57 protein-coding genes and 1 riboswitch (1 of these 58 only partly in view) are annotated in these 56,827 nt (G+C 53.7%); of the genes, 18 read left to right on the forward strand and 39 right to left on the reverse strand.

Annotated elements, in window-relative coordinates:
* Positions 1–125 precede the first annotated feature (125 nt).
* On the forward strand, positions 126–671 hold the full coding sequence (locus tag FAZ14_RS18365; RefSeq protein WP_038925172.1) for a YfaZ family outer membrane protein: 546 nt from the start codon (positions 126–128) through the stop codon (positions 669–671).
* A gap of 216 nt (positions 672–887) precedes the next feature.
* On the forward strand, positions 888–2,084 hold the full coding sequence (locus FAZ14_RS18370; RefSeq protein ID WP_153508988.1) for a nicotinamide mononucleotide deamidase-related protein YfaY: 1,197 nt from the start codon (positions 888–890) through the stop codon (positions 2,082–2,084).
* Positions 2,085–2,197: 113 nt separating this feature from the next.
* On the opposite strand, the gene FAZ14_RS18375 is transcribed toward FAZ14_RS18370, so the two are convergent.
* The 3 genes from FAZ14_RS18375 to tesA form a co-directional block, all read right to left on the reverse strand.
* Positions 2,198–3,058 carry a tetratricopeptide repeat protein gene (locus FAZ14_RS18375; RefSeq protein ID WP_016942020.1) on the reverse strand — a complete coding sequence of 287 codons (861 nt, stop codon included), beginning with the start codon at positions 3,056–3,058 and terminating at the stop codon, positions 2,198–2,200.
* Positions 3,059–3,119: 61 nt separating this feature from the next.
* Positions 3,120–3,896 (reverse strand): SDR family oxidoreductase, encoded by a 777-nt coding sequence (locus tag FAZ14_RS18380; protein WP_016942019.1) that lies wholly within the window; start codon positions 3,894–3,896, stop codon positions 3,120–3,122.
* A gap of 64 nt (positions 3,897–3,960) precedes the next feature.
* Positions 3,961–4,602 carry a multifunctional acyl-CoA thioesterase I/protease I/lysophospholipase L1 gene (gene tesA, locus FAZ14_RS18385; RefSeq protein ID WP_152446732.1) on the reverse strand — a complete coding sequence of 214 codons (642 nt, stop codon included), beginning with the start codon at positions 4,600–4,602 and terminating at the stop codon, positions 3,961–3,963.
* Here tesA and ybbA point away from each other — a divergent pair.
* The gene (gene ybbA, locus FAZ14_RS18390) at positions 4,570–5,256 is read left to right on the forward strand and encodes a putative ABC transporter ATP-binding protein YbbA (RefSeq protein WP_016942018.1); all 687 of its coding nucleotides are present in this window, start codon (positions 4,570–4,572) and stop codon (positions 5,254–5,256) included. The two genes, tesA and ybbA, sit on opposite strands and share 33 nt — an antisense overlap.
* Positions 5,253–7,685 carry a putative ABC transporter permease subunit YbbP gene (gene ybbP, locus FAZ14_RS18395; protein ID WP_153508989.1) on the forward strand — a complete coding sequence of 811 codons (2,433 nt, stop codon included), beginning with the start codon at positions 5,253–5,255 and terminating at the stop codon, positions 7,683–7,685. The genes ybbA and ybbP overlap by 4 nt, the downstream gene beginning before the upstream one ends.
* Before the next feature lie 172 nt (positions 7,686–7,857).
* On the opposite strand, the gene FAZ14_RS18400 is transcribed toward ybbP, so the two are convergent.
* The 10 genes from FAZ14_RS18400 to purM form a co-directional block, all read right to left on the reverse strand.
* A complete protein-coding gene (locus tag FAZ14_RS18400; RefSeq protein ID WP_038925174.1) occupies positions 7,858–10,023 on the reverse strand; it encodes a TonB-dependent siderophore receptor in 2,166 nt (721 codons plus the stop codon).
* Positions 10,016–11,125, reverse strand: coding sequence for an ABC transporter substrate-binding protein (locus FAZ14_RS18405; RefSeq protein WP_153508990.1), 1,110 nt, complete (start codon positions 11,123–11,125; stop codon positions 10,016–10,018). Before FAZ14_RS18405 ends, FAZ14_RS18400 begins: the two co-directional genes overlap by 8 nt.
* Before the next feature lie 174 nt (positions 11,126–11,299).
* A complete protein-coding gene (locus FAZ14_RS18410) occupies positions 11,300–12,145 on the reverse strand; it encodes an amino acid ABC transporter permease (protein WP_153508991.1) in 846 nt (281 codons plus the stop codon).
* Positions 12,145–12,966: an ABC transporter substrate-binding protein gene (locus FAZ14_RS18415; protein WP_016942013.1), complete on the reverse strand. Its 822-nt coding sequence runs from the start codon at positions 12,964–12,966 to the stop codon at positions 12,145–12,147. The genes FAZ14_RS18410 and FAZ14_RS18415 overlap by 1 nt, the downstream gene beginning before the upstream one ends.
* A gap of 249 nt (positions 12,967–13,215) precedes the next feature.
* A complete protein-coding gene (gene mglC / locus FAZ14_RS18420) occupies positions 13,216–14,226 on the reverse strand; it encodes a galactose/methyl galactoside ABC transporter permease MglC (protein WP_016942012.1) in 1,011 nt (336 codons plus the stop codon).
* Positions 14,227–14,245: 19 nt separating this feature from the next.
* Positions 14,246–15,766: a galactose/methyl galactoside ABC transporter ATP-binding protein MglA gene (gene mglA, locus FAZ14_RS18425; protein WP_016942011.1), complete on the reverse strand. Its 1,521-nt coding sequence runs from the start codon at positions 15,764–15,766 to the stop codon at positions 14,246–14,248.
* Positions 15,767–15,887: 121 nt separating this feature from the next.
* Positions 15,888–16,883, reverse strand: coding sequence for a galactose/glucose ABC transporter substrate-binding protein MglB (mglB, locus tag FAZ14_RS18430; protein ID WP_016942010.1), 996 nt, complete (start codon positions 16,881–16,883; stop codon positions 15,888–15,890).
* Between the two features lie 413 nt (positions 16,884–17,296).
* Positions 17,297–18,295: an HTH-type transcriptional regulator GalS gene (galS, locus tag FAZ14_RS18435; RefSeq protein ID WP_012883830.1), complete on the reverse strand. Its 999-nt coding sequence runs from the start codon at positions 18,293–18,295 to the stop codon at positions 17,297–17,299.
* Between the two features lie 278 nt (positions 18,296–18,573).
* The gene (gene purN / locus FAZ14_RS18440; RefSeq protein WP_153508992.1) at positions 18,574–19,212 is read right to left on the reverse strand and encodes a phosphoribosylglycinamide formyltransferase; all 639 of its coding nucleotides are present in this window, start codon (positions 19,210–19,212) and stop codon (positions 18,574–18,576) included.
* Entirely contained in the window at positions 19,212–20,249 is a 1,038-nt protein-coding gene (gene purM / locus FAZ14_RS18445) for a phosphoribosylformylglycinamidine cyclo-ligase (protein ID WP_016942007.1), read from the reverse strand. Before purM ends, purN begins: the two co-directional genes overlap by 1 nt.
* 270 nt (positions 20,250–20,519) lie before the next feature.
* Here purM and upp point away from each other — a divergent pair, with 270 nt between their 5' ends.
* The 3 genes from upp to hda all read left to right on the forward strand — a co-directional run bounded on the left by upp (position 20,520) and on the right by hda (position 23,469).
* Positions 20,520–21,146: a uracil phosphoribosyltransferase gene (upp, locus tag FAZ14_RS18450; RefSeq protein ID WP_016942006.1), complete on the forward strand. Its 627-nt coding sequence runs from the start codon at positions 20,520–20,522 to the stop codon at positions 21,144–21,146.
* Positions 21,147–21,338: 192 nt separating this feature from the next.
* Positions 21,339–22,646 (forward strand): uracil permease, encoded by a 1,308-nt coding sequence (uraA, locus tag FAZ14_RS18455; protein WP_153508993.1) that lies wholly within the window; start codon positions 21,339–21,341, stop codon positions 22,644–22,646.
* A gap of 115 nt (positions 22,647–22,761) precedes the next feature.
* On the forward strand, positions 22,762–23,469 hold the full coding sequence (hda, locus tag FAZ14_RS18460; RefSeq protein WP_016942004.1) for a DnaA inactivator Hda: 708 nt from the start codon (positions 22,762–22,764) through the stop codon (positions 23,467–23,469).
* Positions 23,470–23,478: 9 nt separating this feature from the next.
* On the opposite strand, the gene arsC is transcribed toward hda, so the two are convergent.
* The 4 genes from arsC to FAZ14_RS18480 all read right to left on the reverse strand — a co-directional run bounded on the left by arsC (position 23,479) and on the right by FAZ14_RS18480 (position 26,545).
* Positions 23,479–23,835, reverse strand: coding sequence for an arsenate reductase (glutaredoxin) (arsC, locus tag FAZ14_RS18465; RefSeq protein WP_038925179.1), 357 nt, complete (start codon positions 23,833–23,835; stop codon positions 23,479–23,481).
* 14 nt (positions 23,836–23,849) lie between these two features.
* Positions 23,850–25,313: a beta-barrel assembly-enhancing protease gene (gene bepA, locus FAZ14_RS18470; protein WP_016942002.1), complete on the reverse strand. Its 1,464-nt coding sequence runs from the start codon at positions 25,311–25,313 to the stop codon at positions 23,850–23,852.
* 192 nt (positions 25,314–25,505) lie between these two features.
* On the reverse strand, positions 25,506–25,973 hold the full coding sequence (gene bcp, locus FAZ14_RS18475) for a thioredoxin-dependent thiol peroxidase (RefSeq protein WP_012883838.1): 468 nt from the start codon (positions 25,971–25,973) through the stop codon (positions 25,506–25,508).
* Positions 25,974–25,975: 2 nt separating this feature from the next.
* Positions 25,976–26,545, reverse strand: coding sequence for a glycine cleavage system transcriptional repressor (locus tag FAZ14_RS18480; protein ID WP_012883839.1), 570 nt, complete (start codon positions 26,543–26,545; stop codon positions 25,976–25,978).
* Positions 26,546–26,692: 147 nt separating this feature from the next.
* On the opposite strand from FAZ14_RS18480, the gene dapA reads away from it, so the two are divergent.
* The 6 genes from dapA to ypfH all read left to right on the forward strand — a co-directional run bounded on the left by dapA (position 26,693) and on the right by ypfH (position 33,370).
* Entirely contained in the window at positions 26,693–27,571 is an 879-nt protein-coding gene (gene dapA, locus FAZ14_RS18485; protein WP_012883840.1) for a 4-hydroxy-tetrahydrodipicolinate synthase, read from the forward strand.
* A gap of 16 nt (positions 27,572–27,587) precedes the next feature.
* Positions 27,588–28,628 carry an outer membrane protein assembly factor BamC gene (bamC, locus tag FAZ14_RS18490; protein ID WP_029456413.1) on the forward strand — a complete coding sequence of 347 codons (1,041 nt, stop codon included), beginning with the start codon at positions 27,588–27,590 and terminating at the stop codon, positions 28,626–28,628.
* A 310-nt stretch (positions 28,629–28,938) separates the two neighbouring features.
* Entirely contained in the window at positions 28,939–29,652 is a 714-nt protein-coding gene (gene purC / locus FAZ14_RS18495) for a phosphoribosylaminoimidazolesuccinocarboxamide synthase (RefSeq protein WP_038925180.1), read from the forward strand.
* A gap of 302 nt (positions 29,653–29,954) precedes the next feature.
* On the forward strand, positions 29,955–30,407 hold the full coding sequence (locus tag FAZ14_RS18500) for a DUF441 domain-containing protein (protein ID WP_016941998.1): 453 nt from the start codon (positions 29,955–29,957) through the stop codon (positions 30,405–30,407).
* A 19-nt stretch (positions 30,408–30,426) separates the two neighbouring features.
* The gene (locus FAZ14_RS18505; RefSeq protein ID WP_153508994.1) at positions 30,427–32,445 is read left to right on the forward strand and encodes a tRNA(Met) cytidine acetyltransferase TmcA; all 2,019 of its coding nucleotides are present in this window, start codon (positions 30,427–30,429) and stop codon (positions 32,443–32,445) included.
* A gap of 238 nt (positions 32,446–32,683) precedes the next feature.
* On the forward strand, positions 32,684–33,370 hold the full coding sequence (gene ypfH, locus FAZ14_RS18510; RefSeq protein ID WP_153508995.1) for an esterase: 687 nt from the start codon (positions 32,684–32,686) through the stop codon (positions 33,368–33,370).
* Between the two features lie 156 nt (positions 33,371–33,526).
* On the opposite strand, the gene FAZ14_RS18515 is transcribed toward ypfH, so the two are convergent.
* The 4 genes from FAZ14_RS18515 to FAZ14_RS18530 all read right to left on the reverse strand — a co-directional run bounded on the left by FAZ14_RS18515 (position 33,527) and on the right by FAZ14_RS18530 (position 36,027).
* Positions 33,527–33,715 (reverse strand): YpfN family protein, encoded by a 189-nt coding sequence (locus FAZ14_RS18515; protein WP_016941995.1) that lies wholly within the window; start codon positions 33,713–33,715, stop codon positions 33,527–33,529.
* Between the two features lie 140 nt (positions 33,716–33,855).
* Complete coding sequence (locus tag FAZ14_RS18520; protein WP_038925183.1) at positions 33,856–34,539, reverse strand: M15 family metallopeptidase; 684 nt, start codon at positions 34,537–34,539, stop codon at positions 33,856–33,858.
* The gene (gene dapE / locus FAZ14_RS18525; RefSeq protein ID WP_016941993.1) at positions 34,536–35,663 is read right to left on the reverse strand and encodes a succinyl-diaminopimelate desuccinylase; all 1,128 of its coding nucleotides are present in this window, start codon (positions 35,661–35,663) and stop codon (positions 34,536–34,538) included. Before dapE ends, FAZ14_RS18520 begins: the two co-directional genes overlap by 4 nt.
* The gene (locus tag FAZ14_RS18530) at positions 35,644–36,027 is read right to left on the reverse strand and encodes an ArsC family reductase (RefSeq protein WP_016941992.1); all 384 of its coding nucleotides are present in this window, start codon (positions 36,025–36,027) and stop codon (positions 35,644–35,646) included. Before FAZ14_RS18530 ends, dapE begins: the two co-directional genes overlap by 20 nt.
* A gap of 229 nt (positions 36,028–36,256) precedes the next feature.
* Here FAZ14_RS18530 and ypfM point away from each other — a divergent pair, with 229 nt between their 5' ends.
* On the forward strand, positions 36,257–36,316 hold the full coding sequence (gene ypfM / locus FAZ14_RS20495; protein WP_146214195.1) for a protein YpfM: 60 nt from the start codon (positions 36,257–36,259) through the stop codon (positions 36,314–36,316).
* Between the two features lie 727 nt (positions 36,317–37,043).
* Positions 37,044–37,253, forward strand: a complete 210-nt coding sequence (gene cspE, locus FAZ14_RS18540) for a transcription antiterminator/RNA stability regulator CspE (RefSeq protein ID WP_009113827.1) — start codon at positions 37,044–37,046, stop codon at positions 37,251–37,253.
* Positions 37,254–37,317: 64 nt separating this feature from the next.
* Here the strand turns inward: cspE and crcB are convergent, their stop codons facing one another.
* Positions 37,318–37,701, reverse strand: coding sequence for a fluoride efflux transporter CrcB (gene crcB / locus FAZ14_RS18545; RefSeq protein WP_038925186.1), 384 nt, complete (start codon positions 37,699–37,701; stop codon positions 37,318–37,320).
* A gap of 65 nt (positions 37,702–37,766) precedes the next feature.
* A riboswitch (Fluoride riboswitch) is annotated at positions 37,767–37,828 on the reverse strand.
* Between the two features lie 84 nt (positions 37,829–37,912).
* On the opposite strand from crcB, the gene FAZ14_RS18550 reads away from it, so the two are divergent.
* Together FAZ14_RS18550 and tatE are read left to right on the forward strand one after the other, a co-directional pair.
* Complete coding sequence (locus FAZ14_RS18550) at positions 37,913–38,701, forward strand: deaminated glutathione amidase (RefSeq protein ID WP_016941990.1); 789 nt, start codon at positions 37,913–37,915, stop codon at positions 38,699–38,701.
* Between the two features lie 161 nt (positions 38,702–38,862).
* On the forward strand, positions 38,863–39,072 hold the full coding sequence (gene tatE, locus FAZ14_RS18555) for a twin-arginine translocase subunit TatE (protein ID WP_012770646.1): 210 nt from the start codon (positions 38,863–38,865) through the stop codon (positions 39,070–39,072).
* A 104-nt stretch (positions 39,073–39,176) separates the two neighbouring features.
* On the opposite strand, the gene lipA is transcribed toward tatE, so the two are convergent.
* The 13 genes from lipA to leuS form a co-directional block, all read right to left on the reverse strand.
* Positions 39,177–40,142 (reverse strand): lipoyl synthase, encoded by a 966-nt coding sequence (gene lipA, locus FAZ14_RS18560; protein WP_012883853.1) that lies wholly within the window; start codon positions 40,140–40,142, stop codon positions 39,177–39,179.
* A gap of 190 nt (positions 40,143–40,332) precedes the next feature.
* Positions 40,333–41,043, reverse strand: coding sequence for a lipoyl(octanoyl) transferase LipB (gene lipB / locus FAZ14_RS18565; RefSeq protein WP_029456412.1), 711 nt, complete (start codon positions 41,041–41,043; stop codon positions 40,333–40,335).
* A 110-nt stretch (positions 41,044–41,153) separates the two neighbouring features.
* A complete protein-coding gene (gene ybeD, locus FAZ14_RS18570) occupies positions 41,154–41,417 on the reverse strand; it encodes a DUF493 family protein YbeD (RefSeq protein WP_012883855.1) in 264 nt (87 codons plus the stop codon).
* A 134-nt stretch (positions 41,418–41,551) separates the two neighbouring features.
* Positions 41,552–42,763 (reverse strand): D-alanyl-D-alanine carboxypeptidase DacA, encoded by a 1,212-nt coding sequence (gene dacA, locus FAZ14_RS18575; protein ID WP_016941988.1) that lies wholly within the window; start codon positions 42,761–42,763, stop codon positions 41,552–41,554.
* 179 nt (positions 42,764–42,942) lie between these two features.
* A complete protein-coding gene (gene rlpA, locus FAZ14_RS18580; RefSeq protein WP_038925187.1) occupies positions 42,943–44,091 on the reverse strand; it encodes an endolytic peptidoglycan transglycosylase RlpA in 1,149 nt (382 codons plus the stop codon).
* A 9-nt stretch (positions 44,092–44,100) separates the two neighbouring features.
* Entirely contained in the window at positions 44,101–45,213 is a 1,113-nt protein-coding gene (gene mrdB, locus FAZ14_RS18585) for a peptidoglycan glycosyltransferase MrdB (protein WP_016941986.1), read from the reverse strand.
* Between the two features lie 7 nt (positions 45,214–45,220).
* Positions 45,221–47,131 (reverse strand): peptidoglycan DD-transpeptidase MrdA, encoded by a 1,911-nt coding sequence (mrdA, locus tag FAZ14_RS18590; RefSeq protein ID WP_016941985.1) that lies wholly within the window; start codon positions 47,129–47,131, stop codon positions 45,221–45,223.
* A gap of 36 nt (positions 47,132–47,167) precedes the next feature.
* The gene (gene rlmH / locus FAZ14_RS18595; RefSeq protein WP_012883860.1) at positions 47,168–47,638 is read right to left on the reverse strand and encodes a 23S rRNA (pseudouridine(1915)-N(3))-methyltransferase RlmH; all 471 of its coding nucleotides are present in this window, start codon (positions 47,636–47,638) and stop codon (positions 47,168–47,170) included.
* 1 nt (position 47,639) lies between these two features.
* The gene (gene rsfS / locus FAZ14_RS18600) at positions 47,640–47,957 is read right to left on the reverse strand and encodes a ribosome silencing factor (RefSeq protein ID WP_012883861.1); all 318 of its coding nucleotides are present in this window, start codon (positions 47,955–47,957) and stop codon (positions 47,640–47,642) included.
* Between the two features lie 169 nt (positions 47,958–48,126).
* A complete protein-coding gene (nadD, locus tag FAZ14_RS18605) occupies positions 48,127–48,801 on the reverse strand; it encodes a nicotinate-nucleotide adenylyltransferase (protein ID WP_016941984.1) in 675 nt (224 codons plus the stop codon).
* Positions 48,791–49,822 carry a DNA polymerase III subunit delta gene (gene holA / locus FAZ14_RS18610; protein ID WP_016941983.1) on the reverse strand — a complete coding sequence of 344 codons (1,032 nt, stop codon included), beginning with the start codon at positions 49,820–49,822 and terminating at the stop codon, positions 48,791–48,793. The genes nadD and holA overlap by 11 nt, the downstream gene beginning before the upstream one ends.
* Complete coding sequence (gene lptE / locus FAZ14_RS18615) at positions 49,819–50,361, reverse strand: LPS assembly lipoprotein LptE (protein WP_016941982.1); 543 nt, start codon at positions 50,359–50,361, stop codon at positions 49,819–49,821. The genes holA and lptE overlap by 4 nt, the downstream gene beginning before the upstream one ends.
* A 14-nt stretch (positions 50,362–50,375) precedes the next feature.
* The gene (leuS, locus tag FAZ14_RS18620) at positions 50,376–52,958 is read right to left on the reverse strand and encodes a leucine--tRNA ligase (RefSeq protein ID WP_153508996.1); all 2,583 of its coding nucleotides are present in this window, start codon (positions 52,956–52,958) and stop codon (positions 50,376–50,378) included.
* 268 nt (positions 52,959–53,226) lie between these two features.
* Between leuS and FAZ14_RS18625 the strand changes: the two genes are divergently transcribed.
* The gene (locus FAZ14_RS18625; protein ID WP_153508997.1) at positions 53,227–53,709 is read left to right on the forward strand and encodes a zinc ribbon-containing protein; all 483 of its coding nucleotides are present in this window, start codon (positions 53,227–53,229) and stop codon (positions 53,707–53,709) included.
* 126 nt (positions 53,710–53,835) lie between these two features.
* Here FAZ14_RS18625 and FAZ14_RS18630 read toward each other — a convergent pair whose 3' ends face one another.
* From FAZ14_RS18630 to FAZ14_RS18645, 4 genes are all read right to left on the reverse strand, one after another.
* Complete coding sequence (locus FAZ14_RS18630) at positions 53,836–54,561, reverse strand: amino acid ABC transporter ATP-binding protein (protein ID WP_012883867.1); 726 nt, start codon at positions 54,559–54,561, stop codon at positions 53,836–53,838.
* Positions 54,561–55,235, reverse strand: a complete 675-nt coding sequence (gene gltK, locus FAZ14_RS18635; RefSeq protein ID WP_012883868.1) for a glutamate/aspartate ABC transporter permease GltK — start codon at positions 55,233–55,235, stop codon at positions 54,561–54,563. The genes FAZ14_RS18630 and gltK overlap by 1 nt, the downstream gene beginning before the upstream one ends.
* The gene (locus FAZ14_RS18640; protein WP_016941979.1) at positions 55,236–55,976 is read right to left on the reverse strand and encodes an amino acid ABC transporter permease; all 741 of its coding nucleotides are present in this window, start codon (positions 55,974–55,976) and stop codon (positions 55,236–55,238) included. It abuts the gene before it with no gap.
* Positions 55,977–56,138: 162 nt separating this feature from the next.
* Positions 56,139–56,827, reverse strand: partial view of a glutamate/aspartate ABC transporter substrate-binding protein gene (locus FAZ14_RS18645; RefSeq protein ID WP_016941978.1) — the 3' portion only. 205 nt of this gene lie beyond the right edge of the window; 689 of the gene's 894 nt are visible here — the last part of the coding sequence; its start codon lies off the right edge, out of view — the gene reads right to left on this strand; its stop codon occupies positions 56,139–56,141.

Raw genomic sequence — 56,827 nt, forward strand, 5'->3', positions numbered from 1 at the left:
ATTCTCAGCCCAGTCGTATTACGCTGCGGTTATTTACGCTTTTGGCCGCAGAATATTCGGGTAAAATGCCTGTTAACATTACAGTGCTATGCGCGTTTAACCTAATCGTATTAAGGATTATAGACATGAAAAAGTGGGGTATTGCTTTGGCGGGAGGTTTGCTGCTGGCAACAGTTTCCGCTCATGCCATCAGTCTTTCTGGGGAAGCTGGACGAAATTACACCGGTGCCAGCGCAGGTTTCGGTCTGGGCATGCCTGGTTTGTCTGGTAACGTCGGTTGGGGACATGATAATAAGAACAACAATAATGTCTATGGTGGCGGTGTGGACTATACCTTCGCGCTCAGTAATGCGTCGCTTAAGGTGGGGGCTAAGGGATTGTATTTTAACCAAAATCATTTTAAAGATGGTTATGGCGTCGCGCTGGGTGGCGGATTGCAGGTACCTGTAGCCCAGTCTGTTTCTCTGTACGGCGAAGGATATTACTCGCCGGACGCGTTCTCCAGCCACGTAGATCACTATGTGGAAGCCCGTGGTGGCGTGCGTTGGCAGCCGTTCCGCCCGTTATCGTTGGATGTCGGTTATCGCTATATCAATATGGCGTCCGGCGAGGCTGGAAAAGACAATCGCGTAGCGGATACCGCTTACGTTGGCGTGGGGCTGAATTTCTAATCCCATTATCAATGTGTACCGACGGTTGATATGTAAAAACCTAAGGCGTGCTGAGTCACGCCTTTTGTCTTTTTATCCGGTGACACTTTTTATCCAGTGACACGGTTTGCCCGCTAACGCGTTTATCAGGCAAAACGCACCATTGTGTTTCGTACCATTGTGTTTATAGCGACGAATTTCTAAAGTGGTGTGAAACCATCATAAGGAGTGCCGTGGATGCTTAGGGTTGAGATGTTATGTACCGGCGATGAAGTCCTGCACGGGCAGATTGTGGATACCAACGCCGCCTGGCTGGCGGATTACCTGTTTTCACAGGGGGTGCCAATGACCAGTCGTATGACGGTGGGTGATAAGCTCGAAGAACTGGTCGCCGCGTTAACCGAGCGCAGCCAGATAGCCGACGTACTGATTGTGAATGGTGGGTTGGGCCCGACCAGTGATGACCTCAGTGCGCTGGCCGCCGCGACTGCCGCCGGAGAAACGCTGGTTGAGCATCCTGAATGGCTCGTCCGGATGGCGGCCTTTTTCACCGAGCGTGGCCGTGCTATGGCTGATAGCAACCGCAAACAGGCCCAACTGCCTGCCAGTGCGGAACTGGTGGATAACCCGGTCGGTACCGCTTGTGGGTTTGCCATGCAACTGAACCGGTGCCTGATGTTTTTCACCCCTGGGGTACCTTCTGAATTTAAAGTGATGGTGGAGCAGCAGATTCTGCCGCGTCTTCGCCAGCGTTTTACGGTGGCAGAACCGCCACTGTGCCTGCGGCTGACCACATTTGGGCGCTCCGAAAGCGACCTGGCCAGCCAGCTTGACAGCTTGCCGTTACCGCCGGATGTCGTGCTGGGGTATCGCTCCTCAATGCCGATAATCGAGCTGAAACTCACCGGCCCCGCAGCCCGGCGTCAGGAGATGGAAACCGTGTGGCAAACGGTGCGTGATGTCGCGGGCGAAAATATGATTTTCGAGGGCACGGAGGGGTTACCTGCGCAATTGGCCCGATGCCTTCGCGAGCGTGGGCTGCGTCTGGCGGTGGCGGAAGACTTCACCGCTGGTCTGCTCAACTGGCAGCTGCGCGAGGCGGAAGTCCCGCTATCCGGCGGTGAGTTACGGTTGGAGAAGAGCGCATTAACGCTGGATGTAGCTGCCGGAGAGACGCTAACGCTGGCAGCGCGTCATCAGGCGCAATTAGCGTTATACGTGGGGCGTTCTGAGGAGGATGGGGTGCTGACGCTGGCGTTGCATACCCCTGACGCGACATTTGCCCAGACCATTCAGGTGAATGCACGACGCTATAGCCGCAAAACCCATCAGGATGTGGTGGCGATGCTGGCGATGAATATGCTGCGCCGCTGGCTTAACGGTTGGCCGGTGTATGGTGGTCATGGTTGGATAAGCGTGCTGGCGACGCGCTAATCTGCCACCAGGTAAAGCGAAGACGGGGGCCGTGGCCCCCATCGTTAGCGTCAGGAATTCGCGAAGGATCAGTACAACAAGGATCAGTACAACAACGATCAGTACAACAACGATCAGTACAACAACGAATACAACTGACGGCGGTATCGGGCAGCCAGCGCATCGCCAGTGCCCAGTGCTGCCATGATATCCATCAGTGTCTTGCGGGCGCTGCCATCAGCCGCCGCCAGATCTTTTTTCAGCAAGCCCATCAGTAGTTCCAGCGCTTCTTCGTTACGCCCGACCTGATGCAGTTGCAGACTCAGCTGTACCGCCAGTTCCTGATTATCCGGCGACGCGGCCAGTTGCTGTTGGAGTTGCTGAATCTCTGGTGTATCCGCCGCTTGTTTCATCAATTCGATTTGCGCGATCAGCCCATGATAACGGGTGTCCTGATCCTGCAATGGAATGGTATCCAGTACCGCTTGCGCATCTTCGGAACGATTGAGTTGGAGCTGTACTTCCGCCAGCAACAGTGCAATGTCGCTGCGCTTGGTGTCCAACTGCCAGGCGTCTTTCAACAGGACCACCGCTTCTTTTAACTGGTTTTCCTGAATCAACTGCTGCGCCTGCGCCAGTTTGAGGTCTTCGGCTTTCGGCAAGACACGTTGCAGCAAGTCACGGATGACGTCTTCCGGCTGCGGCCCTTGAAAACCGTCTACGGGCTGACCGTCCTTGAACAGATACACCGTTGGAATAGCGCGCAGACCGAACTGCGCCGCCACACGTTGCTCAGCATCGCAGTCTACTTTTGCCAGAATGAACTGACCGGCATACTCCGCCGCCAGTTTGTCCAGCACAGGGCCCAGTTGCTGGCAGTGAGTACTGCGATCAGACCAGAAGTAAAACAGCACCGGGGCGCTCATGGATTGTTCCAGCACCTGATGCAAATTGGTCTCGTTGATATCAATCACGTTGGCGTGTTGTTCAAACATGTCATTCTCTCTCAGCCTTTTTAGCCATTATGGGGTCGATGTCCGACACTTCAACCCCGAATCAGGATTTTGTCCGCAGCAGATGATCAAGCACGCAGCCCGGTAGTAAGCGGCGTAGTACAGTAATGCCGTGGGCCAGCAACGTGACCGGGTAGCGTTGTTTTGGGCGCGGACTTTCCAGCGCGTGAATCAACTTCGGCAGCACGGCTTGCGGCGGCAGCGTGAAACGGCTGGCGATACCGGGGTTGGTGACCGGTTTATCCTGTTGTGTCTGCGCCACATTATCGGTGAATCGGGTACTGATGGGGCCGGGTTCGATCAACGATACATGTATACCACTGCCGTGTAGTTCCATACGCAATGCGTCGGACCAGGCTTCCAGCGCATATTTACTGGCCGCGTAAGCGCCTCGCCCAGGGGTGGAGATGAGTCCCATGACCGAACTGGTCTGGATAATTCGTCCTTCGCCGTGCGGCAACATGGCGGGCAGCAACAGTTGGGTTAACTGGTGGGTACCAAACAGATTACTGGAAAACTGCTGTTCCAGTTGCTGACGGGAGATGGTGTTAAGCGGTCCGTACAGTCCGTAACCGGCGTTGTTGAACAAGCCGTAGAGCTGGTTGCCTGTCAGGGCAATCACGATATCCGCCGCCTGCCTGACGCTGGCACTGTTGTCGAGATCCAGGTCGATCCCCTCAAAGCCCAGAGAGTTCATACGCGCCACATCCTGATGACGGCGGCAGGCCGCCAGCACACGATAGCCGCGTTGTTGCAAACATTGAGCGGCAATCAGGCCAATGCCGCTGGAGCAACCGGTAATCAAAACCGCTTTTTGCATAACTTTACCTAACGAAAACGCTTAAATATCAAGAGTCGTGGTTAACTGTTAGTCTGTAATCGACTCAGTGTTGGTGAATAATGGGGTCAAGCTGTGTTGCCATCCATTGCGCGATAAACGGCTGGGCGTCACGGTTGGGATGGATGCCATCATCCTGCATCCATTCTGGCTTGAGATAAACCTGTTCCATGAAAAACGGCAGCAGAGGAACACCCAGCGTTGTAGCAAGCCGCGGATAAACCGCGCTGAATGATTCCGTATAGCGCCGTCCATAGTTGGCTGGCAAGCGGATTTGCATCAGCAACGGTCGGGCGTTGGCCGCTTTGACTTGTGTAATGATGCTAGTGAGTTCCCGCTCCAGGTTTTGGGGGGGGAACCCACGCAGGCCGTCATTGCCGCCAAGCTCAATCAATACCCAGCGCGGCTGATGTTGTTGTAGCAACACCGGCAGGCGCGCCAGCCCCTGTGCGGCGGTGTCGCCGCTGATGCTGGCGTTTACCACCCGGACCGTGACGGCTGGGGAGCGCGACTGCCAGGTCGCATCCAGTAATGCAGGCCAGGCCTGGTTCGCCGCCATACGATAGCCTGCGCTCAGGCTGTCGCCCAGCACCAATAGCGTATCTGTCGCGAAGGCGCGCAGACTGAACAGGCCCCAGAATAGAAGGATAACGACATGCCTGCAGAAAACATTCTTGAAGTTCATCATCTTAGTAAGCACGTTGGTCAGGGGGAACATCAGCTCTCCATCCTCACCGGAGTTGAGCTGGTTGTCAAACCTGCTCAGACCATTGCGCTGGTGGGTGAGTCCGGTTCGGGGAAATCGACCCTGTTGGGGATTCTGGCCGGACTGGATGACGGCAGCAGTGGGCAGGTGTCGCTGCTTGGTCAGCGGCTCGATAGCCTGGATGAAGAAGGCCGTGCTGCACTGCGGGCGCAGAATGTGGGGTTTGTGTTTCAGTCTTTTATGCTGGTGCCTACCCTGACCGCGCTCGAGAACGTGCAGCTACCGGCGTTGCTGCGTGGCGAAAGCGATCGCCACAGTCGTCAGCAGGCAGAGCAGCTTTTACAGCAGATTGGGTTGGGAGCGCGATTACACCACCTGCCCGCGCAGCTTTCTGGCGGCGAGCAACAGCGCGTTGCGCTGGCTCGTGCGTTCAGTGGCCGCCCTCGGTTGTTGTTTGCCGATGAACCGACCGGTAACCTAGACCGTCAAACGGGCGATCGTATCGCTAATCTGCTGTTTTCCCTTAATCGCGACTTTGCCACCACGCTGATTTTAGTGACGCATGACGAACAGCTGGCAGCGCGTTGCGAGCGTTGTCTGCGGTTGCGCGACGGAAAATTGTGGGAGGATGCATGATCTGGCGTTGGTTTTGGCGAGAGTGGCGATCGCCGTCGTTGCTGATTGTCTGGCTGGCGTTAACGCTGTCGGTGGCTTGCGTGCTGGCGTTGGGGGCTATCAGTGATCGGATGGAAAAAGGGCTTAGCCTGCAAAGTCGGGATTTTCTGGCCGGCGATCGCGTGCTGCGGGCATCCCGCCCGGTAGATGAACAGTGGTTACAGCAGGCACAGCAATTAGGGCTGGCGCAGAGTCGGCAAGTATCGTTCATGACCATGACCTACGCGGGGGATAACGCGCAACTGGCACAGGTCAACGCCACCGATACGCAGTATCCGTTGTATGGTGAGCTGAAGACACAGCCTGCCGGGCTGCGGGCGTCGCCGGGCACGGTGCTGGTCGCTCCTCGTCTGCTGGCGTTACTGGGAATAAAGGTGGGCGATAAGTTGGATGTCGGCGATACCACCTTGACCGTCGCCGGGGAATTGCTGCAAGAGCCGGACGCGGGGTTTAATCCGTTCGAGACCGCGCCACGGGTGTTAATGAATCTGGCGGATGTGGACAAAACCGGCGCTATTCAGCCCGGTGGACGCATTACCTGGCGCTATATGTTTGCCGGGACACCCTCACAACTCACCCGCTTTAGCGACGTTATCACGCCACAGTTGAAGCCGGATCAACGCTGGTATGGTATGGCGGATTCGCAGGGAGCCGTGGGCAAATCGTTGCAACGCTCCCAGCAGTTCCTGCTGTTGTCGGCACTGCTGACGTTACTGCTTTCGGTCGCGGCGGTCGCGGTGGCGATGGGGCATTATTGCCGCAGCCGTTACGACCTGGTGGCGGTACTGAAAACGCTGGGGGCTGGGCGTCAGGCATTGCGTCGGCTGATTATCGGACAGTGGGTATCGGTACTGATGCTATCGGCATTGTGCGGCAGCCTGCTGGGAATGGGCTTTGAAGCGTTGCTGATACGGGTACTTGCACCGGTGTTGCCGGGCGAATTACCCGCTGCCGGGCTATGGCCGTGGGGCTGGGCGCTGGGAACGCTGGTGCTGATCTCCTTGCTGGTGGGGATTCGCCCTTACCGGCAGTTGCTGGCGACCCTGCCGCTGCGGGTATTACGTCAGGATGTGGTCGCGAATGTGTGGCCGTTGCGCTATTACCTGCCCGCCGTGGCAGTGGTGGTTATTGGTTTACTGGTGGTGTTGTCTGGTGGCGGCGCGTTGTTATGGTCGCTGTTGGGCGGGATGCTGGCATTATCGCTGCTGCTGGGGGGGATTGGCTGGGGCAGCTTGCTCGTGTTGCGTCGCCTGACGCTGAAAAGGCTGTCATTGCGTCTGGCAATTAACCGCTTGTTACGTCAACCGTGGGTCACGCTGGGGCAACTGGCGGCGTTTTCACTCTCTTTTATGCTGCTGTCGCTTTTGCTGCTGTTGCGTGGTGATTTGCTGGAGCGCTGGCAACAGCAGTTACCCCCCGGTAGCCCTAACTACTTTGTGTTGAATATCAATGCGGAACAGGTGCCGCAGGTCAGGGATTTTCTGGCGCAGCATCAGGTAAAACCGCAAACGTTCTACCCGATCATTCGCGCCCGCCTGACGGAAATCAATGGGCTGAGGGCGACTGATCTGGTGCACGAGGATGATCCCGGTGGGGAAACCGTCAACCGCGAATTGAACCTGACCTGGCTGGCGCAGTTGCCGGGGCATAATCCGCTGGTGGCAGGGCAGTGGCCGCCTAAAGCGGGCGAAGTGTCGATAGAACAAGGTGTGGCGCAACGTCTGGGGGTGAAGATTGGCGATACGCTGACGTTTACCGGCGATACTCAGCCGTTTCAGGCCACCATCAGCAGCCTGCGGCAGGTGGATTGGGAAAGCCTGCGGCCGAACTTTTTCTTTATCTTCCCGCCAGGATCGCTGGATAGCCAGCCGCAGTCATGGTTGACCAGCTTCCGTTATGACGGCGGCGATACGTTGATCACCCAGTTGAATCGACAGTTTCCTACGCTGACGGTGTTGGATGTCGGGGCGATTCTACAGCAGCTTGGTGCTGTGTTGCAGCAGGTCGGGCTGGCGCTGGAAGTGATGGTGGTGCTGGTGCTGTTCTGTGGTGCGCTGTTATTGCTGGCACAGATTCAGGTGGGGATGCGCCAGCGGCGTCAGGAGTTGATTGTCTATCGCACGCTGGGAGCCGGGCAGCGTTTATTACGCGCCACCTTGTGGTGGGAGTTCGCGGTGCTGGGGTTATCGGCCGGTGTGGCGGCAGCATTGGGGGCGGAAGCGGCATTGTGGTTGTTGCAACGTAAGGTGTTTGATTTCCCGTGGCAGCCGAACCTGTGGTTGTGGGGCGGGTTGCCGGTTGTGGCGGCGTTGCTGCTGTCGCTGTACGGCAGTTGGCTGGGGCTACGTCTGTTACGCGGTAAGGCGTTGTTCCGTCGTTATCACGCCTGAGGTTAAAGACAGCATCCTAATGGTGAGTATTGATACGACGTTAACAGCTGTTGGAATAAGGGCAAGTGCCTGGCGATGACCGTGTGTGAAAAGTGAAAAGTGAAAAGTGAAAAGTGAAAAGTGAAGAGTGAAGATGCGCGGTCTGTGTTTAAGGCCGCGCAGTGCGGATAAGTTAGAAGTCGACGCTGGCGCGTAACACCACTTCACGCGGGTCGCCAATCGCCACATATTGGCTGCTGCCGCTGGAAGGGTAGTAGGTTTTGTCGAACAGATTTTTGATGTTCAACTGCCATTTCACCTTGTAACCGTTGAGCGGCACGCTATAGGCGATAAAGGCATCCGCCACGGTGTAGTCGTCAAGGAAGAAGCTGTTGGCGGCATCGCCGGGGCGACGGCCCACGTAGCGTGCACCGATGCCAGCACGCAGATCATCACCTGCATGAAGACCCAGATTGCCGAAGTCGTTGGTCAGGAACAGTGACGCGGTGTGGCGCGCCACGTTAGCCATTTCATTCCCCTGATTCTTCGGGTCGGAGGTGACACGTGCATCGGTAAAGGCGTAGGCACCAATCAGGCTCAGGCTGTCGGTCAGTTTGCCCGCGACATCCACTTCTACCCCTTGTGAACGTACCTTACCGGCGGTGCGGGTAACCGTTTCACTGACGCCGTTAATGGTTTGCAATTCATTCACCATCACGTTGTGCTTTTGAATATCGAATAACGCCAGGTTGGCGGTAATACGATTGGGCAGATCCAGCTTGGCACCAATCTCATAGGAGCGCCCGACTTCCGGCTCCATCGTCGACCCGATTGCTTTGTTGACGGCCGAGTTAGGCTTAAAGGATTCGCTATAACTGGTGTACAACGAGGCGTAAGACGTGAGGTTGTACACGACACCCGCGCGTGGCACCACTCGGCTGTCCGACCTGTCGGTATTGGTCACGAAGGGGCGTCCTTTGCCTGACATGACATCGAAGCGGTCATAGCGCACGCCACCCAACAGCATCCAGTGTTCATCCAGTCTTATGGCGTCCTGCATGAAAACGCCAGTGCTATTGACGTCTTCTTTCTGGTCGCTCTCAGCTGCGATAACCGAATTGGATGCCGGGAAAAGGCCGTATACCGGGTTATAAACATTGAAACTGCTATTGTTTTTGCTGCGAATCATATTGCCGCGATGGGTACGGTCAGCTTCATGATCGAAACCGAATAGCAACTGGTGGTTGATGCTGCCCCAGTCGATATCGCCATTTAACGTCAGTTGCACGTTTTGTGACTGACTGTGCGCGTCCTGTGTTGCATCAGCCCGGCGTGTCAGGAACCCGGTTTTCGGATTAAGTGACATGGCTCGCGCCTGATTGTCGTTATAGGTATTGCGGCTATAGGCGTAATTCAGTTTGCTTTTCCAGCGCTCGTTCAGCGTATTTTCTATCTGGAACGTCAGTGTGTCCTGATCGCCGCGGGTAGCGTTATAGGTTTCATCAAACCGACGCTCGCGCGGCGTGGCAACCGGTTTGCCGGTACGGCTATCGATGACAGTCCCGCGATCAAACGGTGTCAGGTATTCCATGTGCTCATAAGCAACCAGCACGGTGGTATTTTCGCCATACCACATCAGTGAGGGGGCAACAGTTGTCTGGCGATTACGGCCGAAATTACGCCAGTAATCGGTTTCATCGTGATCGACAATCAAGCGATAGGCCAGACCAGAGGTGCTGATCGGGCCAGTGACGTCAAACTGGCCACCGCCGCCGTTAAAGCTGCTGTTCCAGCCTTCGATATGAGTTTTCTGCACCAACTGCGGCTTTTTGCTGATGATGTTGATCATACCGCCAGGGTCACCCCAGCCGTACAGCATGGATGCTGGCCCTTTGAGCACTTCCACCCGTTCGGTGGTTGGTGTGACGTTACGCGCCTGAATCGAACGTACGCCGTCACGCAGGATGGAACCGTCACGGTTATCACCGAAACCACGCTTCATCACGGCGTCTTGTGTTCCTCCCAGCGTGTTGGCCTGAGTGATGCCACTGACGTTGTATAACGCATCGTCAAGGTTTCTGACCGCCTGATCCTCCAGCACCTGCTGCGGCACCACATTAACGGCCTGCGGTATATCCAGCAGGCGGCTGTCGGTACGGGTGCCGATTACGGCGTTGTGCGGTTGATAGCCGGTATCCCCAGTGCTGGTAGCAGGTGTGCTGGCGTTCACTACCAGGGTATCTTCCTGCTTTTTGGTCTCTGACGGGGTAGTGCTATCGGTTGATGCGGCGGTGGCCTGAAGGCTGAACGGCAGCAAAGCTAGCAGCGGCCAGCTTTTTTGCCAGTGGCGATTATTCATGTGTTAACTGACTCCAATAGGTCCCTGAAAAATCAATCGGTAAAAATTGTTGATAGAGTTGTTGTAAGGTGCGCTGTGGATCGATGTCGCTAAACAGTGTCGGGTAGAGGGCTTTGGCGAACATTTCCACCATCACCACGTGATAAGGGCTGAGATAAAAGTTGTGCCACATACTCCAGGCGCGGCCGTTGCCGACAGCGCTGAGGTGTGAGAGCAGAGGCTCTTGCAGCAGTAGCGTGCGTAAACTGTCGCTTGCCTGACGGGGTGTGACGTCCGGGCCGAGCATCAGGTCAGAAAAGCGTTTGCCATCCGGCCCGGCCATCCCGGTGGCAATGTAGACGTCGGGGTTGGCAGCCAGTACCTGTTCCGGGCTCAGCTCGCCGTATACCCCTTTGACTTTGCCTGCCGCGATGTTGTCGCCGCCAGCGAAGGCCAACAGTGCGCCAAGATTACCGTTGACGGCAGTGGTGCAGCAGGTATCCCGGCGGCCAAGATGCAAATGCAACATCACCGTCGGTTTGCGCCCTTGGTACTGCGCGAGCCGTGTTCTTATGGCATCCATATGCTGCTGGTAGAACGTGATAAAGGCATCGGCACGTGACTGCTGGTTCAGTACCTCACCCAACAGGCGCAGGCTGGGGACGGTGTTTTTCAGCAGGTCAATGCGCAGATCGACATAAATGTAAGGAATGCCCGCCTGCGTTAACGCCCGCTGGATGCTCTGCTCGTTGTCAGCCCCTTTGGCCAGCCGCGGCAGGATCACCAGGTCGGGCTTCAGTGGCAATAGCATCTCTGCGTTGACGCTGTTGAGATTGCCGTTACCCAGCTGTGGAATACGTGCGATATCAGGGAATGCCGTTATGTAGCGCCCCCAGCTTTGGGAATCGTAACGCGCCAGGTCGCCAGGCCATCCCACGATGCGCTGCGCCGGGTTCCCCGGTTCCAGCAAGGCCAGCGTATACAACATGCGACTTTCACCCAGCACGATCCGTTGCGGGTTATCCGGAATGATGACCTGACGACCGGTGATATCGGTGACGGTTTTGGCCTGAACCAGAGAGGAAAGGCTGAGTAGGGTGAAGAGGAGAAAAAGGATACGCATGTGCTTTTCTCGTAAAAATCAGGCGTGAAAAATAATAAGAATTATTTTTATTTGCAACAAAAAGACGAAAAACGAAAGTAAAAAAAGAAAAGCCCTGCTATTTCACAGGGCTATTGCCAATGGGGCGATAGTTAACGACGACCGTTGTGAAACGGCGAGCGCATTAACGGAGAATCAAGAGGGGGTTTTCTTGTCGTGATGCTCGTAACCACGACCGAAGCGTCGCTCCAGTCGTCCCTGGATCAGTTCCAGCCCGATAGACAGCAACCAGTAAATCACGGCAGCGGTAGTGAGCATTTCCATGTAGTGGTAGGTGCTGCGCCCGTAAGACTGCGCCAGAAAATTCAGTTCCCACAAGCCCATCAGCGACACCAGAGACGAGTCTTTGATCATTGAAATGAACTGAGAACCGGCAGGAGGAATGATGATGCGCAGCGCCTGCGGTGCCACCACATGGGTGGTAATGACCCAACGAGACAACCCCAACGCCATCGCCGCTTCTTTTTGACCGCGGGGAACCGAGAGGACGCCGCTGCGAATGGTTTCCGCCAGATAAGCGCCGTAGTTGAGCGATAGCGCAATAATACCGGAGGTGAACGCGCTCATCACAATACCGACCTGGGGCAGGGCGAGGTAGATTATCAATACCTGCACCAGCAGAGGCGTGCCGCGAAACAGCGAAACGTAAAACGTGGCGCAACCAAAGGCGATGGCGCTGGAAGAGAGCCTGCCTGCTGCGGTGATAACCGCCAACAGGATACAGAACAGCATGGAGATGATGGTGATGACGACGCTCAGCACCGCTCCCTGGATGAAGCCATCCGGCGACAGGTGCATGCCCAGCATGGAAGGCAATTTCTGACGGATAAGGCCGGTATCCAAATCCATAAATGAAAACAGCCACAACAGCAGGCTGAGCAACACCAGCCAGGTCAACCCCGCACGCAAACGAAAACCGAATCCGGCGCGCTCAGGCGCCGGTGGCATGTTGGATGGGGTTTTTGCGGTGGAGCGCGACATTACGGGGTGACCCCGGTGATGTCTTCACCAAACCACTTCATGGATATGGCTTTGAGGGTGCCGTCGGCACGCAGTGCATTGATGGTGTCGGCCAGTGTTTTACTCCATTCCGGGTCGCCTTTATCAACAGCAATCCAGTTTGGTTCAGCATACAGTTCCTGCAGAATGCGCAGTTGCGGCAGTTTTTCGAGGCGAGGTTTAGCTGTGATGCGATCGGAAATGACCGCATCCAGACGTTTACCGGGGCCTAACGCCAGATTACGGAATGCCATTTCTTCATCGGTGGGGACTGCCTGAACATGGTCAAATGGGAAGGCAATCGGCTTGCCGCCGGGGATCACCAGACTTTTGTTGAGGTAGTTCTCGTAGCTGGAACCCAACCCCAGCCCGACTTTTTTGTTGCTCAGGTCAGCGGCGGAGTGAATGTTTTTCTCATCTTTATGGACGATCAGCACAGCGAAGGTGCTGTAATAAGGGGTAGCGAAATCCAGAACCTTGGCACGTTCGGCGTTTGGCGTCATTGAACAGATGCACATATCCCAGCGGCCTTGCCATTTACCACCGACGATGGTTTCCCAGCCTGGTGTTGCCAGTTCCAGCTTTGCCCCCAGTTTCTGCGCGACGGCGTTGGCAACATCGACATCAAAACCGACCAACTGGTTGTTATCATTCAGATAACTAAATGGTGGGTAGTCATTGAACAACACGTTACGGACAACACCGGTTTGTTTAACCCTGTCCAGCGTGCTACCGGCCTGTGCGGTGCTCAGCGCCAAACAGGTACTCAGGGCGAGAGCCATCAGAGCGAGGAGTTTTTTCATCTATTTTCCCTATAAGCGAGCATCACAACGATTAACGCAGGGCGAGTGGCCGCGTCCCGTGTGGAAATCACAAAGGCGCTATTTTATAGCAGCAGCGGGCGAGTGCAAAATACGGTCTTTGTCGGGTAGCTGGAAAGCCAGGCATAAGCATCGGCGATTGGCGGTATCTTATCGTCCCGATACATTAAGCCGGATAAAAAAAACCTGCCACCGAAGTGGCAGGTTTGACAGCGTGAGGCACGGTTCGCGTTATTTTTTGCGAGCGTACTTCAGGGAGTCGAGGGCAACAGCGAAAATGATGATGCCGCCTTTGATAATGTACTGCCAGTAAGGGCTGACGCCGATGTAAGTCAGACCGTAGTTGATGAGGGTGAAGATGATAACCCCGGTCACGACACCGGCAACCGTACCCACACCACCGGCAAACGACACGCCGCCGACCACGCACGCGGCGATGGCGTCAAGTTCATACATAAAGCCCAGGTTGTTGGTGGCGCTACCGATACGACCTGCTTCCAGCATACCGCCGAAGGCATAGAACACGCCGGACAGCATGTACACCCAAATCAGGTTCAGCGACACGTTCACACCAGACACTTTGGCGGCTTCCGGGTTACCGCCGATAGCGAAGATGTTTTTACCAAAACGGGTTTTATTCCACAAAATCCACACGAACAGTGACGCAATTGCTGCGTAGAACGTGATGTAGGACAGTTTGAAATCACCGAGGCGCACAAAGCCCTGTGTGAAGGTGGAGAAACGGTCGTCAAAGCCGGCGATCGGGGAAGCGCCCACGATGTCGTAGTACAGTGAGTTGATACCGTAAACGATGATCATCGTACCCAATGTGGTGATGAACGGCGTCACTTTCAGGTAGGCGATGATAAGACCGTTGACCAGACCAATCACTGCACCGATAGCACAAACGATCAGAATAACCAGCGGGATCGGCATGGTTTCCAGGTGTGGGAACACCTTGTTGGTGTTGTCCATTGCTTGTAACAGCGTGGCGGCAACCACGGCGGCGAGGCCGACCTGGCGACCAGCTGACAGGTCGGTACCTTGCGTGACGATAAGCCCGGCTACGCCAAGCGCGATAATGACGCGCACCGAAGACTGGGTAAGAATGTTACTCAGGTTGGTGAGGCTGAGGAAGGTGGGGTCCTGGATAATAATAATCACCAGCAGTACCAGCAGTACGGCGTAAATACCACTGTCTTTCAGCCAGGTGAGCGCACTTTTTTTAGTTGTAGCTTTCATGGTAACAGCCCTTGCATCATTAAAGGTGTAACGACGCTAAACGGAGAATTTCGTTCTGCGTGGTGTTCTTGGTTTCGACAATGCCTGCGACGAGGCCATTACTCATCACCAGAATACGGTCGGTGATGCCCAGCAGCTCTGGCATTTCAGACGAAATGATGATGATTCCTTTGCCTTTTTTCGCCAGCTCTGAAATCAGCTGATAAATCTCGAATTTCGCGCCCACGTCAATGCCACGGGTCGGTTCGTCGAGCATCAGTATTTCCGGCTGAGTCAGCAGCCAGCGTCCGATGATGACCTTCTGCTGGTTACCGCCGGACAGCGAGCCGATAGCGGTGTGGTGGCCTGGGGTTTTTACCCGCATGGAATCAATCACCCACTGCACATCGCTTTTCATGCGTTTGTTGTCCAGCAGGCCGAGGCTATTTTTGTATTTGTGAATATTGGAAATCAGCGAGTTAAAGCCGACATCCAGATAGGCGTAGATACCGGTAGAGCGGCGCTCTTCGGTGACCAACGCGAAACCGTTATTAATCGCTTCGTTAGCGTTGTGATTGTTGATGTCTTTGCCGTGCAGCTTGATAGTGCCGCTGAGTTTTTCGCGGATACCAAACAGGGTTTCAACGATATCGGTACGTTTGGCACCGACCAGACCCGCAATCCCCAGAATCTCACCCTGGCGCAGGTCAAACGACACATCGCGGATAGACGGTTGACGCATTGAGGTCAAACTGCGTACTTCCAGCATCACGTCACCCGGGGTGTTGGTTTTATCCGGGAAGCGTTGATTGAGGGAACGGCCCACCATCATGGCGATGATCTGGTCCATATTCAGGCCTTCGAGCGGCTGAGTCGCGACCCACTGACCGTCACGCAGGACGGTGATTTCATCGCACAACTGGAAGATCTCTTCCATTTTGTGGGAGATATAAACAATGCCGCAGCCCCGGTCTTTCAGCTTACGGATGATAGTGAACAGATGGTTCACCTCTTTTTCCGTCAGTGACGAGGTGGGCTCGTCCATGATGACGATTTTGGCATTGTAGGAGAATGCTTTGGCGATCTCGATCATCTGCATCTGCGACACGGACAGTGTGGCTACTTTGTCGCGCGGATCGATATCGATATCCAGTTCATCGAAAATGGCTTTGGTGTCGCGATACATTTTTTCCTGATCGACGAACAACCCTTTTTTGGGATAACGGCCGAGCCACATGTTATCCATGACCGAGCGTTGCAAAACCAGGTTCAATTCCTGATGCACCATGGATACGCCGTTCTCCAGCGCTTCTTTCGCGCTTTTGAAATCGATCTCCTGCCCTTGGAATTGAATGCTGCCTGTATCTTTCTGATAAATGCCGAACAGACATTTCAGTAGAGTCGATTTTCCTGCGCCGTTTTCTCCCATCAGGGCATGGATAGAGTGAGGGCGCACCTTCAGGTTGACATTATCCAATGCCTTTACACCGGGAAACGACTTACTGATATTGGTCATCTCCAGCAGGAATTCGCGCTGAGTGGTTAGAGTATCACTGGTCATATTTTACCTGGTCGAAATAATTACCTGGCTGAAACGTTGCCAGACTGAACACGACTGTCTGGCTGAAAAAACCGGTCGTTCAAACAGTGAAGGGCGCAGCAGTTGCTGCGCCCCGACAAGATTACTTCGTGAATTGCGCCAGGTTGTCTTTATCAACCGGCACGTAAGGTACGCGGACCACCTTGTTTTCAATTTTGAAGTTGGTGCCTTCCGCTGCCGGTTTGCCCAGTGCCAGGTTTTTCGCCAGATCAATAGTGGCTTTGGCCTGGTTGTCAGCGTCATTCAGCACAGTACCAGCCAGTGCGCCGGATTTGATCAGCGACAGGGCTTCTGGCAGCGCGTCAACGCCGAATACCGGAATGCTGCTCTTGTTATGCGCTTTCAGCGCTTCGACAGCACCCATTGCCATGGCGTCGTTGTTGGCAATCAGCACTTCAATCTTGTCGGCGTTAGGACCAGACATCCAGGCGTCAACCTTGTCTTTCGCCATAGCGGTATCCCACATGGCGGTATCCATCTGCAACTGCTGGACTTTGATGCCGTCTTTGGTCAGGGTATCAATCACGTATTTGGTACGGGCTTCGGCATCCGGATGGCCCGGTTCGCCTTTGAGCAGGGCGTACTGGATAACGCCATCTTTGTTCAGATCCCATGATGGGTTGGCTTTCCAGTGTTTGGCGATCAACTGACCCTGAATGATCCCGGATTCTTTGGAATCAGTACCGACGTAGTAGGCTTTGTCATAGCTGGCCAGTACTTTTGCGTTCGGTTCTTTGTTGAAGAACACCACCGGTACATCGGCCGCTTTCGCTTTCTGTACCACAATGGCCGCAGCAGCCGGGTCAACCAGGTTGATAGCCAGTGCTTTCACGCCTTTGGCCAGCAGAACATCGACCTGATCGTTTTGTTTGGATTGGTCGTTCTGCGAGTCATTCATCAGCAGTTCGACGCCACCCAGGGCTTTGGCTTCTTTTTCAATATCTTTACGCACCATCGACATGAAGTTGTCGTCGTATTTGTAGATGGTGACGCCGATACGGGTATCCGCGGCATGGGCGGAGGCTCCGAACATCATACTGGCAACCAGGGCGGTGAGAGTGAAAACCTTCTTATTCATGATATCTCCGGGTTTATGCAGGGTAGTTCTCAGTCCGGCCGCACAACGCAAGGTAGACGTAGTACGGCAGTCAGTTAGTCGTCATCAGTGGCGGGTAACGCCGGTCTGATGGAGTTTGCAGGCATGGCCCGCTTAAAGCCTGACTTCCCTGTTTCAGGCGGCGTTCGCCGGTTGGCAGCGCGACCTGATAATGCATCCTGAATATAAACAGCGTCCTGAAACTGATATTGTGAACGTTTTCGCCGTGGCGGCCGCTAACAATTCAACTGACTGGGCGACCGTGTTACAAGGCGTCCGGCCTACGCAGTACGCCACCATCATAGAGAGCGCAATGTTAATTAACTGTGAATTTACTCACAAATTGAAAGCGGTTACATGGATGATTTGAATGAATTAGTGACCTCTTGCACATTTTAACGGGCCGCCACCGAATGCCGCCGTACCAGCGTCGGCATGAAACAGTGTCTGGCTGTTGGGTCCAGCAATCCTGCCGCGCCTTTTAGCGCCAGCTCTGTGGCGATTTTTGCCATGGAAACAATAGGGTAGCGGATAGTAGTCAGGCGCGGATCGGTGTAACGGGAAATGGGGATATCATCGAAGCCGACCACCGAGAACCGTTCCGGTACCGAAATGCCATTATCTTTCAACGCCATTAAAGCACCTGCGGCCATACCGTCGTTATAAGCGAAGACGGCTGTTAACTGCTGGTTGCGTCCCAGCAGTTCCACCATCGCCGCTTCTCCCCCTTGCAGGTCGGGCTCGCCAGCGGCAATCCACTCATCAGGCGGCTCGATGCCATGTTCCTGTAACGCTTGTCGCCAGCCAGTCAGACGTTCCGTTACGTCTTCTATCGGGTGACTGGATCGCAGATAGCCAATGCGTTGGTGCCCTTGTTGTAACAACATACGGGTCGCCATCATGGCACCGCTAACGTTGTCGAGGCAGACGCAGCGGTGCGCGTAGTTCGGCAGCACCCGGTTGATCAGCACCATGCCGGGGACCTGATCCATGAAGCCTGCCAGCTCCTCATCGGATAAGGCTTTGGCATGCACGATCAGCGCGTTACAACGCTGGCGGATCAGCACTTCGATGGCATGCCGTTCCTTTTCTTCCTGGTGGTAGGAGTTGTTTATCAGCACATGCTTTTGCAGGCGCTGTGCCACGGTATCAACGGCTTTGACCATCGCGCCGAAGAACGGGTCCGACACGTCCATGACCACCACACCAATGGTGTCACTGACCTGTGATGCCAGTGCCTGCGCGTTAGCATTAGGCCGGTACCCCAATTGTTCGACGGTTTGCAGCACCAGATCGCGCGTCTGTTGGGTGACCGCGCTGTTGTTATTGAGCACACGGGAAACGGTAGCGATGGAAACGCCCGCCTGACGTGCGACATCACGGATGGTAATCATGCATACTCACCACAGAAGAAAAAGTTCACAAGGGCGCCTCTGGCATTCAACCTGTTGGACTTATTCTGTCAGGCGTTATGGATAGACTACGTGAGTCATGTCACAGTGATGAAAGCGGTTACATACAATTCTGTAACCTTTGTGACGAGGGTCATTATCCGGGAAAAAGAGCGCGGCTTGATGCGACCCTGTTTATGAAGGCATGACGAGGATAACACGCAAAAACAACGCCCCGGCGATGCCAGGGCGTGAGGTAGGCGGACGCTGAGTCAGGCGGTTTATTCAGCGGCGTAGCCGCTTGCGGGAATCACTTCACCGTCAAGCCAGGCGTGATTATCGCGCAGTGCCAGACGTCCTGCCAGGAACCAGCCGACAACCAGCGGGTAGATGCTGTGTTCCTGCGTTTGCACCCGCTCTTGAATATCCTGCTCGGTATCGCCGGGAAAAATGGGCACTCTGGCTTGCAGAATAACCGGGCCACCATCCAACTCTTCGGTGACAAAATGCACCGAGGTGCCGTGCTCGCTGTCACCGTTTTCCAGCGCCTTGCGGTGGGTATGCAAGCCGGGATAGTTGGGCAGCAGCGACGGGTGGATATTCAGCATTTTCCCCAGAAAACGGGTAACGAATTCGGCACTGAGGATCCGCATATATCCAGCCAATACCACGACATCAGGCTGATATTTCTCAATTTCAATTGCCAGTGCGGCATCGAAGTCGGTACGACTGGCGTAATCGCCCGGCAGTAGCGCATGGGTCGCGATACCGGCGTCACGAGCCCGCTTGAGGCCGAAAGCATCCGGGTTATTGCTCAATACCGCACTAATTCGCCCGGGAAGGCGACCATGCTGGCAGGCGTCAATCAACGCCTGCAGATTGCTTCCCTGACCTGAAATCAGGACAACGATGTTTTTCATCACTGGATGACCACGGTTTCTCCGCCATCGGTACGGGTAATGACACCGATCTTCCAGGCAGTTTCACCGTTGCTGGCAAGGTGAGCGATAGCGTTGTCCGCTTGATCGGCTGGCAGCGCGATGATCATGCCCACGCCACAGTTAAAGGTACGATACATTTCGTGACGGCTGACATTGCCATTTTGCTGCAGCCACTGGAACACAGACGGCCACTGCCAGCTGGATTCTTCGATCGTCGCCTGCATACCTTCCGGCAATACGCGCGGAATGTTTTCCCAGAAACCGCCGCCGGTCAGGTGGGAAATGGCGTGCACGTCTACGTTTTCAATCAGTGACAGTACGGATTTCACGTAAATTTTAGTCGGGGCCAGCAGGTGATCAGCCAGTGATTTACCATCCAGTTGAATCTGTTCCGGATTAGCGCCACTCACTTCGAGGATTTTACGGATCAGCGAGTAACCGTTGGAGTGCGGGCCGCTGGAAGCCAGTGCGACCAGTGCGTCGCCTTCGCGTACTTTACTGCCGTCAATAATCTCGGCTTTTTCAACCACGCCGACGCAGAAACCGGCCACGTCGTAATCATCACCGTGGTACATGCCGGGCATTTCAGCGGTTTCGCCGCCCACCAGCGCACAGCCAGACTGTTTGCAGCCTTCGGCGATACCGGTGATAACGCGGGCTGCCGTGTCTACATCCAGCTTACCGGTGGCGTAATAATCCAGGAAAAACAGCGGCTCGGCACCTTGTACCACCAGGTCGTTGACGCACATTGCCACCAGGTCGATACCAATCGTATCGTGACGCTGCAGGTCCATCGCCAGACGCAGCTTGGTGCCAACCCCATCGGTACCGGAAACCAGTACCGGTTCGCGGTATTTTTGCGGTAAGGCGCACAGGGCACCGAAACCGCCCAATCCACCCATGACTTCCGGGCGACGGGTCTGTTTCACTACACCTTTGATACGGTCTACCAATGCATTACCAGCATCAATATCCACGCCTGCGTCTTTATAGCTGAGAGAGGTTTTATCGGTCACTGCGGAGTCCCCACGGAGGTTACGATTGGTTTAAAAAATGGAGCGCGCTAATTCTAACAGCGTAAGCAAACGTTTGCGAGCAGTGTCTTCGCTGTGTGGCGCTTTCGTCAGAAGACGATGAAGGCCGCTATCGGTTGTCTGGGGGAGGGATAGCGATAATTTCCGTTTTCGCTTGATTTGGATCAGACTGGAATCTATGGCGTACATTTGAAAAAGCGGTATAATCCCGCGATTTTTTTGGCCGTCCACTGCCGATGGGAGTAAAAAGTAATGAAAATCGTCGAGGTAAAACACCCGCTCGTTAAGCATAAACTGGGTCTGATGCGCGAGCACGATATCAGTACCAAGCGTTTCCGTGAACTGGCGTCTGAAGTCGGTAGTTTGCTGACCTATGAAGCCACCGCCGATTTGGCGACGGAAAAAGTGACCATCGAAGGCTGGTGCGGCCCGGTTGAAGTTGACCAAATCAAAGGTAAAAAAATTACCGTCGTACCGATCCTGCGTGCTGGCCTTGGCATGATGGAAGGGGTGCTGGAAAACGTACCGAGTGCGCGTATCAGCGTGGTAGGGATGTACCGCGACGAACAAACGCTGGAGCCGGTTCCCTATTTCCAGAAACTGGCTTCTAACATCGACGAACGCATGGCGCTGGTCGTTGACCCAATGCTGGCGACTGGCGGCTCGATGATTGCCACTATCGACCTGCTGAAGAAAGCCGGTTGCCTTAGCATTAAGGTGCTGGTGCTGGTTGCGGCGCCTGAAGGGATTGCCGCGCTGGAGAAAGCGCATCCGGATGTAGAGTTGTACACCGCTTCTATCGACAAGGGCCTCAACGAACACGGTTACATTATGCCGGGCCTGGGTGATGCGGGCGACAAGCTGTTTGGTACGAAATGATAGCCAGCCGACTGTAGAGTCGGCTTTTTTTTGCGTATAAGCCGCCGTTTCTGACCTAACCTAACGGCTGGCCCCTGCGTATTCCACGGATGGCGAGATTTTTTCAGCGTCGATGAGATGAAGAGTGGTCGGCGCTGAACTTTCTGCCGGGGTTCCCGGTATTTTTCAGTCTGAGACACAGAGGAAAACACGATGACTCGTCGCGCCATCGGCGTCAGTGAACGCCCCCCACTTTTGCAAACGATACCGCTGAGTTTCCAGCATCTGTTTGCGATGTTCGGAGCCACCGTACTGGTGCCCATTCTGTTCAAAATTAACCCGGCAACCGTACTGCTGTTCAACGGCATCGGGACACTGCTTTATCTGTTTATCTGTAAAGGTAAAATCCCGGCGTATCTGGGTTCTAGTTTTGCGTTTCTCTCGCCGGTCTTTCTGCTATTGCCGCAGGGATATGAAGTGGCGCTGGGCGGCTTTATTCTGTGCGGCGCACTGTTTTGTCTGGTGGCGTTGCTGGTGAAAAAAGTCGGAACTGGCTGGCTGAACGTGATTTTCCCACCGGCGGCGATGGGGGCGATTGTCGCGGTAATCGGGCTGGAACTGGCGGGTGTGGCGGCCAACATGGCGGGCTTGCTGCCTGCTGCCGGTACTGAAATGGATACCAAGACTGTCACTGTTTCACTGGTCACGCTAGCGGTAACCGTGCTGGGCTCCGTCTTGTTTCGCGGTTTTCTGGCGATTATCCCTATCCTGATTGGCGTACTGGTAGGGTATGCGCTTGCTTTCGTGATGGGCATGGTGGATTTAACGCCGATCGCTCAGGCGCACTGGTTCGCTTTACCCACCTTTTATACACCGCGTTTTGAGTGGGTGGCGATGCTGACGGTACTGCCGGCCGCGCTGGTGGTAGTCGCCGAACATGTGGGCCATCTGGTGGTCACCGCCAATATCGTGAAAAAAGATCTGATGCGTGACCCAGGTTTGCACCGGTCGTTGTTTGCTAACGGTATTTCTACCATGTTATCCGGCTTTTTTGGTTCCACACCGAATACGACTTACGGTGAGAATATCGGCGTACTGGCGATTACCAAAGTGTACAGTACCTGGGTTATCGGCGGCGCGGCGATCATTGCGATTCTGCTCTCTTGTGTCGGTAAGCTGGCTGCGGCAATTCAGGCGGTGCCGGTTCCGGTGATGGGCGGCGTATCGCTGCTGTTGTACGGTGTTATCGGTGCATCCGGTATTCGTGTGCTGATCGAATCCAAAGTGGATTACAACAAGGCACAGAACCTGATCCTGACCTCGGTCATCCTGATCATCGGCGTCAGCGGCGCGAAGATCCACCTGGGCGCGGTCGAGCTCAAAGGGATGGCGCTGGCCACGGTGGTGGGTGTGTTCCTGAGCCTCGTGTTTCGCGTTATCAGCCTGTTCCGTAAAGAAGAAGAGGTGATTGATGAGGTGGACGACAACACTTCTTCTGCTCACTCCTCTTCTGCACACTAATTCTCCGGCCCGTTGATGTTGCGACGGGCGGTGCGTTGAACCGGCTGGATGCCGGTTCAATCGCAAAAGGTTTCTATGCTAAACTTGATTCGTTTTCCTGCCTGTTTGGTTTGAGGTGCTTCTGAACACACCGGCACAGTTATCATTGCCACTCTATTTACCCGATGACGAAACCTTTGCCAGTTTCTACCCGGGAGAAAACACGTCTCTGCTGGCTGCTATCCATACGACGTTAGATCAGGAACATGGCAGTTACATCTATTTCTGGTCACGTGAAGGCGGCGGCCGTAGTCACCTGCTGCATGCAGCTTGCGCTGAATTGTCCCGTCTTGGTCGTGCAGTCGGTTATGTGCCGTTAGATAAGCGTGCCTATTTCGTTCCAGAGGTACTGGACGGGATGGAGCAACTGTCGCTGGTCTGTATCGATAATATTGAAGCGATCGCCGGTGACGATGCGTGGGAAATGGCACTGTTTAATCTATACAACCGCATTCAGGAAGGTGGACGCACCCGCTTGCTGATTACCGGCGATCGTCCGCCGCGTCAGATCAATCTGCAACTGGCGGATCTGGCTTCGCGTCTCGACTGGGGGCAAATCTATCGGTTGCAGCCGTTGTCGGATGAAGAAAAAGGCGAGGCGTTACAATTGCGGGCTCGGTTGCGTGGCTTTGAACTGCCGGAAGACGTCAGCCGCTTTTTGCTAAAGCGGCTGGATCGGGAAATGCGCACGTTATTTATGACGCTGGACCAGCTCGATCACGCGTCCATCACCGCCCAACGTAAACTGACGATCCCTTTCGTCAAAGAGATCCTCGGGCTGTAATGCCATCTGTCACAGGATATCCAGCACCTGCTCTGGTGGGCGACCCAGTTTAGCGTGGCCGTTGGCAACCACGATTGGGCGTTCAATCAATTTCGGGTGGGTGACCATTGCCTCAATCAGTTGAGCCTCTGTCAGTGTGTCGTCAGCCAGATTCAATTCGCGGTACAACTCTTCTTTTCGACGCATCAGTTCGCGCGCACTGCTAAATCCCAGTTGTTTAATCAGCCTGGTGAGGGCAGCGGCATCCGGTGGCGTATCCAGATACAACACCACCTCTGGTTCGATGCCTTGTTGCTGGAGCAGCGTCAGTGTTTCGCGGCTCTTGGAGCAACGGGGATTATGATAGATGGTCACCGATTTACTCATTACATTCACCTTTTTCAGGATTTTTCATAAGGGCGGAAACGTTGCTGCATCGCACGTAACTGGTCGATGCGGGCGTCGTAGCGTGCCTGATCGAGGCTGCCGAGCTTGCTTTGTGAGCTGGCGTTACTCAGCAAACGAATCGCCTGATCCAGTTTGCCGTTAAGTGCCAGGCTTTCCGCCCGGGATGCCAGCTCTTCACCGCGCATATTCTGGGCGGCAGAAGCCTGCGCCAGTAAGTCCCAGCCATTTGGATCGTCCGGATGGGCATAGGTGTATTTACGCAAGATACGAATAGCGTCGGCGGATTTACGGCTTTCTACCATCGCGTTAGCCAGATTGATCTGCAGGACTGGGTTGTCCTGCGCATCCGGCACTTTCTGCAAACGGGCGACGGCTTGATCCGCTCGCTGCTGACCGATATCGATATCCGTCATCAGATCAAGAAACCAGGGACTTGATGGCGATTTATCCAGCAAGGGTTGCAGCGTCGCGCGTGCTTCATCGTACTTTTTGGCTTGATAGGCCCGAATAGCTCGGCCGTATTGAGCCGCCAACTGCTCGCGTGCGTTGCCTTTGGCCCAGTTGTCTAACAGGGCGGCACCATACGGGTTATCTTGCGAGACGTACATCCCCAACACACGCGCCTTGGCGAATAGAAAATCCTGCGAGGAGTGCACCGGGGTGGATTTCATCTGATTGGCGCGGTTGCGGGCGTCCGAAAGTCGGCTTTCCGGCAACGGGTGCGTCAGCAATATTTCCGGTGGTTTAGTGGCGTAGCGCGAGATATCCGCCAGTCGTTGCAGGAAATTGGGCATCGCCTGTGGGTCAAAGCCGGCTCGTTGTAATACCTGAATCCCGATGCGGTCTGCTTCCTGTTCATTCGCTTGGGTAAAGCTGATGACGCTTTGCTGTGCGCCTGCCAGCGTACCGCTGAGTGCGGCGATCCCGGCCTGTGGGTTTGCCATCGCCAGTAGCAGTGAACCAAACGCGCCAGCCCAGGCGAGCGGTGCGCTGGCTTTCTGAGCTTCCATGGCGCGAGCCAGATGGCGCTGGGTTACGTGGGAGATTTCGTGCGCCAGTACCGAGGCCAGCTCACTTTCACTTTCCACATAGCGGAATAGCCCGGAGTGCAGCACGACATTGCCACCGAAGAAGGCGAAGGCGTTGATTTCGTCGTTGTTGACCAGAAAAAAGTGAAACGGCGTACGCACGGAATCGGCCGACTTCACCAACCGTCCGCCCAACTGATTGATGTACTGCAGCAACAACGGGTCGTTAATCAGCGGCGCACCGGCACGCAACTGGCGCAGGTAGAAATCCCCCATCACCAGTTCCTGATTAATACTGAGCGTTCCGCCAGCGGTGGTGCCGATATCCGGCAACGTGTCCTGTGTCGTGGCTGTGACCATCAGCGGGCTTGCGCTCAGTAACGCGCCTGCCAGTAGGGCGATGACCGTCTGTTTGAACCGATAGGACATAACGAAGACAACCTTTCGAACAACCTGAAAGAATGGTCATCATCTTAGCCAGCAGTGGCACACAATGAAACATGAATAGGGAAAAAGGCGGTGTAAAAAATGGGAAATGCGTGGTGGTTTGTGGTTTGCCGACGCACACGAATACCGCGTCGGCAATAATCAGGAGCAGAATAATCAAGAAAAGGAAAAGGTTCAGGCACCTTTTAAGTAATTCAATACGATATCGTGGTGATTACTGGTCTTGAAGTCATCGAATACTTTTTCGATGTTGCCTTCAGCGTTGATAAGAAAACTGACCCGGTGAATGCCATCATAGGTTTTACCCATGAAGGTTTTTTCACCCCATACGCCGAACTGTTCTGCTACCTGATGGTCTTCATCAGCCAGCAAGGTAAAGTTCAGCAGTTCTTTTTCCGTAAAGCGGGACAATTTCTCCGGCTTATCGGTGCTGATACCCAGAACCTCAACGCCGAATGTCTTCAGCTCGTCCATGTTATCGCGAAGCCCACAGGCTTGCACGGTGCAACCTGGCGTCATGGCCTTGGGATAGAAATACACCAACACCCGTTGTCCCTGGAAGTCGGCCAAATTAACTTGTTCGCCATCCTGGTCGGGCAAGCTAAATTTCGGTGCGGTATCACCGGCTTTCAGTGTGGTCATCACTACTCTCCATCTTTCTCTTCGTGCTGTGGATAGTTCACAACGCTAATACTGCCTTGCGCGTGCAGTTCTGTACATAGCTGATGAAAGGCTGGCTCAATAATTGAACCGGCTAACGCAGCCGGGCTGTGCGCCGTAATCTGGATATACAGTTGCGGCGGTGTATCGCCATCGGCAGGGCGGGTTTTTGACACCAGCTCGGCGATGTTCATTTGATGAGAATCAAACAGATCAGTAAAGCGTTCAATGATGTGTGGGGAGTCAGCAACATCCACTTTGACCCACACGGTAGCCGGCATCGGTGGGCGGGACTGCGATTCTGTACGTTTCATCACAATCAGCAAATCCAGTTCGACACCTTTGAGTGGCAGGGTGGACTCGATAAGCGTAATCGCGTTCCAACTGCCAGAAAGCAACATGATAAACGTGAACTCGGTGCCCAGCATCGCAAGTCGGCTATCTTCGATGTTGCAACCACAGCTACTGACATGGCGGGTAATCGTATTAACGATACCGGGACGGTCCGTCCCCAACGCGGTAATGACCAGATAGTGTTCTTGTGGGCGCGGCAAAATAGTGCTTCCTGTACAAAATGTTGGGAGTAACATGGTAAACATAAAAAAAACCACCTGCCAAGCGCAGACAACCACGGTTGTCTGCTTGCTTTTGCATAGAAGTCAAAAGTACCATGAAGCACTTGTTTGTGGAGGGGATGGCTAATGTTTACGGGTAGTATTGTTGCTCTGGTGACGCCGATGGACGACAAAGGTGCCGTTGATCGTGCGAGCCTGAAAAAACTGATTGATTATCATGTTGCTAGCGGTACGTCCGCGATTGTGTCGGTCGGTACCACCGGCGAGTCCGCCACCTTGAGTCACGATGAGCATGGCGACGTGGTGATGTTGACACTGGAATTAAGCGACGGCCGAATCCCAGTCATCGCCGGTACCGGTGCTAATTCAACGGCTGAGGCGATTTCCCTCACCCAGCGTTTTAACGATACGGGTGTGGCCGGGTGCCTGACCGTGACGCCGTATTACAACAAGCCGACCCAGCATGGTTTGTTCCTGCATTTCAAGGCGATTGCCGAGCATACCGACCTGCCGCAGATCCTCTACAATGTGCCATCCCGTACAGGTTGTGACATGTTGCCGGAAACCGTCGCCCGTCTGTCAGAAGTCAAAAATATTGTTGCCATCAAGGAAGCGACCGGGAACTTAAGCCGTGTCAGCCAGATCCAAGAGCTGGTTCATGAAGATTTCATTTTGCTGAGCGGCGACGACGCCAGCTCGCTGGACTTTATGCAACTCGGTGGCAACGGCGTGATTTCCGTGACAGCCAATATCGCGGCCCGTGAAATGGCGGCGCTGTGCGAGCTGGCGGCTCAAGGGAATTTCGTTGAAGCCCGCCGTCTGAATCAGCGTCTGATGCCGTTGCATCATAAACTGTTTGTTGAACCCAATCCGATTCCGGTGAAATGGGCCTGTAAGGCATTGGGATTGATGGCGACCGACACGCTTCGTCTGCCGATGACGCCGCTGACCGATGCTGGTCGTGACGTGATGGAGCAGGCTATGAAGCAGGCGGGTCTGCTGTAACCGTTAGGGAGATTTGATGAGTTCTTCATTGCAAAAGTCGATGGTGGCAAAGGTTGTCGGTGTTTCGCTGATCATGTTGCTGGCCGCCTGTACCAGCGATCAACGCTACAAGCGTCAGGTTAACGGCGATGAATCCTATCTGCAAACCCCCGAACATCGGGCGTTGAATGTACCGCCCGGTCTGATTCTGCCGTTGCAGAACGGGGATTTCGATATTCCTCCGGTCAACCAGAATGGGCTGGTTGGTAAAGCGCTGGATATTCGCCCGCCGATGCAGCCATTGGCTTTGTTGAATGGTTCCCGCGGTCAGGTATCTGGCAATACGGCGACGCTGTTGCTGGAGAACAATGCGCGCAACAGCAGCCTGTGGTCGGTGTTGACGCAAGTCCTCCAGTCAAAAGGTTATACGATTGCCAGTCGCCAGGATGCCAACCGAACGCTGACGACCGATTGGATCACCTGGAAGCGTGAAGATGAGGATGTTGCGCATCAGGCGCGTTACCAGATAACGCTGCAGACGCAAGGCTATCAACTGGCGCTGACCGTGAAACTGCTGGATCTGCAGCAGAACACCAGCCCGGTGACAGATAGTAGCGAAACTCGGCGTTATACCGCGATGATGCTCAATACGCTGTCTGACGAACTGGATAAGCGTCTGAACGATAATGACAGCGCTCAGGCTAGTCGTAACAGCCAGCAGCTCAATGTTCAGAGCGGCGCTGATGATTCTGGTCTGCCGTTGCTGGTGGTGCGTGGTTCCTACAATCAGGTATGGGACCGCCTGCCGAAAGCGCTGGATAAAGTTGGGATGACCGTTAACGATCGCAGCCGTCCGCAAGGATCGGTGTCTGTCAGCTATAAGGCGCCGGGTAGCGGAACCTGGAACGAACTGGGCGCGCGCGATCCACAATTGCCGAACGGCGATTACAAACTGCAGGTCGGTGATTTGGGCAACCGCAGTACGCTGCAATTTATCGACTCTAAAGGACATACGCTAAGCCAGTCGCAAAATGACGCGCTGGTCGCCGTGTTGCAGGGCGCGTTCAGCAAGTCGTAAAACGCAAGAATATATACCCTAAATAATTCGGGTTGCAGGCAGGCGGCGACGCAGCGAATCCCCAGGAGCTTACTTAAGTAAGTGACTGGGGTGAGCGACAAATCTGCCGTGAGCAGATTTGAACGCAGTTCGCGAGGCCTTGGGATGGGCCGAGTAATAAAGCCAACGCACATGCAACTTGAAGTATGACGGGTATAAGGGTCGGGTTCTCCGGCCCTTCTTCATTTAGTCATCAACGTGATGGGTTTATCAACACGTTCAATTAACGGGCCCGGTGCGGGTGGCCCTTACTTGTGTGGAGTAATAAAAGATGCAAAAGCTAGCTGAGTTGTATCGCGGAAAAGCGAAAACGGTCTACACCACGGAAGATCCGGATCTGTTGGTGTTGGAGTTCCGCAATGATACGTCAGCAGGGGATGGTGCTCGCATTGAGCAGTTTGATCGTAAAGGGATGGTGAATAACAAGTTCAACCATTTCATCATGACCAAGCTGGAAGAAGCTGGGATCCCAACCCAGATGGTGAGCCTGCTGTCGGATACTGAAGTACTGGTGAAGAAGCTGCAAATGGTGCCGGTTGAATGCGTAGTGCGTAACCGTGCTGCGGGGTCGCTTGTTAAACGTCTGGGTATCACGGAAGGTGAGATTCTCAATCCGCCATTGTTCGACCTGTTCCTGAAAAACGACGCCATGCACGACCCGATGGTGAACGAGTCCTACTGCAAGACCTTCGGCTGGGTCAGTGAAGAGAATCTGGCACGTATGAAGGAACTGAGCTACAAAGCCAATGAAGTACTGAGCAAGCTGTTCGGCGATGCAGGTCTGATCCTGGTGGACTTTAAGCTGGAGTTCGGTCTGTTCAAAGGCGAAGTGGTGCTGGGCGATGAGTTCTCGCCGGACGGTAGCCGCCTGTGGGATAAAGAAACCCTGAACAAAATGGATAAAGACCGTTTCCGTCAGAGCCTGGGTGGCCTGATTGAAGCCTATGAAGAAGTCGCACACCGTCTGGGTGTTAAACTGGACTAACTGCGCAATCGTTTACGTTCTGGCAGGCGGCTGTGGTTTCCGGTTGCCAGAACGGGACAGCTGTTTACCTGATACCTGTTAATCTGCCAAAGGTCTGTCTGGTAGCGATTTGTCTGACAAGTCGGTGCCTGTCAGCCCGTTGCCGGATACTGCCTGACGTAGGTCTCTCTGATGCCTCTTCGCGGCTGGCCTCCTGCTGCGTGGCACTCTTCATATTGCTTTAGTGAATCATGCTGCCTGTGTGAAATGAGTGCTATTATTCTCCGCCTGTGTGTCGACTGATTCCGGCAAGGATATGTTTTATGGCCTTTTTTGACCCAACGTTACTTATCTTACTGGCATTGGCTGCCCTCGGTATTATCAGCCAGAACATGACGGTTACCCTGGCTATTTTGTTTTTGGTGGTGGTGCGTATTACGCCGCTGAATCACTATTTCCCGTGGGTGGAAAAATATGGCCTGTCATTTGGGGTGCTGGTACTCACCATCGGTGTGATGGCACCGATTGCCAGCGGCAAAATTTCTGCCGGTGATGTGTTCGCTTCGTTTTTACACTGGAAATCGTTACTGGCGGTGGCCATCGGTGTTGCAGTGTCCTGGCTCGGTGGGCGAGGCGTTACACTGATGAGTAACCAACCCTCGGTTGTGGCCGGTTTGCTGGTGGGTACCGTGATGGGGGTGGCGCTATTTCGTGGTGTGCCAGTGGGGCCACTGATTGCAGCGGGATTGCTCTCGTTACTGATCGGCAAAGGCTAAGTGTGCTTTGGGGAGTGCCGTGGAATCTTTCGTTGTCAGCCAGCATTATCAGCAGCGCTGTGGCATTCGTCGCCTGCTGGTGTTAAGCGGCCAGCCTGACTGGTGCGGCGAGCAGGCGGTACGTTTGAGCGCTCTGCTGCCTGGCGACTGGTTGTGGGTCGGCACATCGGCACCGCAGCACATGACCCCTTTAGCGCCTTCGCGCGTGCGTGGAGTGTTAGGGCAGGAGTATCTGCACGCGGTGTTTGATGCCAGAGAAGGCTTCGATGCACAAGCGCTGGCGATGTTGGCTGGGGCGCTCAAGGCTGGTAGTTGGCTCGTGTTATTGGTTCCCGAGTGGGCGTCGTGGCCTGATAGCCCGGATGCCGATAGCCTGCGCTGGAGTGAACAACCACAGCCGATTGCCACGCCTCGTTTTATCCGACATGTGCAGCGCCAACTGTTGGCGGATGAAGAGGTCGTGGTATGGCACCAGCAAGACGCCGAACCGGTAATTTCTCCCCCTGCTCGTCGCCCGGATTGGTTGCCTGCTACCGGTGAGCCGACATCTTGCCAATCTCGCATCGTGCAGCAACTGCGGCATACCACGTGTGCCGTGTCGGTGATTACCGCACCGCGTGGGCGTGGCAAATCAACGCTGTCCGGTATGCTGGCGAGCCAGTGTCAGGGGGGATGTTGGGTAACGGCACCGTCACGCGCTGCCGGCGAGATTCTGTTACGACAAGCCGGGGAGGCAGCAACATTTTGGGCACCGGACGCCCTGTTGGCGTTCTGTCAGCAGCACGGTACACCACCGGTAGACTGGCTGTTGATTGATGAAGCCGCCGCTATCCCTACGTCGCTATTGCGCTCGTTATTGCCGTTTTTCCGTCGGGTGGTGATGACAACCACGGTTCAAGGCTATGAGGGGACTGGACGTGGTTTTCTGCTTAAATTTTGTGCCTCATTGCCGGACTGGCAGGCTATCGAACTGACTGAGCCACTACGTTGGGCGCAACACGATCCGCTGGAGCACATTGTGGACCGCATGATGTTGTTTGATGCCGAAAAACAGGTACCGGAACGACTTGATGCTCCCCCTGTTATTCGCCCGGAGCGGCAGGATGACTGGCTGAGCCAGCCCGAACGCCTGGAAGGTTGCTATGGATTGCTCTGTAGCGCCCATTACCGTACTTCTGCGCTGGATTTACGCCGCTTGATGGATGCCCCCGGTATGTATGTTGCCAGCGCTTGTGTCGACGAAAAGATTGGCGGGGTTATCTGGCTGGTGGATGAAGGGGGATTGTCGGCGACACTGGCGCAGGAGGTGTGGGCCGGACGCCGTCGCCCAAGCGGAAATTTGGTAGCGCAGTCGTTGGCCGCACACGCTAATCAATGGCAGGCACCGGTGTTACGATCGCGTCGTATCAGTCGTATCGCTGTGCTAGCCGCCCATCGAGGTCAGGGAATCGGTCTGGCACTGGTGCGAGATCAACAGCAACGGGCTCAACAGGCGCAACTGGATTTTCTGTCTGTCAGTTTCGGTTTTCAGCCCGATTTGTGGCAATTCTGGCAACGTTGTGGGTTCCGGTTGGTACGTATCGGTAGTCATGTTGAGGCCAGCAGTGGGTGCTATAGCGCGATGGCACTGTTCCCGCTCAGTGAAGCGGGGGAGGCGTTGACCGCTTTAGCACACCATGAATTACGTCGGGATTGGTTTTGGCTGCGGCGCGATATTCCGTTGACGCTGGATTTGCCACTGGAGACAGAACAGACATTCACGGTTGATGACTGGCGTAATCTGGCGGGGTTTGCTCTGGCTTACCGTCCGCCGGAAGCCTGTCAGGGATCGTTGTCACGTTTGGTACTCCACTCGCCGATGGCATTGGAGGCCTTAAGGCTGTGGCTTGAGCAAGGGAGAAGCGTGGCGGAGTGCGTTCAGCAGCTTCAACTGACGGGTAAAAAGGCGTTGGTTCAGCGCTGGCGTACCGAAACGGTTCAGGCGTTGCAGCATTTGGATGCCGCACAATGGCAACGCTGGCATGACATTATCCTATAGCGAAATAAGTGGTTTTATTCCTCAGATTTATTTCAAGTGGTAACGATCACAATTTTGCAACTAAAACTGTGAGATGACCTGCTGATTTCCCCCGTTCATATACACTGATCCTGATACAGGATAATGGAATAACTTGTTCAATAAACCTCAATATTGACCCGCCATCGAGGGGCGTATAGTGACCGCTGAATATTTTACATAGTCGGTTCCCCCAGAAGAGAACCGCAGGAGAGGCGATATGAAGCATGACTATTTTGTGGTGCAACAGCCACCTTCACCTAAGCAGTTGTTTTTACTATTTCACGGCGTAGGCGACAACCCGGTTTCTATGGGACAGATTGGCCGTTATTTTGCCAATGCATTTCCCATGGCGCAGGTCATCAGTGTGGGGGGCCCGGAAGCGATTGGCTTGGGCGAAGGACGCCAGTGGTTTTCGGTTCAGGGGGTAACGGAAGATAACCGTGCCCGCCGCGTGAATGCCGTTATGCCGCGTTTTATCGATACGGTTCGCTATTGGCAGGCATCCACGGGAATCGATTATTCCCACACGGCGTTGATTGGTTTCTCTCAGGGCTCAATCATGATCCTGGAAGCGCTGAAAGCAGAGAAGAATCTGGCTGGGCGGGTTGTGGCATTCAGTGGCCGTTTTGCCACGCTGCCTGACCAGCCGATGTATGATGTTGTGGTCCATCTGGTTCATGGTGAGGAAGACTCGGTGATTACCGTGGATCATGCCCGGCAGGCAGCACAGAGTTTGCGCGCTCAGGGATCGGATTTTACGTTGGATCTGGTGCCGCAACTCGGGCACGCCATTGATGGCCGCATGATGGAATACGCGCTGGACCGACTGCATCACTATATTCCTAAACGTTTCTGGGATGAGGCGGTGATGGGGGAACGCGGTGAGCTGGTGGCATTTCGCTAACTGACCGATGGCGGGGTTCGTGTTATAAGCCACGTATTTTACGCTATATATTTTAAGCGAGAAATGCGGTAGAAACCGCCAATGCGGCAGAAACCGCCCATCAATAAACAGGCCGGGCCACATAGTGACCCGGCCTTATCATGTTCAGTGTATGTTTCAGGGTTTTTTCTGTGGCCAGTCGTCTTCGTCGTCCCACTGTGCGTTGTTATCGCGGTGCGGCGGCAAAGGCGGTTTGTTATTCAAAAAGCGTTTATGGTCAAGGCGACGTAGCTCTTTGATACCGTTGACCAGCATTCCCACTAGCACCAGCAGTATCACCCACCAGTAATCAGCCAGCCATCCCATGGTTGTTCCTCGTTATTTTAGCGAATCTTCTCGTATACGCCTTATTGTAGCGGGTAAGCCGCCATTATTTCAGGCCGTCAGTATCACAGACCTGCATGCAGCAGATAAGCGGATACGCTGTCTATCAACCGATATATTGATCAACCGATATATTGTGTATCAACAGACAGTATAAAGCGCTGAAACAGGCTCGGTAGATTGGGTTCCAGCCACTCCCGCCCGGCAATGTCTTCGCCTTGCCAGGCGTATAAAATGCACTCAGGCGTTAGCTGTGACTGAGCAACCTGAGCCAGAGGTGCGTAGCTGATATGCCAGGGTTCTATCGCGACCCCACCGTTATCCTGGGCGAATGGCCGGTAAAAACCGAAGCGGGCCATATGGCCGGTGAGCCAGTCGTTCAGACCGGAAAAATAGCCACCTGACTGGTATTCCCAGGGTTCCAGTTGCAATTTCTGGCCAGCGGGTAATAAGTCTGGGTCGTAAACATCCAGATCACTGCCCCAATGATGACGGCTGCCGCCGGGCAATGCAGACCAACGCAGAATAGCCTCACAACGCGCGCCTTCCTCCAGTGTGAGTGCATCGATCGGCTGGCAGTGGTGGTCCAGCAGCGGGCGCTGACCGGTAAACTTGCCATTCCAGATCTGGCGCTGGCGGTCAAAATCGCGAAATGTGCTGGCTGGTTGTAAATTGAATCCATCTTGTCGCGCCGCCTGCTGCATGGCAGTAAACGCCGCGACCGCTTCACGCTGCAAACGATGTGAACCGCTCAACGTCACCAGATGGCGGTCGCTTTTGCCAGTCAGGCAGGCGGGGGACATCATGCGATCAATTGCTCCATAATACGTTGATACATGCGGCTGAGCAGTTGCAGGTCGGCAGCGCTGACGCATTCGTTCACTTTATGGATGGTGGCGTTGACCGGACCCAATTCGACAACCTGCGCACCCATACGGGCAATAAAGCGACCGTCTGACGTACCGCCGGTAGTCAGCAGTTGCGGCGTGATTTCACTGTAATGCTCCACGGCGTTGACGACGGCATCGACCAGTTCGCCGCGTCCGGTCAGGAATGGATGACCAGACAACTGCCATTCCAGTGTGTAATTAAGTTGGTGGCTGTCCAGCAGCGCCTTGACCCGCTCTTTAATCAGTTCATCGGTCAATTCAGTGCTAAAGCGGAAATTGAACTGGACGAACAGTTCGCCGGGGATAACGTTATTGCTACCGGTACCAGCGTTGATATTGGCTATCTGCATGCTGGTGGGTGGGAAAAACTCATTGCCCTGATCCCAGACGGTCTCCACCAGTTCATTGAGCGCAGACATCGCCCGATGCACCGGGTTATCCGCCAGATGTGGGTAGGCAACGTGCCCCTGAACGCCATGAACCCGTAGATTGGCGGTGATGGAGCCGCGTCGGCCATTTTTCACCACATCGCCAACACGTTCGGTACTGGATGGCTCTCCGACCAGGCAATAGTCCAACCGTTCCTGGCGTGCCATCAATGCTTCGACCACCTTGACGGTACCGTTAACGGCACTGGCTTCTTCGTCAGAGGTGATGAGAAACGCCAGACGCCCCTGATGATTAGGATGCGCTGCGACAAAACGTTCTGCCGCCACAACCATGGCGGCCAGCGAGCCTTTCATGTCTGCCGCACCGCGCCCAAACAACATGCCATCGCGAATAGTGGGTTCAAACGGTGGGGTCTGCCACTGGCTTTGGTTGCCAACCGGTACCACATCGGTGTGACCGGCAAATGCCAGAGTCTTTCCCTGGCCTCGCCAGGCCCAGAAGTTCTGGGTATCACCGAAGTCCATCGCTTCAATAACAAAGCCGATAGCTTTCAGACGCTCAATCATCAGTGCCTGACAGCCCGCGTCATCCGGGCTGAGGGACGGGCGTTTAATGAGTTGCTGGGCCAGTTCAATTACCGGGCAAGACATGTGCGGTATTCTCCGTAAAAAAGTGCTGATAGCTGTCGTCACTAAAACCAAGCAGGGTTTTCCCATCATCGGTTATCAGTAACGGGCGTTTTATCAACGCCGGTTGCTCCAGCATAACAGCTTTTGCCGCCACATCGTTGTTGATGCTGTTGCGATAGGCTTCGTCCAGCTTACGCCAGGTGGTGCCGCGGGTGTTGAGCAACGGCTGCCAGCCGATGTCATCTATAAATGATTGCAGACGCTCTGCGGTTAATCCGTCTGCCCGGTAGTCGTGGAAGCGATAGTCGATACGATGCTCTTCCAGCCAGCGACGGGCCTTCTTTATGGTGTCGCAGTTCTTGATTCCATACAGGGTGATAGCCATATATTTAAAACTCGTTATTTTTCATGTTATAAGGCGAAAAAGCATACCGTATAACGATGAAATACGGCAGAGTATTAAAATTATCTTAAGAAATCATAGGGTTGGAATTAACGAAAAGTTGTGGAAATGCGAAAGAGAGCACATTTCTGCGCCCCAAAGTCTTTATCTTGGTCAAAAAAGAAGCGTATAATAACCCTGTAAGACCACAAAGCCTTAAGGAGCTACCAACATGATCGAAATCGAACTCAACAACTGGAAAAGCTTCATCGACGCAATGCTGCGTAAGTAATTGCTGATGTATTTAGACTAGTACAATTTTATTTACTGTCATTAGTTACCAGGACCCATATTGAGTGTCACCAAAGCAGCAACCCACGGGTTGCTGCTTTTTTTATGTGACTGACAGCGCTTTTAATGAACTGATTTATAAAAATTAATTTTCGCTTAAGGTGGTTGTGTTATCCATAAACTCCCCCGTTTTACCCCATTTTTCTCTTTTCATTTTTGTGATCTATGTCGCTAATTTTCGCTCATGTTTTTCAGATTTCTGCCGCCGGAGAGGAAGGGGAAATGAGGAAGCCTGAGTAAATAAAAGAGGCTATTATTTGCATTTGTCGTTACCCATGTCGGCGGGCCATGTCGATCGAGGATTCAGGTGGTAAAGACATAAGGTGATAACGACATCCGCTGGCAAAGATGGATGAGTTGGGTGACGCCGGAGTAGTAGTCAATGTGATCCCCGGTTCAGGCCACCGACATCTCAGTTTATCGCCCCGGTGTTTGCGATGACTGCGGTGCCAGTAAAATGTACGAATAAAAAGAGAGTGGTCACCCACGCATAAGATGCCAGATAATGCCGATGCGGCTGGTAAATCTGTGGGATGAATGGTGTCAGTTCGCTTTTTTATCATGTTTTATCACTTTTTGGTGATGTTCGGCTGGACAAATGCGCCGCTACTTGCTGTACTGTATTTGACACAGATTTTGTGTCGTTCATTCATGTAAAGGTAAGTTTGATGTCTAAGATTAAAGGTAGCGTTAAGTGGTTTAATGAGTCCAAAGGATTCGGTTTCATTACTCCGGAAGATGGCAGCAAGGACGTATTCGTTCACTTTTCTGCTATCCAGAGCAACGGTTTCAAAACCCTGGCTGAAGGTCAGCGCGTAGAGTTTGAAATCACCAGCGGCGCTAAAGGACCTTCTGCTGCTAACGTTATCGCTATTTAATTATACCGATTTCCTGAAAAACCCGCCTGATGGCGGGTTTTTATTTTGTATTTTACCCATTCTCTTAATGGGTACTCAGCCAGCCCATCAGCGCAAATGCCAGTGCCGTCATCATCAGTGAACCAAGTAAATTAAGCAGCAGATTGAACAACGCCGCAGTCCATTCACCGCTCTGCAGTAAGGTCACCATTTCGTAGGAAAAGGTGGAAAACGTTGTCAGCCCACCGCAGAAACCGGTTGTGAGCAACAGTTTCCAGTGTGGCGGAAGGTCAGGCTGGCGGATGAAATAGCTCATGCAGGCACCGATAATGAAGGCTCCTGACAGGTTTGCCAGCAGCGTGCCCGCCGGAATCTGGGGAAACAGGCTGTTAAAACGCACACTCAATTGCCAGCGTGCAACGCTGCCCAATCCGCCGCCAAGAAAAATAGCAAGTAACGTACTGTACATAGTCACCTTTTCGTTCAGGGGTAAGTTAGACTACTCTCGAAAGGGCACGAGTGATGCCGATTGAGGGACGCGTAGACATCATCAGCCGGAAAGGCGTTTATGGAGGAATGTCATCTCCGTTACTGTCTGATAAAGTTTACCTATATGCCGACGTGTTTTGTAGCCGTGGTAGTTTTACCAAATGTATCCGCCTGTTATGAAGGAGCCTGATATGAAGGTGGCGCTTGGTCAATTTGCTGTTCAGCGTTTATGGCAGGACAATGCCCAGACCTGCATGACATTAATGGTACAGGCTGCATCTGTCGGTGCTGATCTGCTGGTGTTGCCGGAGGCTGTTCTGGCGCGTGATAATGCGGACCCGGAATGGGGCGTCGGGTGTGCCCAACCGATAACCGGCCCTTTTGTTAGCCAGTTGCTGGCGGCGAGTCAGTCACTGGATATTAGCGTTGTGTTTACCTTGCATACCCCGGCGGCAGAAGGGAAAGTGCATAACACATTGCTGGTTATCCGGCGGGGAGAAGTCCTGGCTCATTACCATAAATTGCATTTGTACGATGCTTTCTCGGTACAGGAGTCCCGCCGGGTGACGCCGGGCAGTGCGTTGCCTCCAGTGGTGGAGATTGCGGGAATGCGGGTCGGGTTGATGGTGTGCTACGACATTCGTTTTGCCGAGATGGCGCGTCAGTTGGCGATTAACGGTGCTGATGTTCTGGTCGTCCCGGCGGCCTGGGTGAAAGGGCCGCACAAAGAAGCACACTGGGAGTTACTGGCGCGAACCCGAGCGCTGGAAAATACCTGCTATCTGGTCGCGACCGGAGAGTGTGGTGACAGGAATATCGGCAATAGCATGGTGATAGACCCTATGGGGGTGGTAATTGCTCAGGCTGCTGAGCAACCGCAATTGTTGCTGGCGGAATTGCACCTGGAGCGAATTCAAACCGTTCGTCGCCAGTTACCTGTGCTACATCACAATCGCTTTAAGCCACCTGTATTACGATAAGGGTAAGGCTTTTCTGGTCGGGTAAATGCATCGGGTAATGCGTTGGGTCTTACTTTGTTACAGATAGGCATTGCCTTATCCGGTATATCGATTTAAAAAGAGCATTATTAATGCATTAAAGCGCGCTGGCTTTTCCAGCTCACATTATCAGGTAGGTATGTATGGAAGGTATCAGTATTGCCAAACTTTTAGTGATTGGCGCCTTGATTGTTCTGCTGTTTGGCACCAATAAATTGCGCAGTCTGGGCGGCGATCTGGGCGCGGCTATCAAAGGCTTCAAGAAAGCCATGAACGATGATCAGCCAGCGGCGAAATCTTCCGCTCAGGATGAACATCCTGCTGCTATCAGCGAGACGCGTCCGAAAGAATAAGCGTATCAGCTGACAGTATTGAAACGAAAAAGCGGAGGGGGTTACCCATCCGCTTTTTGTGTTGCTCATGTTTTTAGTAAGGGAGTGTTGCAGGTAATAACCTGTTATTTCACCTCAATCCCTTTAGCCTGCAGGTCTGCATGGTAGGAAGAACGAACAAACGGACCACAGGCGGCATGGGTAAAGCCCATTGCCAGCGCTTCCGCTTTCATTTCTTCAAATTCTTCCGGCGGCACATAACGCTGTACTGGCAGGTGATGACGGCTGGGCTGCAGGTATTGTCCCAACGTCAGCATGGTCACACCGTGACGACGCAAATCGCGCATCACATCCAGAATTTCGTCGTTGGTTTCACCCAGCCCCACCATCAGACCGGATTTGGTCGGAATGGTTGGATGCGACGCTTTGAATTTCTCCAGCAATTTTAGCGACCATTCATAATCGGCACCCGGACGAACCTGACGATAAAGACGCGGTACGTTTTCCAGATTATGGTTGAACACGTCTGGCGGCGTGGCGGTTAAAATATCCAGGGCGCGGTCCATACGGCCGCGAAAATCCGGCACCAGTGTTTCGATTCTGATGGTTGGGTTTTTGCGACGTATCGCACTGATACAGTCGGCAAAGTGCTGTGCACCGCCATCACGCAGGTCATCGCGGTCAACCGATGTGATGACCACATAACGTAACCCCATATCATGGATAGTTTGCGCCAGTTTTTCCGGCTCGTTGGCATCGGGCGTCAGCGGGCGGCCGTGGGCAACATCACAGAATGGGCAACGGCGAGTACAGATAGCCCCAAGGATCATGAATGTGGCGGTACCGTGATTAAAACACTCCGCCAGGTTAGGGCAGGAGGCTTCTTCGCAAACCGAGTGCAGACCATTGCGGCGCATGGCGTCCTTGATGCCCTGAATCCGGCTGGAGTCCGCAGGTAATTTTATCTTCATCCATTCTGGTTTGCGGAGCATTTCCTGACGCTCGGTAGCGACGGTGCGTACCGGGATCAGGGCCATTTTGTCTGCATCGCGGTATTTGACGCCACGTTCGATCTGAATCGGTTTACTCATGGTTGCGTAATTTCCAGTTCTGAATCGCTGTTATGAATTTATCTAAAATTCATTGGATTACGTGAGAGATTAAACTTTTTTTTAAAAAACTCACAAAATTATATCATCTTTGTCTTCTGACGAGCAGCCATAGAACAACAAAATGCAGAAACAATGTAAATAAACTGTAACTGAATGGTTTTGGTCGATGTCACTTGATATGCAGCGGGTACGGTTCTCCCTGCTGTGACCAGTCCCAGTCCAGCCATTCCTGCTGTTGGTAGTCCAACTGTGTCATAAACGCGTTCACCATGACTGGTGCGGTGTTGGCTACCGTTGTACCAGGAACCAGTTCACTGAGCTGGGTCATGCTCATACCCGCATAGCCGCAAGGGTTGATGCGCAGGAAAGGGGACAGGTCCATCGCAATATTTAGCGCCAGACCATGAAACGAGCAGCCGTGCCGGATGCGCAATCCCAGCGAGCAAATTTTACGCTCGCCGACATAGACACCGGGAGCATCCGGGCGGGCATGCGCTTCAACAGCATAATGCGCCAGCGTGTTGATGACGGTATTTTCGATAGCGGTCACTAACTGGCGTACGCCCACTTTACGTCTTTTGATATCAATCAGCACATACATCACTTGCTGGCCGGGACCGTGATAGGTGACCTGACCACCGCGATCGCTTTGGATCACCGGAATATCACCAGGCATCAGGACGTGTTCCGCTTTGCCTGCCTGACCCTGGGTAAAAACGGGCAGATGCTGCACCAGCCATAACTCGTCGGCGCTGTTGCTATCCCGCTGCTCAGTAAAGGTATGCATGGCCTGCGATACCGGTTCATAAGGCTGTATGCCTGATTGACGCACTATGATCGTATTGCGTGCTGTGAACGTATCTTGTTGCAAGAGTGTCATCGTCGGGTAAAGAAGGGATGAGCGCAATTATAGCGAGGGGAGAGTGGAGCGAATAGCGGTTTCCTCGCTTGTCTCCGGATTAGGGAGACAAGTCCGGGGAGTCGGGCTGGTTAGAGTACGACACGCACAATATCGATGTTACCCAGTTCTTCGTAGAGCGTTTCAACCTGCTCAATATGGGTCGCGGTGATGGTAATCGATACGGAGTGGTAATTGCCTTTGGTACTGGGCTTGACCTGTGGGGTGTAGTCACCGGGAGCATGGCGCTGAACCACTTCCACAACCAGATCCACCAGCTCCGGTTTTGCCAACCCCATGACCTTGTAAGTAAATGAACATGGAAATTCAAGCAGTTCGTTGAGTTTGGTTTTCATGGTGACTCCAGAGTTATTCATTAGTACAAAAATTACCACTCCCGCCGAAGCGGGAGTGTATAAGTATGACCGAAAGCGGGTTGTCGATCCTTAAGTGAGCAACATAAGGGCAGTTACTCAGCATTCAAGGGGGATCAACTAAACCAACGGTGGAACATCAGTTTGATGTAATCAAACAGACGACCGAAAATACCGCCTTCTTTGACTTCGTTCATGACAACCAGCGGGCGCTGATCAATGACTTTGCCGTCGAGCTGGAAGTTGATGGTCCCTACCACCTGGTTTTTAGCCAGTGGCGCATGCAATTCTGTATTGGTCAGCACATAGCTGGCTTTCAGGTCTTTCATGCGTCCACGCGGGATGGTGATATAAACGTCTTTATCCACACCCAATGATACGCGGTCACTATTACCGAACCATACCGGCTCAGACGCAAACTCTTTACCGGTTTTCAGCGGTGCCACGGTTTCAAAGAAACGGAAACCCCAGGTGAGCAGTTTCTTGCTTTCTGTTTCGCGGCCTTTGAACGTCCGTCCGCCCATAACTGCGGAAATCAGGCGCATTTGCCCTTCGGTCGCTGAGGCGACCAGGTTATATCCTGCTGACGCAGTATGACCGGTTTTGATGCCATCCACGGCCAGGCTGCTATCCCACAACAGACCATTGCGGTTCAACTGGCGAATGTTGTTGAAGGTAAATTCTTTTTCTTTATAGGTCGCGTATTCATCCGGTACATCACGGATCAATGCCTGGCCAATGAGCGCCATATCGCGGGCTGAACTGTACTGGCCTTCTGCATCCAGGCCATGAACAGTTTTGAAGTTGGTATTCTGTAAGCCCAATGCCTTGACGTAACCATTCATCAGGTTGACGAACGCATCCTGGCTGCCTGCTACGTAATCTGCCATTGCCACACAAGCATCGTTGCCGGATTGCAGAATGATCCCTTTATTCAGCAGGGAAACCGGTACACGATCACCCGGTTTGAGGAACATCAGTGATGAACCCTGAAAATCGGGGTTACCAGTTGCCCAGGCGTCTTTACCGATCGTCACGACGTCGTTTGGCGTAATTTTCCCGGACTTAATCGCCTGCCCGATAACATAACTGGTCATCATCTTGGTCAGACTGGCCGGATTGCGGCGGGTGTCGGCGTTCTTTTCCGCCAGGACTTTACCCGAGTTGTAATCAATCAGGATGTACGCTTCGGCATCAATGTCCGGGACGGCAGGAATCATGGTTTTCAGATTAATGTCGTCTGCGTAGGCGAAAGTGGATGCACTGATGGCGAGCAACGTGCCGAGCGCAATACGTTTGGTAAAACAAGACGTGATTACTGTTTTCATGATTGGAACAACAACATCCGTGGGTATAAGTTAAAAAACGAGCCACACTATAGCAGATGAAAATCGGGGCGGCACCAGACAATACGTTACGTGATTTTGCTGATCGCCACAGGTGGTATCGTTATCACTTGTGTCGATAAAGAAAGAGGGGATTAACCCCTCTTTCGGGAGTCAATGCGTTACTGCGCGCCAGATACCGTCGTGATAAATGACGGTTGCTGTGCTTCGCTGGACAGGCGCTGCTGTAGATCAACGGCCTGTTGGCGGTTCTGGAATGGGCCTAACTGTATGCGATACAAGCCGTTACTCAGGGTCACCTTGCCGGGCACGCGGAAACGCTCGTTCAGGCTTTTTAGCCAGGTTTGCGCCCGTTGCTGATCGCTCAGCGCCCCGACCTGCACCACAATATTACCCGAGCCTGCGGGCACGCTTGCCGATGATGATGCAAGGGATGACGTGGCGACAGAGGCGGCGCCGACCGCTGGTGTTGAGCGAACCGGTGCCGCGGCGGGAGTCGTTTCTGAACCTTCCAGTACACCGCTGGGCAGTGGTTTAGGCGCGCCGAGGAAACCGCCCCCGGTTGCGTTAGTGGTATGAGGGGCTGAGGCATCCGCAGCGCCAGTCATACCTGCGTTACTGGTAGCAGGGACCAGCGTCGCATTGCTGATGGGCCGTACGGCAGCGGCAGGCTGTGGCGCGCTTTCCATCATGGGAGTTCCCATACCGCTTGAGCCCAGTGTCGGGCGTGCAGGTAAGGCAAAGCTCTGTTTCACGACACGTGTACCGATGGTTCCCGGGCCGGAGAGTGTACCGTCCGGTGCTACGCTGATGAAGTCTACCTTCACCTTGGTATTATTGGACAGGTTAAGACGGTCGGCGGCCCCTTTGGTCAGGTCGATGATTCTGCCCGGCGTATAAGGCCCGCGATCGTTGATGCGCACGACCAGACGACGGCCGTTGCTGAGGTTGGTCACGCGTACATAACTGGGAATAGGCAGCGTTGGATGCGCTGCCGCCATCGCATTGACATCGAATTCTTCACCGGTCGCGGTGCGGTTACCGACAGATTCTCTGTCGTGCCAGGCCGCAAACCCGCTTTCACTGAAGTTTTCCGGGTTTTTGACAATACGGTATGTTTTACCATTCATGCTGTAATCTTGCATGTTGGCAGGGTTATAAGGTTCGTAGCGCGGTTCGACACCGCCGATTTCTTCTACCGGGCCGTTGTATGCCGAGGCCTGCGGTGAGGGAGACTGCGGCTGTTCCGTGACGCTACAGCCAGCCAGAGCCAGGCTGAGCGCGCCAATCCAAACCCAATCCTTACGCATTGCTTACCCCTATAAATTCTTGGATAACATTTTGCGGTGAGTGTGTATCGACATGACGATACCGAATCCCGCCATCAAGACGACCAGCGCCGAACCGCCATAACTGACCAACGGCAGCGGCACACCAACCACCGGCAGAATACCACTCACCATGCCGATGTTAACAAACACATACACGAAAAAGATAAGCATCAGACCGCCGACCATCACCCGGCCGAAGGAGGTCTGCGCATTGGCGGCGATCACCAGACCCCGCGTGATCAGGAACAGATAAAGCGCCAGCAGAATCAGCACGCCGATCAAGCCGAGCTCTTCTGCCAGTACGGCAAAAATGAAGTCGGTGTGGCGTTCTGGCAGGAACTCTAATTGAGATTGAGTGCCCTGTAACCAGCCTTTGCCGCTCAAGCCACCGGAACCTATTGCGATTTTCGACTGAATAATATGGTAGCCAGCCCCCAGAGGGTCGGTTTCCGGGTCAAGCAGCATCATGATTCGGTCGCGCTGATAATCATGCATCAGGAAAAACCACAACACGGGAATGAACGCGGCCAGCAAAATGGCTGCAACCGCAATCAGCCGCCAGCTCATGCCCGCAAGAAACAGCACGAACAAACCCGACGCACAAATCAGGATAGCGGTACCCAGGTCCGGCTGGGCTGCAACCAGCAGCGTGGGGACGAAGGTTAACGCCAGCGCGATAGCCGTGTTTTTTAGCGACGGCGGACACATATCACGGTTGATATAGCGAGCCACCATCAGCGGTACTGCAATTTTAGCGATTTCTGATGGCTGGAAGCGCACCACACCGAGGTCGAGCCAGCGTTGCGCCCCCTTACTGATTTGGCCGAAGACATCCACCAGCACCAGCAGAATAAAGCAAAAAATGTACAGATAAGGTGCCCAGCTTTCATACACCCGTGGCGGAATCTGCGCCATGCCAATCATGACGACCAGCCCCAGCACGCATTGAGCAACTTTGCGCTCCATCATTCCGGGGTCTTGCCCGCTGGCGCTCCACATGACGAACAGGCTATAGCCCAGTAACGCCATTACACACAGAAGGAAAGGCAGGTCAATGTGCAGTTTGGTCCAGATTGAGCCTTTTTGTTGACTGTCTGTCATGGTGTCTCTACTCGGTTTCACTGCCCGGAGGCGACGGCGGCGCGTCCGGCAGGCTGGTATTGTTGTCGCCCAACATAATATGGTCGAGGATCTGACGTACAATGGTCCCGACGGCGGGGCCTGCGCCGCCGTTTTCCAGAATGATGGACATAGCGACTTTCGGATTGTTGTAAGGGGCGAAGGCAATCATCAGCTTATGGTCACGTAGCCGCTCGGCAATCCGGTTGGCATTATAGGTTTCGTTTTCCTTCAGGCCGAATACCTGTGCCGTCCCTGACTTGACCGCAATTTTATACGGCGCGTCGGCAAAGTATTTATGCGCTGTACCATTCGGACGGTTAGCCACGCCATACATACCGTCTTTGACGATTTCCCAATAACCGGAACGAATGTCACCAATCTGCTGGTGTTGTGGTTGACGGAATGGCACCTTCGTGTTGTTGTCCATGGTACTGCCAAGCAGGTGCGGTACTTGCACCTGACCGTCATTAATCAGCGTCGTCAGCGCTTTTAGCATTTGAATCGGCGTTGCGGTCCAGTAACCCTGACCGATACCAACGGGGATAGTATCCCCTTGATACCACGGTTTCTTATAACGCTTTAATTTCCATTCACGCGTCGGCATGATGCCCGGACTTTCTTCTTTGTCGGACAAATCGATCCCCGTACGCTGACCGTAACCGAATTTCGTCATCCATTCGGACAGGCGGTCGATGCCCATATCGTAAGCCACCTGATAGAAGAAGGTATCCGCAGATTCTTCAATGGCTTTGGTCAGGTTCAGGCGACCATGCCCCCATTTTTTCCAGTCGCGAAACCGTTTTTCCGAACCGGGCAACTGCCACCAGCCTGGGTCGAACAGCGACGTATACGGGGTAATGACATTGGCACTGAGTGCAGAAACCGCGATATAGGGCTTGACGGTTGAAGCTGGTGGGTAGACCCCTTGCGTCGCGCGGTTGATCAGCGGGCGGTTTGGATCGTTTAGCAAGGCGTGATAGGTCTTACTGGAAATACCGTCTACGAACAGGTTCGGGTCATAGCTGGGGGTGGAGACCATCGCCAGAATAGACGCGTCTTTCGGATCGGTGACCACCACGGCGGCACGACTGCCTTCCAACAATTTCTCAATATAAAGCTGAAGGTTGAGATCCAGGGTCAGGTAGATATCTTTACCTGCTTGCGGAGGTTGCTCATGCAATTGGCGGATGACACGGCCGCGGTTATTGACTTCCACTTCCTCGTAACCCGGTTTGCCGTGCAGCACATCTTCGTAATAACGCTCAATGCCGAGTTTGCCGATATCGTGCGTAGCGGCGTAATCCGCAAGCCTGCCTTCCTGGTCCAGCCGTTCCAGATCTTTATCGTTGATCTTGGAAACGTAGCCGATGACATGGGTGAGTGCGGCACCGTAAGGATAGTAGCGGCGTTGGTAGCCTTTGACTTCTACACCGGGAAAACGGTACTGGTTGACCGCGAAGCTCGCGACCTGCACTTCATTCAGCCCGGTTTTGACGGGAATAGAGGTGAAGCGGCGTGAGCGCTTGCGCTCTTTTCTGAAGTTATCGATGTCTTCATCGGTCAGGTCAACAACCGGCTTGAGCGCCTGTAGCGTCTCTTCCAGGTTGTTAACTTTTTCGGGAATCAGCTCTAACTGGTAAATAGTACGGTTGAGCGCCAGTGGCGTACCGTTACGGTCGTAAATGATGCCACGGCTGGGGGCGATAGGTACCAGCTTGATACGGTTTTCATTTGAACGGGTACGGTAATCGTCAAAACGTACAATCTGCAGGTGGTATAGGTTGGCGACCAGAATACCGCTTAGCAGCAAAATGCCCAGAAATGCGACCAACGCCCGGCGTACAAACAGAGCCGCCTCAGCCGTATAGTCACGAAAGGGTTTACGTTCTATATTCATCCAGCGATTGCTACTTCACAGGGTTCATCATTCGCCTTACTCCCGATGGTAAGGATGATTGGTGGTAATGCTCCAGGCCCGGTACAGACTTTCCGCTACCAGCACACGCACCAGCGGATGAGGCAGTGTCAGCGGTGACAGCGACCAACTTTGCTCCGCCGCGGCTTTGCATTGTGGTGCTAACCCTTCCGGGCCGCCGATCAGCAGACTGATATCGCGTCCGTCTTGTTTCCAGCGTTCCAGTTGTTGCGCCAACTGCGGCGTTTCCCAGCGCGAGCCGGGAATATCCAGCGTGACGATGCGGTTTCCTTTCCCTACAGCCGCTAGCATCAACTCACCTTCCCGCTCCAGAATCCGCTTGATATCCGCGTTTTTGCCACGCTTGCCCGCTGGGATTTCCACCAGCTCAAACGGCATATCTTTGGGAAATCGGCGAAGATAATCGGTAAAACCTGTCTGCACCCAGTCGGGCATCTTGGTGCCGACGGCGACCAGTTGCAGCTTCATATCAGCCCCAGAGCTTTTCCAGTTCGTACAGGTGACGGCTTTCTTCCTGCATCACATGAACGATCACATCACCGAGGTCGACCACGACCCAATCGGCATCATTTTCCCCTTCGACACCTAACGGCATCAGTCCGGCAGCGCGGGATTCCTGTACAACATGATCGGCGATAGAGCTGACATGGCGGCTGGATGTTCCGGTGCAAATCACCATGTAGTCAGTGATGCTGGATTTCCCTTTCACATTGAGCGCCACGATATCCTGACCTTTCAAATCGTCCAGTTTATCAATAACGAAATCTTGGAGTGCTTGGCCTTGCAAAGGTTCCCCCTTCGATAAGTGGTTAATCAGCCGGTTATGCCGGCCAGGCAATATTGGCGGGTAACAGCTGTTTCACCGTAGCTATAGGGCTACGGCAGGAGGTTTTCCTGTGGCTGAAACCAGCGGCGGAGTATATCACGGCCTTATAGTGAGTGGTATCGACGTGTGGTTATCGATAGAGTCCGTGTGTGTCAATATACTTCAGTACGCTCTCGGGCAGCAGATCATGGCAGTCGAGGCCGTTTTGTCGACGCTGACGGATTTCTGTCGCTGAAATTGAGAGCAACGGCGTATGGGCAAGATAAATCAACCCGTGGTTTTGACGGTGTAATTGCGCGGCATCCTGGGTTTGATGCCGAGTCAACCAGGCTTCCAGTTCGTCGGTATCCAATTGTTGGCGATAACCGGGCCGGGCGCACACCAACAGGTGACAGTAGTCCAGAATTTCCTGCCAGCGGTGCCAGTGATGTAGTGTCAGCAGCGAGTCTTGCCCAATAATGAATGCCAGTGGCGTACTGGTGCCTTGCTCTGTACGCAACGCTTCCAGTGTCTCAATCGTATAAGACGGTGTGGCGCGTTGTAACTCACGAGGGTCTACGCAAAACAGCTTATTCCCCTGTACTGCCAGTTCTGCCATGGTCTTGCGCTGACTGGCGCTGGCTTCTGGCTGCTCGCGGTGCGGCGGCACATTATTGGGTAACAGAATGATGCGCTGAAGGCCGATTTCCTGCGCCAGTGCAGTAACCGGGCGCAGATGTCCGTAGTGAATCGGATCAAACGTACCGCCAAAATAGGCAGTCAGGGTAGGGCGAGTGGGGGATGTCGGCAAATCGCTATACCTCAAGCAGGCTGTCAGGCAGTGCTTTACCACACAGAATCATCGACAGCGTTTCCAGTTCGTCCCATACTGGCTGCCCATAATTCTGTTTCAGGGTGATCTCCAGTCGGCTCAGCAGGGTGATCGCCTGTTGTAACTGGGTTAACGACAGACGTTGCAATGCCTGAGTCAGTAGCGGACGACGGTTTTGCCAGACTTTGTGCTGGTCAAGCAGCGTACGCAGCGGCGTATTTGTCATGTGCCGCTTTAACTGTAGCAGTAACAGCAACTCCCGTTGCACTGTGCGCAACAGAATGACCGGTTCACAGTCTTCCAGTCGTAGTTGTTGAAGAATGTGCCATGCCCGTTTGCTTTTGCCGCCGAGCAAGGCATCCAACCAATGGAATGGTGTAAAGTGAGCGGCGTCGTTGACGGCCTGTTCCACCCGGGGCAGTGTTAACTTGCCATCAGGATACAACAGTGAGAGTCGCTCCAGTGCCTGTACCAACGCCAGCATATTCCCTTCATAGCAATAGCAAATCAGTTGGCTGGCGGCATCATCCAGCTCCAGCTTCATATTTCTGGCTCGCAGGGCTACCCAGCGGGGAAGCTGTTCCTGTTCGGGTGTCATGCAGGGAACATACACACTCTGTTTGGATAACGCTTTGAACCAGGCGCTGTTTTCTTGTGCTTTGGTCAGTTTATTTCCTCTGACCATCAACAGAATATCGGGATGCAGCAGCGTGGCGAGTTTAACCAGTTGCTCACTGGCGGGGGCACCCGGGCCAGCATCTGGCAAAATCAGCAACAGGGTCTGACGGGATGCGAACAGGCTGAGTGCCTGACAAGTGGAAAAGATGGCATCCCAGTCGGTGTTGTTATCGAGCGTAAAACTAAAATGCTCCAGAAAATCTTGCTGACGGGCGACAGCACGAATGTGGTCCTGACTTTCCTGCAGCAATAAGGGTTCATTACCAAACAACAAATAACAGCCGCGCAGCCCCTCATGGAGCTGCGCGGTCAGTTGTTCGGGGTAGAGCCGAATCATGGGTGTGCCGGAGTGACAGCGCTATTTGCTGCTTTCTGAGCGTGGTTACCCTTGACGGTCAGCAGTTTGCGTACCAGCCGCTGAGCGGCCTGTTGACGCATTTCCCGTAGGATAATGTCCTGCTCGGCCTCTTTAGCTAAGGCAGCGAGTGGATTATCAAAGAATGAGCGGAATACTGTCACATTTAGTGGGTAGATATCGTCCCCTGGGATCAGTACCTGGGCTTCTAGCACCATAACAAACTGATATTCCGCTGTTTTCCCATCCTGGAAAATGGATACTGTGTTGCGGGACAGGGTTTCTCCCATATAACGTAGTGATGGAATATCTTTGCGATTGGTATCTTCCGTTACCTGAATATTGCTAAGGCGCAGTTGTTCACGAATAGCCCGGGTCGTTGGGCCATAGGGGTCACCGCTGTCTAGTATCAGATTATGCAATTGCGCCGGTATTTGGGTGGTGCCGCGCAAATGAAAGCCGCAGCCGGCGGTCATTAAGACCACCAGCCCCAGCACCAGCGTTAAAAACGGATGTCGCACAGTACCTCCTTGCCTTAACCTACAACCAGGTTAAGCAGTTTGCCCGGAACGAAAATCACCTTGCGGACAGTCACGCCATCCAGATATTTTGCCACCAGCGGCTCCTGCGCTGCACGATCACGCACCTGCTGTTCAGTGGCATCGGCCGCCACGGTAATCTTACCGCGAACTTTACCGTTAACCTGTACTACGACCAGGCGAGAATCTTCGACCATCGCCTGCTCATCCGCTACCGGCCACGGTGCCTGATCGATATCACCTTCGCCTTTCAGCTCGTTCCACAGTACGAAGCAGGCGTGTGGGGTAAACGGATAGAGCATCCGTACAACCGCCTGCAGCGTCTCTTGCGTCAGTGCGCGATCTTGCTCAGACTCTTGCGGCGCTTTAGCCAGCTTATTCATCAGCTCCATAATGGCAGCGATAGCCGTGTTGAAGGTCTGGCGGCGACCGATATCGTCGGTTACTTTCGCGATGGTTTTGTGCAGGTCACGGCGTAGCGCTTTCTGATCGTCAGTCAAGGCTGCCGTATCCAGCGGTACGGTAGCACCTTTGCCGGTATGATCGTAAACCTGCTTCCAGACGCGTTTCAGGAAGCGGTTGGCTCCTTCAACACCCGATTCTTGCCATTCCAGCGTCATTTCCGCCGGTGATGCAAACATCATGAACAGACGGACGGTATCAGCGCCATAGCGTTCCACCATCACTTGCGGGTCGATACCGTTGTTTTTCGATTTCGACATTTTGCTCATGCCCGCATACACCAGCTCACGACCTTCACTATCAAACGCCTTGGTGATGCGGCCTTTGTCATCGCGCTCCAGTGTGACGTCGACCGGGGATACCCAGATACGCTCGCCGTTGTTGCCGAGATAGTAGAACGCATCAGCCAGCACCATTCCCTGGCACAGCAGACGTTTGGCTGGCTCATTCGAATTCACCAGACCGGCGTCACGCATCAGTTTGTGGAAGAAACGGAAATACATCAGATGCATGATGGCGTGTTCGATACCGCCAACATACTGATCAACCGGTAACCAGTAGTTCGCCGCCGCCGGGTCGAGCATACCCTGATCGTACTGCGGGCAGGTATAGCGCGCGTAGTACCAGGAGGACTCCATAAAGGTATCGAACGTGTCGGTTTCACGCAGCGCTGGCTGACCGTTAACGGTGGTTTTAGCCCATTCGGGATCGGCTTTAATCGGGCTGGTGATCCCGTCCATGACTACGTCTTCCGGCAGGATGACCGGCAACTGATCTTCTGGCGTTGGAATGACAGTGCCGTCTTCCAGTGTCACCATTGGGATAGGCGCACCCCAGTAACGCTGGCGGGATACACCCCAGTCACGCAGACGATAATTCACTTTGCGCTGACCGACGCCTTGTGACACCAGTTTATCGGCGATGGCATTGAACGCGGCGTCAAAATCCAATCCGTTGAACTCGCCAGAGTTAAACAGACAGCCTTTTTCGGTTTGCGCCTGAGCGGACAGATCCGGCTCGCTGCCGTCTGCCATCAGGATAACGGGCTTCACCGGCAGGTTATATTTGTGAGCGAATTCCCAGTCGCGTTGGTCGTGACCTGGCACCGCCATCACGGCTCCGGTACCGTATTCCATCAGCACGAAGTTGGCGGCCCATACCGGCACTTTCTCACCCGTCAGCGGGTGGATAGCGAACAGGCCGGTAGCGACGCCTTTTTTCTCCATCGTCGCCATGTCGGCTTCGGCCACTTTGGTATTGCGGCATTCGGCGATGAAGTCTTGCAGTAGCGGGTTGTTTTCCGCCGCTTTCAGAGCCAGAGGGTGACCGGCTGCTACCGCAACGTAAGTGACGCCCATAAAGGTATCCGGGCGGGTGGTGTAAACGGTCAGCGTATCGTCGGCATCAGCGATACGGAAGGTGATTTCCACCCCTTCGGAGCGGCCGATCCAGTTACGCTGCATGGTTTTGACCTGCTCCGGCCAGCTTTCCAGCGTATCGAGGTCGTTGAGCAACTCGTCAGCATACGCGGTGATTTTGATGAACCACTGCGGAATTTCCTTGCGTTCTACTTTGGTATCACAGCGCCAGCAACAGCCGTCGATCACCTGCTCGTTGGCCAGTACCGTCTGGTCGTTCGGACACCAGTTCACCGCGGAGGTTTTTTTGTAAACCAGACCTTTTTCATACAGCTTAGTGAAGAACCACTGTTCCCAGCGATAGTAATCCGGTTTACAGGTGGCGACTTCGCGATCCCAATCGTAACCAAAACCCAGCAGTTTCAACTGGTTTTTCATGTATTCGATATTGGCGTAGGTCCAGGGAGCCGGTGCCGTATTGTTCTTCACCGCCGCGCCTTCCGCCGGCAGACCGAAGGCATCCCAGCCGATCGGCTGCAATACGTTTTTACCCAGCATACGCTGATAACGGGAGATCACGTCACCGATGGTGTAGTTGCGGACATGACCCATGTGAAGACGGCCGGAAGGATAAGGCAGCATGGAAAGGCAATAGTATTTTTCCTTGCCGGGTTCTTCGGTCACTTTGAAAGTCTGTTTTTCTTGCCAGTGAAGTTGGACGTGCGCTTCGATATCTTCCGGGCGGTATTGCTCTTGCATGGCTGCCAGTGGTCCTTAGTGAAATTGCTAACGCTGTAGCATGTTCTGTTTCATTTCAAAAGATCCGCATAGCATAGCTGATAAGCAACGGGCTCAACAACCGCTTGAGGCGCTCTGTAGTTGATTTATGCGGTGTTAGTGGCGAAGAACGTGGCAAGACGAGGGAGAAAACTGCGGATTGGGAAGCGGCTCCCGGTAGTGTTGTAAAAATCATCTACACTAGGCTTTGCAGGCCCGTCGATAAGCGCTTTTACGCTAAGGAGTCACGATGAGCAAAGTGGTGCAGTATTACCGGGAACTGATGTCTGCCGTTACCGAGTGGCTAAGCCGGGGTGAGAGAGACATAGATAAACTGATGTCGGATGCACGACGTCAGTTGCAGGAAACCAACGAACTGACGCAAAAGGAGATTGAGCAGGTAATACTGGCACTCCAGCGTGATCTGGAAGCGTTTTCTCTCAGCTATGAGGAGAGCCAGAATGCCTTTTCTGACAGTGTCTTCATGCGTGTTGTCCGCGAAAGTTTGTGGCAGAACCTGGTGGATATCACTGACAAGACACAACTGGAATGGCGTGAAGTGTTCAAAGATGTCAGTCACCATGGCGTGTATCACAGTGGTGAAGTGGTGGGGCTGGGAAATCTGGTGTGTGAGCAGTGCCATCACCATATCGCCTTTTATACGCCAGAAGTGTTGCCGCTATGCCCGAAATGTGGGCACGACCAGTTCCATCGCCAGCCGTTTTCTCCCTGATCCCTTTTCCGCTAAGTCCATTATTGCTGAACAACCATAGATAAAAACAAGGGTGCCGGAGCACCCTTGTTATCGAGGTTAAATGTTATCAATGTCAAAAACCGACGGACGGTGAGACCGTGCGTATTAATGCAGGATTTTAGCCAAAAAGTCTTTGGCGCGATCAGAGCGTGGGTTGCCGAAGAAATCCTCTTTACGCGTGTCTTCGATTATCTTGCCTTCATCCATGAAGATGACGCGATGTGCCACTTTGCGGGCGAAGCCCATCTCATGGGTGACGACCATCATCGTCATGCCTTCCTGTGCCAGTTCAACCATTACGTCCAGCACTTCGTTGATCATTTCCGGATCGAGCGCTGAGGTTGGCTCGTCAAACAGCATCGCAACCGGGTCCATGCACAGCGCGCGGGCGATCGCCACACGCTGTTGCTGGCCGCCGGATAACTGCCCGGGGAATTTATTGGCGTGGGACGACAATCCGACGCGAGCCAGCAGTTTCAATCCCTTCTCACGGGCGGCTTCTTTATCACGCTTGAGTACCTTGACCTGCGCTAGCGTCAGGTTGTCGACAATAGACAAGTGTGGGAACAGCTCGAAATGCTGGAACACCATACCCACTTTGGAGCGCAATTGTGCCAGGTTGGTTCGTTTATCGTTGACGACGATGCCGTTAACTTCGATCTGACCCTGCTGGATGGGTTCAAGGCCGTTTACGGTTTTGATTAAGGTCGATTTCCCGGAGCCGGAAGGTCCGCAAACCACCACCACTTCACCTTTTTTCACTTCGGTGGAGCAGTCGGTCAGCACCTGAAATTGACCATACCACTTAGAAACATTTTTCAGGAAAATCATCAAACCGTCCTTCTCTTCAAATAATTGACCAGCATCGACGCCGAGAGGCTGATAACAAAATAGACAAACCCGGCGAACAGGATCATTTCTACCTGAGTGCCATCACGTTCGCCAATGGTGGATGCAGTACGGAAAAAGTCCGCCAGACTGAGCACATACACCAGTGAGGTATCCTGAAACAGCACGATACCTTGCGTCAGCAGTAAGGGTACCATAGCCCGGAACGCCTGAGGCAGAATCACCAGTTGCATGGATTGCCAGTGGGTCATTCCCAACGCCAGCGCTGCTGACGCCTGTCCACGGGAAATGCTCTGGATACCGGCGCGGATAATCTCGGAATAATAGGCTGCCTCGAACAACGAAAAGGCTACCATAGCCGATACCAGCCGAATATCGGTTTTCGGGGAAAGGCCAAGCACATTTTGTAATAAGCTAGGCACAATCAGGTAGAACCACAGCAGTACCATCACCAGTGGCACTGAACGGAACAGGTTGACATACAGTTTGGCAAACCAACTGATGGGCTTAACCGGTGACAGTCGCATCACCGCCAGCACGGTTCCCCAGACTATCCCGACCACCACGGCTGTCAGGGTAATTTCCAGCGTCACTCCCATGCCTTTAATCAGGTAAGGCAGGCTGGGGGGAATGGAACTCCAGTCAAAGTTATACATTTATTTGCTCCCCAGGTTGCCCGGCAAACGGGTCTTACGCTCTACAACTTGCATCAACAGCATGATGATGGCGTTGATGCCGACATAAGCCAGCGTAATCGCACTGAACGATTCGTAGGCGTGGGCAGAGTAATCCAACAGCTTGCCTGCCTGCGCCGCCATATCCATCAGACCGATAGTGGAAGCGATGGCGGAGTTTTTCACCAGGTTGAGCATTTCAGAGGTCAGTGGCGGCACAATCACCCGGTAGGCATTGGGCAGCAGAACATAACGGTACGTTTGCGCAAGTGTCAGGCCAATAGCTAAACCGGCGGCTTTTTGTCCACGCGGTAATGACTGAATGCCTGCCCGCACCTGTTCGCACACCCGCGCGGCGGTGAACATGCCCAGACAAAACATAGAAGACAGGAAAAACTGGATATTCGGGTCCAGCTCAGCTTTAAACCACATCCCTATTTTGGTCGGTAAAAGCTCAGGCACCACCAGATACCAGCTAAAAAACTGCACAATCAGCGGCACGTTGCGAAACATTTCCACATAACAGGTGCCGATACCCGATAGCAGACGATGAGGGACAGTACGAAGAATACCCAGTAGTGAGCCCAGCAGAAAAGCGATGACCCAGGCACATAGCGACAGCGAGACGGTGACCTGCAGGCCAGAAATAATCCACCCCAGATAGGTTGTATTTCCGAAAGGGGCAGGTTGCAGGAAGATACCCCAGTTCCAATCTATTGACATAACGAACTCCGGTAAAAAAGGGGTAGCGTTCGCTACCCCGAAGATTGGTGAGTGGCTCATGGATTCACAGAATGGGGAACGGCCACTCTGCACCTGTCTGTCTTGCCACGAATCAGCAATCGGAAGGCAGATTACTGCCCTTTATTGTCATTATTAATTCGGTTACAACGCCTTATCGTTAGGGGCCTTGAACAAGGCTTTCATGTCGTCTGACAGCGCAAAGTTCATATTCAGGTTTTTCGGCGGAATCGGTTGTTTGAACCAGGTATCAAACCATTTTTCGGCTTCGCCGGAGGTCTGCACCTGACTTATTGTCGCATCAACCAGTTGTTTGAATTGCGGGTCGTCTTTACGCAGCATACAGCCATACGCCTCGCGGGATTGCGGGGTACCAGTGATAACCCATTCATCCGGGGCTTTGGCTTTGGCGCGCTCACCAGCCAGCAAGGCATCATCCATCATGAAGGCCACGGCACGGCCACTTTCCAGCGTACGGAACGAGTCACCATGGTCTTTGGCGCTGATGATGCGCATGTTCAGTTTTTTCTCTTCGTTCATCTTGTTCAGCAACACTTCTGAGGTGGTGCCGGAGGTGACAACGACGGCTTTACCTGCCAGGTCGCTGAAGTCTTTGATGTCGGAGTCTTTCTTGGTCAGCAGCCGTGTGCCGATGATAAAAATGGTGTCGGAGAAAGCGACCTGCTGCTGGCGTTCCAGGTTATTGGTCGTCGAGCCACATTCAAGGTCATAGGTACCATTTTGCAGCAGCGGAATACGGTTTTGTGAGGTAATGGGAATTAATTTTACCTGCAGATTCGGCGCATCGAGTTTTTTCCTGACTGCTTCAACAA

The organism is Dickeya oryzae (assembly GCF_009372235.1).
In the GTDB taxonomy this organism is placed as follows: Bacteria; Pseudomonadota; Gammaproteobacteria; order Enterobacterales; family Enterobacteriaceae; genus Dickeya; species Dickeya oryzae.

What these genes read in the sequence shown, in the direction of transcription:
- FAZ14_RS18365 (WP_038925172.1), top strand. Translation starts at nt 126, where the DNA reads ATGAAAAAGTGGGGTATTGCTTTGGCGGGAGGTTTGCTGCTGGCAACA.
- FAZ14_RS18370 (WP_153508988.1), top strand. Translation starts at nt 888, where the DNA reads ATGCTTAGGGTTGAGATGTTATGTACCGGCGATGAAGTCCTGCACGGG.
- FAZ14_RS18375 (WP_016942020.1), bottom strand. Translation starts at nt 3,058, where the DNA reads ATGTTTGAACAACACGCCAACGTGATTGATATCAACGAGACCAATTTG.
- FAZ14_RS18380 (WP_016942019.1), bottom strand. Translation starts at nt 3,896, where the DNA reads ATGCAAAAAGCGGTTTTGATTACCGGTTGCTCCAGCGGCATTGGCCTG.
- ybbA (WP_016942018.1), top strand. Translation starts at nt 4,570, where the DNA reads ATGCCTGCAGAAAACATTCTTGAAGTTCATCATCTTAGTAAGCACGTT.
- tesA (WP_152446732.1), bottom strand. Translation starts at nt 4,602, where the DNA reads ATGATGAACTTCAAGAATGTTTTCTGCAGGCATGTCGTTATCCTTCTA.
- ybbP (WP_153508989.1), top strand. Translation starts at nt 5,253, where the DNA reads ATGATCTGGCGTTGGTTTTGGCGAGAGTGGCGATCGCCGTCGTTGCTG.
- FAZ14_RS18400 (WP_038925174.1), bottom strand. Translation starts at nt 10,023, where the DNA reads ATGAATAATCGCCACTGGCAAAAAAGCTGGCCGCTGCTAGCTTTGCTG.
- FAZ14_RS18405 (WP_153508990.1), bottom strand. Translation starts at nt 11,125, where the DNA reads ATGCGTATCCTTTTTCTCCTCTTCACCCTACTCAGCCTTTCCTCTCTG.
- FAZ14_RS18410 (WP_153508991.1), bottom strand. Translation starts at nt 12,145, where the DNA reads ATGTCGCGCTCCACCGCAAAAACCCCATCCAACATGCCACCGGCGCCT.
- FAZ14_RS18415 (WP_016942013.1), bottom strand. Translation starts at nt 12,966, where the DNA reads ATGAAAAAACTCCTCGCTCTGATGGCTCTCGCCCTGAGTACCTGTTTG.
- mglC (WP_016942012.1), bottom strand. Translation starts at nt 14,226, where the DNA reads ATGAAAGCTACAACTAAAAAAAGTGCGCTCACCTGGCTGAAAGACAGT.
- mglA (WP_016942011.1), bottom strand. Translation starts at nt 15,766, where the DNA reads ATGACCAGTGATACTCTAACCACTCAGCGCGAATTCCTGCTGGAGATG.
- mglB (WP_016942010.1), bottom strand. Translation starts at nt 16,883, where the DNA reads ATGAATAAGAAGGTTTTCACTCTCACCGCCCTGGTTGCCAGTATGATG.
- galS (WP_012883830.1), bottom strand. Translation starts at nt 18,295, where the DNA reads ATGATTACCATCCGTGATGTCGCACGTCAGGCGGGCGTTTCCATCGCT.
- purN (WP_153508992.1), bottom strand. Translation starts at nt 19,212, where the DNA reads ATGAAAAACATCGTTGTCCTGATTTCAGGTCAGGGAAGCAATCTGCAG.
- upp (WP_016942006.1), top strand. Translation starts at nt 20,520, where the DNA reads ATGAAAATCGTCGAGGTAAAACACCCGCTCGTTAAGCATAAACTGGGT.
- uraA (WP_153508993.1), top strand. Translation starts at nt 21,339, where the DNA reads ATGACTCGTCGCGCCATCGGCGTCAGTGAACGCCCCCCACTTTTGCAA.
- arsC (WP_038925179.1), bottom strand. Translation starts at nt 23,835, where the DNA reads ATGAGTAAATCGGTGACCATCTATCATAATCCCCGTTGCTCCAAGAGC.
- bepA (WP_016942002.1), bottom strand. Translation starts at nt 25,313, where the DNA reads ATGTCCTATCGGTTCAAACAGACGGTCATCGCCCTACTGGCAGGCGCG.
- bcp (WP_012883838.1), bottom strand. Translation starts at nt 25,973, where the DNA reads ATGACCACACTGAAAGCCGGTGATACCGCACCGAAATTTAGCTTGCCC.
- dapA (WP_012883840.1), top strand. Translation starts at nt 26,693, where the DNA reads ATGTTTACGGGTAGTATTGTTGCTCTGGTGACGCCGATGGACGACAAA.
- bamC (WP_029456413.1), top strand. Translation starts at nt 27,588, where the DNA reads ATGAGTTCTTCATTGCAAAAGTCGATGGTGGCAAAGGTTGTCGGTGTT.
- purC (WP_038925180.1), top strand. Translation starts at nt 28,939, where the DNA reads ATGCAAAAGCTAGCTGAGTTGTATCGCGGAAAAGCGAAAACGGTCTAC.
- FAZ14_RS18500 (WP_016941998.1), top strand. Translation starts at nt 29,955, where the DNA reads ATGGCCTTTTTTGACCCAACGTTACTTATCTTACTGGCATTGGCTGCC.
- ypfH (WP_153508995.1), top strand. Translation starts at nt 32,684, where the DNA reads ATGAAGCATGACTATTTTGTGGTGCAACAGCCACCTTCACCTAAGCAG.
- FAZ14_RS18515 (WP_016941995.1), bottom strand. Translation starts at nt 33,715, where the DNA reads ATGGGATGGCTGGCTGATTACTGGTGGGTGATACTGCTGGTGCTAGTG.
- FAZ14_RS18520 (WP_038925183.1), bottom strand. Translation starts at nt 34,539, where the DNA reads ATGATGTCCCCCGCCTGCCTGACTGGCAAAAGCGACCGCCATCTGGTG.
- dapE (WP_016941993.1), bottom strand. Translation starts at nt 35,663, where the DNA reads ATGTCTTGCCCGGTAATTGAACTGGCCCAGCAACTCATTAAACGCCCG.
- FAZ14_RS18530 (WP_016941992.1), bottom strand. Translation starts at nt 36,027, where the DNA reads ATGGCTATCACCCTGTATGGAATCAAGAACTGCGACACCATAAAGAAG.
- cspE (WP_009113827.1), top strand. Translation starts at nt 37,044, where the DNA reads ATGTCTAAGATTAAAGGTAGCGTTAAGTGGTTTAATGAGTCCAAAGGA.
- crcB (WP_038925186.1), bottom strand. Translation starts at nt 37,701, where the DNA reads ATGTACAGTACGTTACTTGCTATTTTTCTTGGCGGCGGATTGGGCAGC.
- FAZ14_RS18550 (WP_016941990.1), top strand. Translation starts at nt 37,913, where the DNA reads ATGAAGGTGGCGCTTGGTCAATTTGCTGTTCAGCGTTTATGGCAGGAC.
- tatE (WP_012770646.1), top strand. Translation starts at nt 38,863, where the DNA reads ATGGAAGGTATCAGTATTGCCAAACTTTTAGTGATTGGCGCCTTGATT.
- lipA (WP_012883853.1), bottom strand. Translation starts at nt 40,142, where the DNA reads ATGAGTAAACCGATTCAGATCGAACGTGGCGTCAAATACCGCGATGCA.
- lipB (WP_029456412.1), bottom strand. Translation starts at nt 41,043, where the DNA reads ATGACACTCTTGCAACAAGATACGTTCACAGCACGCAATACGATCATA.
- ybeD (WP_012883855.1), bottom strand. Translation starts at nt 41,417, where the DNA reads ATGAAAACCAAACTCAACGAACTGCTTGAATTTCCATGTTCATTTACT.
- dacA (WP_016941988.1), bottom strand. Translation starts at nt 42,763, where the DNA reads ATGAAAACAGTAATCACGTCTTGTTTTACCAAACGTATTGCGCTCGGC.
- rlpA (WP_038925187.1), bottom strand. Translation starts at nt 44,091, where the DNA reads ATGCGTAAGGATTGGGTTTGGATTGGCGCGCTCAGCCTGGCTCTGGCT.
- mrdB (WP_016941986.1), bottom strand. Translation starts at nt 45,213, where the DNA reads ATGACAGACAGTCAACAAAAAGGCTCAATCTGGACCAAACTGCACATT.
- mrdA (WP_016941985.1), bottom strand. Translation starts at nt 47,131, where the DNA reads ATGAATATAGAACGTAAACCCTTTCGTGACTATACGGCTGAGGCGGCT.
- rlmH (WP_012883860.1), bottom strand. Translation starts at nt 47,638, where the DNA reads ATGAAGCTGCAACTGGTCGCCGTCGGCACCAAGATGCCCGACTGGGTG.
- holA (WP_016941983.1), bottom strand. Translation starts at nt 49,822, where the DNA reads ATGATTCGGCTCTACCCCGAACAACTGACCGCGCAGCTCCATGAGGGG.
- leuS (WP_153508996.1), bottom strand. Translation starts at nt 52,958, where the DNA reads ATGCAAGAGCAATACCGCCCGGAAGATATCGAAGCGCACGTCCAACTT.
- FAZ14_RS18625 (WP_153508997.1), top strand. Translation starts at nt 53,227, where the DNA reads ATGAGCAAAGTGGTGCAGTATTACCGGGAACTGATGTCTGCCGTTACC.
- FAZ14_RS18630 (WP_012883867.1), bottom strand. Translation starts at nt 54,561, where the DNA reads ATGATTTTCCTGAAAAATGTTTCTAAGTGGTATGGTCAATTTCAGGTG.
- gltK (WP_012883868.1), bottom strand. Translation starts at nt 55,235, where the DNA reads ATGTATAACTTTGACTGGAGTTCCATTCCCCCCAGCCTGCCTTACCTG.
- FAZ14_RS18640 (WP_016941979.1), bottom strand. Translation starts at nt 55,976, where the DNA reads ATGTCAATAGATTGGAACTGGGGTATCTTCCTGCAACCTGCCCCTTTC.